This window comes from Priestia sp. YIM B13551, assembly GCF_042787905.1.
Taxonomy (GTDB): domain Bacteria; phylum Bacillota; class Bacilli; order Bacillales; family Bacillaceae_H; genus Priestia.
This window is the reverse complement of the sequence record NZ_JBHZOX010000010.1, coordinates 1-57370: the sequence shown is the minus strand read 5'-3', so window position 1 is coordinate 57370 and position 57370 is coordinate 1. Positions and strand designations below refer to the sequence as shown.

At 33.8% G+C, this 57370-nt stretch carries 61 protein-coding genes and 4 pseudogenes (1 of these 65 cut by a window edge); 36 read left to right on the top strand and 29 right to left on the bottom strand.

The features are described from left to right. Window positions 1-294, bottom strand: the start of a protein-coding gene (locus ACFX4N_RS27300) for a sigma-70 family RNA polymerase sigma factor (protein WP_192101122.1). It extends 369 nt beyond the left edge of the window; the window shows 294 of its 663 coding nt (coding positions 1-294); it begins with the start codon at window positions 292-294; its stop codon lies off the left edge, out of view. Window positions 295-537: 243 nt separating this feature from the next. On the opposite strand from ACFX4N_RS27300, the pseudogene ACFX4N_RS27295 reads away from it, so the two are divergent. The 3 genes and pseudogenes from ACFX4N_RS27295 to ACFX4N_RS27285 form a co-directional block, all read left to right on the top strand. After that, window positions 538-672, top strand: a pseudogene (locus tag ACFX4N_RS27295) (FbpB family small basic protein); the annotation flags it as partial. A 188-nt stretch (window positions 673-860) separates the two neighbouring features. After that, window positions 861-1073, top strand: a complete 213-nt coding sequence (locus ACFX4N_RS27290) for an alpha/beta-type small acid-soluble spore protein (protein ID WP_034656103.1) — start codon at window positions 861-863, stop codon at window positions 1071-1073. Between the two features lie 349 nt (window positions 1074-1422). Further along, complete coding sequence (locus ACFX4N_RS27285; RefSeq protein WP_192101123.1) at window positions 1423-2052, top strand: flavodoxin family protein; 630 nt, start codon at window positions 1423-1425, stop codon at window positions 2050-2052. 83 nt (window positions 2053-2135) lie between these two features. On the opposite strand, the gene ACFX4N_RS27280 is transcribed toward ACFX4N_RS27285, so the two are convergent. Continuing rightward, on the bottom strand, window positions 2136-2462 hold the full coding sequence (locus tag ACFX4N_RS27280; protein WP_098792524.1) for a YflT domain-containing protein: 327 nt from the start codon (window positions 2460-2462) through the stop codon (window positions 2136-2138). Between the two features lie 223 nt (window positions 2463-2685). On the opposite strand from ACFX4N_RS27280, the gene ACFX4N_RS27275 reads away from it, so the two are divergent. The 4 genes from ACFX4N_RS27275 (at window position 2686) to ACFX4N_RS27260 (ending at window position 5126) form a co-directional block, all read left to right on the top strand. Continuing rightward, window positions 2686-3111 (top strand): CBS domain-containing protein, encoded by a 426-nt coding sequence (locus tag ACFX4N_RS27275; protein WP_192101124.1) that lies wholly within the window; start codon window positions 2686-2688, stop codon window positions 3109-3111. A 77-nt stretch (window positions 3112-3188) separates the two neighbouring features. Further along, complete coding sequence (locus tag ACFX4N_RS27270) at window positions 3189-3494, top strand: MTH1187 family thiamine-binding protein (RefSeq protein ID WP_016766202.1); 306 nt, start codon at window positions 3189-3191, stop codon at window positions 3492-3494. A 143-nt stretch (window positions 3495-3637) separates the two neighbouring features. Continuing rightward, entirely contained in the window at window positions 3638-4132 is a 495-nt protein-coding gene (locus ACFX4N_RS27265) for a YflT domain-containing protein (protein WP_301264862.1), read from the top strand. Window positions 4133-4985: 853 nt separating this feature from the next. Then, a complete protein-coding gene (locus tag ACFX4N_RS27260) occupies window positions 4986-5126 on the top strand; it encodes a hypothetical protein (RefSeq protein WP_156622803.1) in 141 nt (46 codons plus the stop codon). Between the two features lie 79 nt (window positions 5127-5205). Here the strand turns inward: ACFX4N_RS27260 and ACFX4N_RS27255 are convergent, their stop codons facing one another. Continuing rightward, window positions 5206-5814, bottom strand: coding sequence for a hypothetical protein (locus tag ACFX4N_RS27255; RefSeq protein WP_192101126.1), 609 nt, complete (start codon window positions 5812-5814; stop codon window positions 5206-5208). Between the two features lie 807 nt (window positions 5815-6621). Here ACFX4N_RS27255 and ACFX4N_RS27250 point away from each other — a divergent pair. Further along, window positions 6622-6993 carry a GntR family transcriptional regulator gene (locus tag ACFX4N_RS27250; protein WP_192101127.1) on the top strand — a complete coding sequence of 124 codons (372 nt, stop codon included), beginning with the start codon at window positions 6622-6624 and terminating at the stop codon, window positions 6991-6993. 367 nt (window positions 6994-7360) lie between these two features. Here the strand turns inward: ACFX4N_RS27250 and ACFX4N_RS27245 are convergent, their stop codons facing one another. The 5 genes from ACFX4N_RS27245 to ACFX4N_RS27225 form a co-directional block, all read right to left on the bottom strand. Further along, window positions 7361-7987, bottom strand: coding sequence for a putative bacteriocin export ABC transporter (locus ACFX4N_RS27245; protein WP_192101128.1), 627 nt, complete (start codon window positions 7985-7987; stop codon window positions 7361-7363). Window positions 7988-7992: 5 nt separating this feature from the next. After that, window positions 7993-10209 carry a DUF1430 domain-containing protein gene (locus ACFX4N_RS27240; protein WP_377263415.1) on the bottom strand — a complete coding sequence of 739 codons (2217 nt, stop codon included), beginning with the start codon at window positions 10207-10209 and terminating at the stop codon, window positions 7993-7995. Window positions 10210-10552: 343 nt separating this feature from the next. Beyond that, window positions 10553-10843 (bottom strand): lactococcin 972 family bacteriocin, encoded by a 291-nt coding sequence (locus ACFX4N_RS27235; protein ID WP_192101130.1) that lies wholly within the window; start codon window positions 10841-10843, stop codon window positions 10553-10555. Window positions 10844-11163: 320 nt separating this feature from the next. Next, window positions 11164-11319: a hypothetical protein gene (locus tag ACFX4N_RS27230; protein WP_192101131.1), complete on the bottom strand. Its 156-nt coding sequence runs from the start codon at window positions 11317-11319 to the stop codon at window positions 11164-11166. Window positions 11320-11529: 210 nt separating this feature from the next. Continuing rightward, window positions 11530-11685: a hypothetical protein gene (locus tag ACFX4N_RS27225; RefSeq protein ID WP_244659776.1), complete on the bottom strand. Its 156-nt coding sequence runs from the start codon at window positions 11683-11685 to the stop codon at window positions 11530-11532. Between the two features lie 539 nt (window positions 11686-12224). Here ACFX4N_RS27225 and ACFX4N_RS27220 point away from each other — a divergent pair. From ACFX4N_RS27220 to ACFX4N_RS27195, 6 genes and pseudogenes are all read left to right on the top strand, one after another. Then, entirely contained in the window at window positions 12225-12482 is a 258-nt protein-coding gene (locus ACFX4N_RS27220) for a hypothetical protein (RefSeq protein ID WP_192101132.1), read from the top strand. After that, the gene (locus ACFX4N_RS27215) at window positions 12482-12973 is read left to right on the top strand and encodes a hypothetical protein (RefSeq protein ID WP_192101133.1); all 492 of its coding nucleotides are present in this window, start codon (window positions 12482-12484) and stop codon (window positions 12971-12973) included. The genes ACFX4N_RS27220 and ACFX4N_RS27215 overlap by 1 nt, the downstream gene beginning before the upstream one ends. 1136 nt (window positions 12974-14109) lie before the next feature. Continuing rightward, a complete protein-coding gene (locus tag ACFX4N_RS27210) occupies window positions 14110-15396 on the top strand; it encodes a replication protein (RefSeq protein ID WP_192101134.1) in 1287 nt (428 codons plus the stop codon). 107 nt (window positions 15397-15503) lie between these two features. Beyond that, window positions 15504-16181, top strand: coding sequence for a plasmid stabilization protein (locus ACFX4N_RS27205; RefSeq protein WP_377263412.1), 678 nt, complete (start codon window positions 15504-15506; stop codon window positions 16179-16181). A gap of 137 nt (window positions 16182-16318) precedes the next feature. Beyond that, the gene (locus ACFX4N_RS27200) at window positions 16319-16993 is read left to right on the top strand and encodes a hypothetical protein (protein ID WP_192101136.1); all 675 of its coding nucleotides are present in this window, start codon (window positions 16319-16321) and stop codon (window positions 16991-16993) included. 783 nt (window positions 16994-17776) lie between these two features. Beyond that, window positions 17777-18406, top strand: a pseudogene (locus ACFX4N_RS27195) (IS6 family transposase). A gap of 226 nt (window positions 18407-18632) precedes the next feature. Here the strand turns inward: ACFX4N_RS27195 and ACFX4N_RS27190 are convergent. Beyond that, window positions 18633-19334 (bottom strand): MerR family transcriptional regulator, encoded by a 702-nt coding sequence (locus ACFX4N_RS27190; protein WP_192101137.1) that lies wholly within the window; start codon window positions 19332-19334, stop codon window positions 18633-18635. A 1015-nt stretch (window positions 19335-20349) separates the two neighbouring features. On the opposite strand from ACFX4N_RS27190, the gene ACFX4N_RS27185 reads away from it, so the two are divergent. Both ACFX4N_RS27185 and ACFX4N_RS27180 read left to right on the top strand, forming a co-directional pair. After that, window positions 20350-20577 (top strand): helix-turn-helix domain-containing protein, encoded by a 228-nt coding sequence (locus ACFX4N_RS27185; protein ID WP_192101138.1) that lies wholly within the window; start codon window positions 20350-20352, stop codon window positions 20575-20577. A gap of 458 nt (window positions 20578-21035) precedes the next feature. Next, window positions 21036-21434, top strand: coding sequence for an MEDS domain-containing protein (locus tag ACFX4N_RS27180; protein ID WP_377263409.1), 399 nt, complete (start codon window positions 21036-21038; stop codon window positions 21432-21434). Window positions 21435-21713: 279 nt separating this feature from the next. Here the strand turns inward: ACFX4N_RS27180 and ACFX4N_RS27175 are convergent, their stop codons facing one another. Genes ACFX4N_RS27175 through ACFX4N_RS27165 form a run of 3 tightly spaced genes read right to left on the bottom strand, consistent with a single transcriptional unit; the run spans window position 21714 to window position 23755 of the window. Beyond that, window positions 21714-22409 (bottom strand): hypothetical protein, encoded by a 696-nt coding sequence (locus tag ACFX4N_RS27175; protein ID WP_377263407.1) that lies wholly within the window; start codon window positions 22407-22409, stop codon window positions 21714-21716. After that, window positions 22406-23509, bottom strand: coding sequence for an FtsK/SpoIIIE domain-containing protein (locus tag ACFX4N_RS27170; protein WP_377263405.1), 1104 nt, complete (start codon window positions 23507-23509; stop codon window positions 22406-22408). Before ACFX4N_RS27170 ends, ACFX4N_RS27175 begins: the two co-directional genes overlap by 4 nt. Before the next feature lie 42 nt (window positions 23510-23551). After that, window positions 23552-23755 carry a hypothetical protein gene (locus ACFX4N_RS27165; protein ID WP_244659752.1) on the bottom strand — a complete coding sequence of 68 codons (204 nt, stop codon included), beginning with the start codon at window positions 23753-23755 and terminating at the stop codon, window positions 23552-23554. Window positions 23756-24377: 622 nt separating this feature from the next. On the opposite strand from ACFX4N_RS27165, the gene ACFX4N_RS27160 reads away from it, so the two are divergent. From ACFX4N_RS27160 to ACFX4N_RS27150, 3 genes are all read left to right on the top strand, one after another. Beyond that, on the top strand, window positions 24378-24653 hold the full coding sequence (locus ACFX4N_RS27160; protein WP_098334915.1) for a GlsB/YeaQ/YmgE family stress response membrane protein: 276 nt from the start codon (window positions 24378-24380) through the stop codon (window positions 24651-24653). A 31-nt stretch (window positions 24654-24684) separates the two neighbouring features. Next, the gene (locus tag ACFX4N_RS27155) at window positions 24685-24810 is read left to right on the top strand and encodes a hypothetical protein (RefSeq protein WP_255257736.1); all 126 of its coding nucleotides are present in this window, start codon (window positions 24685-24687) and stop codon (window positions 24808-24810) included. 381 nt (window positions 24811-25191) lie between these two features. After that, on the top strand, window positions 25192-25671 hold the full coding sequence (locus tag ACFX4N_RS27150; RefSeq protein WP_263036198.1) for a site-2 protease family protein: 480 nt from the start codon (window positions 25192-25194) through the stop codon (window positions 25669-25671). Window positions 25672-26343: 672 nt separating this feature from the next. On the opposite strand, the gene ACFX4N_RS27145 is transcribed toward ACFX4N_RS27150, so the two are convergent. Together ACFX4N_RS27145 and ACFX4N_RS27140 are read right to left on the bottom strand one after the other, a co-directional pair. Further along, window positions 26344-26802 (bottom strand): SMI1/KNR4 family protein, encoded by a 459-nt coding sequence (locus tag ACFX4N_RS27145; protein WP_377263402.1) that lies wholly within the window; start codon window positions 26800-26802, stop codon window positions 26344-26346. A 27-nt stretch (window positions 26803-26829) separates the two neighbouring features. After that, a complete protein-coding gene (locus tag ACFX4N_RS27140) occupies window positions 26830-27006 on the bottom strand; it encodes a DUF8096 family protein (protein ID WP_377263400.1) in 177 nt (58 codons plus the stop codon). A gap of 617 nt (window positions 27007-27623) precedes the next feature. Between ACFX4N_RS27140 and spxA the strand changes: the two genes are divergently transcribed. Then, entirely contained in the window at window positions 27624-28025 is a 402-nt protein-coding gene (gene spxA / locus ACFX4N_RS27135) for a transcriptional regulator SpxA (RefSeq protein WP_377263398.1), read from the top strand. A 178-nt stretch (window positions 28026-28203) separates the two neighbouring features. Here spxA and ACFX4N_RS31125 read toward each other — a convergent pair. The 4 genes and pseudogenes from ACFX4N_RS31125 to ACFX4N_RS27120 form a co-directional block, all read right to left on the bottom strand. Then, window positions 28204-28317: pseudogene (locus ACFX4N_RS31125) on the bottom strand (DUF8096 family protein); the annotation flags it as partial. 154 nt (window positions 28318-28471) lie between these two features. Then, complete coding sequence (map, locus tag ACFX4N_RS27130; protein WP_377263396.1) at window positions 28472-29218, bottom strand: type I methionyl aminopeptidase; 747 nt, start codon at window positions 29216-29218, stop codon at window positions 28472-28474. A gap of 439 nt (window positions 29219-29657) precedes the next feature. After that, entirely contained in the window at window positions 29658-30227 is a 570-nt protein-coding gene (locus ACFX4N_RS27125) for a dihydrofolate reductase family protein (protein ID WP_377263394.1), read from the bottom strand. A gap of 22 nt (window positions 30228-30249) precedes the next feature. Continuing rightward, window positions 30250-31149: pseudogene (locus tag ACFX4N_RS27120) on the bottom strand (macrolide family glycosyltransferase); the annotation flags it as partial. A gap of 291 nt (window positions 31150-31440) precedes the next feature. Between ACFX4N_RS27120 and ACFX4N_RS27115 the strand changes: the two are divergent. Beyond that, the gene (locus ACFX4N_RS27115) at window positions 31441-32217 is read left to right on the top strand and encodes a DUF4046 domain-containing protein (RefSeq protein WP_053488497.1); all 777 of its coding nucleotides are present in this window, start codon (window positions 31441-31443) and stop codon (window positions 32215-32217) included. Window positions 32218-32304: 87 nt separating this feature from the next. Here ACFX4N_RS27115 and ACFX4N_RS27110 read toward each other — a convergent pair whose 3' ends face one another. Further along, the gene (locus ACFX4N_RS27110) at window positions 32305-32529 is read right to left on the bottom strand and encodes a YczF family membrane protein (protein ID WP_377263436.1); all 225 of its coding nucleotides are present in this window, start codon (window positions 32527-32529) and stop codon (window positions 32305-32307) included. A 132-nt stretch (window positions 32530-32661) separates the two neighbouring features. Between ACFX4N_RS27110 and ACFX4N_RS27105 the strand changes: the two genes are divergently transcribed. From ACFX4N_RS27105 to ACFX4N_RS27080, 6 genes are all read left to right on the top strand, one after another. Then, complete coding sequence (locus tag ACFX4N_RS27105) at window positions 32662-34284, top strand: spore germination protein (protein ID WP_377263392.1); 1623 nt, start codon at window positions 32662-32664, stop codon at window positions 34282-34284. After that, window positions 34274-35503, top strand: coding sequence for a Ger(x)C family spore germination protein (locus tag ACFX4N_RS27100; RefSeq protein ID WP_377263390.1), 1230 nt, complete (start codon window positions 34274-34276; stop codon window positions 35501-35503). The genes ACFX4N_RS27105 and ACFX4N_RS27100 overlap by 11 nt, the downstream gene beginning before the upstream one ends. Window positions 35504-35524: 21 nt before the next feature. Beyond that, on the top strand, window positions 35525-36634 hold the full coding sequence (locus ACFX4N_RS27095; RefSeq protein ID WP_377263388.1) for a GerAB/ArcD/ProY family transporter: 1110 nt from the start codon (window positions 35525-35527) through the stop codon (window positions 36632-36634). Between the two features lie 215 nt (window positions 36635-36849). Beyond that, window positions 36850-37953 (top strand): GerAB/ArcD/ProY family transporter, encoded by a 1104-nt coding sequence (locus tag ACFX4N_RS27090; protein WP_377263386.1) that lies wholly within the window; start codon window positions 36850-36852, stop codon window positions 37951-37953. Between the two features lie 200 nt (window positions 37954-38153). Beyond that, the gene (locus ACFX4N_RS27085) at window positions 38154-39254 is read left to right on the top strand and encodes a GerAB/ArcD/ProY family transporter (protein ID WP_057275115.1); all 1101 of its coding nucleotides are present in this window, start codon (window positions 38154-38156) and stop codon (window positions 39252-39254) included. A gap of 963 nt (window positions 39255-40217) precedes the next feature. Next, entirely contained in the window at window positions 40218-40598 is a 381-nt protein-coding gene (locus tag ACFX4N_RS27080; RefSeq protein WP_098278884.1) for a hypothetical protein, read from the top strand. Window positions 40599-41246: 648 nt separating this feature from the next. Here ACFX4N_RS27080 and ACFX4N_RS27075 read toward each other — a convergent pair. Then, complete coding sequence (locus ACFX4N_RS27075) at window positions 41247-41420, bottom strand: hypothetical protein (RefSeq protein WP_176552144.1); 174 nt, start codon at window positions 41418-41420, stop codon at window positions 41247-41249. 1066 nt (window positions 41421-42486) lie between these two features. Between ACFX4N_RS27075 and ACFX4N_RS27070 the strand changes: the two genes are divergently transcribed. Together ACFX4N_RS27070 and ACFX4N_RS27065 are read left to right on the top strand one after the other, a co-directional pair. Beyond that, complete coding sequence (locus ACFX4N_RS27070; protein ID WP_377263383.1) at window positions 42487-42999, top strand: DUF3231 family protein; 513 nt, start codon at window positions 42487-42489, stop codon at window positions 42997-42999. A gap of 207 nt (window positions 43000-43206) precedes the next feature. Beyond that, the gene (locus tag ACFX4N_RS27065; RefSeq protein WP_377263381.1) at window positions 43207-43362 is read left to right on the top strand and encodes a hypothetical protein; all 156 of its coding nucleotides are present in this window, start codon (window positions 43207-43209) and stop codon (window positions 43360-43362) included. Window positions 43363-43499: 137 nt separating this feature from the next. Here ACFX4N_RS27065 and ACFX4N_RS27060 read toward each other — a convergent pair whose 3' ends face one another. Together ACFX4N_RS27060 and ACFX4N_RS27055 are read right to left on the bottom strand one after the other, a co-directional pair. Further along, on the bottom strand, window positions 43500-44345 hold the full coding sequence (locus tag ACFX4N_RS27060) for an isocitrate lyase/PEP mutase family protein (protein ID WP_098590421.1): 846 nt from the start codon (window positions 44343-44345) through the stop codon (window positions 43500-43502). A gap of 84 nt (window positions 44346-44429) precedes the next feature. Beyond that, window positions 44430-44906 carry a DinB family protein gene (locus ACFX4N_RS27055; RefSeq protein WP_098324964.1) on the bottom strand — a complete coding sequence of 159 codons (477 nt, stop codon included), beginning with the start codon at window positions 44904-44906 and terminating at the stop codon, window positions 44430-44432. A 160-nt stretch (window positions 44907-45066) separates the two neighbouring features. Here ACFX4N_RS27055 and ACFX4N_RS27050 point away from each other — a divergent pair, with 160 nt between their 5' ends. The 3 genes from ACFX4N_RS27050 (at window position 45067) to ACFX4N_RS27040 (ending at window position 48673) form a co-directional block, all read left to right on the top strand. Next, the gene (locus ACFX4N_RS27050) at window positions 45067-45978 is read left to right on the top strand and encodes a DNA-3-methyladenine glycosylase family protein (RefSeq protein ID WP_377263379.1); all 912 of its coding nucleotides are present in this window, start codon (window positions 45067-45069) and stop codon (window positions 45976-45978) included. 332 nt (window positions 45979-46310) lie between these two features. Beyond that, window positions 46311-47417: a ThiF family adenylyltransferase gene (locus ACFX4N_RS27045; protein ID WP_377263377.1), complete on the top strand. Its 1107-nt coding sequence runs from the start codon at window positions 46311-46313 to the stop codon at window positions 47415-47417. A 20-nt stretch (window positions 47418-47437) separates the two neighbouring features. After that, complete coding sequence (locus ACFX4N_RS27040; RefSeq protein ID WP_098383359.1) at window positions 47438-48673, top strand: MFS transporter; 1236 nt, start codon at window positions 47438-47440, stop codon at window positions 48671-48673. Between the two features lie 296 nt (window positions 48674-48969). Here ACFX4N_RS27040 and ACFX4N_RS27035 read toward each other — a convergent pair whose 3' ends face one another. Continuing rightward, entirely contained in the window at window positions 48970-49209 is a 240-nt protein-coding gene (locus ACFX4N_RS27035) for a hypothetical protein (protein ID WP_098239729.1), read from the bottom strand. Window positions 49210-49667: 458 nt separating this feature from the next. Here ACFX4N_RS27035 and ACFX4N_RS27030 point away from each other — a divergent pair, with 458 nt between their 5' ends. Continuing rightward, complete coding sequence (locus ACFX4N_RS27030; protein ID WP_377263375.1) at window positions 49668-49835, top strand: hypothetical protein; 168 nt, start codon at window positions 49668-49670, stop codon at window positions 49833-49835. Between the two features lie 231 nt (window positions 49836-50066). Continuing rightward, window positions 50067-50903: an STAS domain-containing protein gene (locus ACFX4N_RS27025; protein WP_377263373.1), complete on the top strand. Its 837-nt coding sequence runs from the start codon at window positions 50067-50069 to the stop codon at window positions 50901-50903. A gap of 302 nt (window positions 50904-51205) precedes the next feature. Here the strand turns inward: ACFX4N_RS27025 and ACFX4N_RS27020 are convergent, their stop codons facing one another. From ACFX4N_RS27020 to ACFX4N_RS27000, 5 genes are all read right to left on the bottom strand, one after another. Beyond that, on the bottom strand, window positions 51206-51679 hold the full coding sequence (locus ACFX4N_RS27020) for a hypothetical protein (RefSeq protein ID WP_377263371.1): 474 nt from the start codon (window positions 51677-51679) through the stop codon (window positions 51206-51208). A gap of 453 nt (window positions 51680-52132) precedes the next feature. Continuing rightward, window positions 52133-52405, bottom strand: a complete 273-nt coding sequence (locus tag ACFX4N_RS27015) for a GlsB/YeaQ/YmgE family stress response membrane protein (RefSeq protein ID WP_377263369.1) — start codon at window positions 52403-52405, stop codon at window positions 52133-52135. An 894-nt stretch (window positions 52406-53299) separates the two neighbouring features. Further along, entirely contained in the window at window positions 53300-53704 is a 405-nt protein-coding gene (locus ACFX4N_RS27010) for a VOC family protein (RefSeq protein ID WP_197227539.1), read from the bottom strand. 380 nt (window positions 53705-54084) lie between these two features. Next, window positions 54085-54210: a hypothetical protein gene (locus tag ACFX4N_RS27005; RefSeq protein ID WP_377263368.1), complete on the bottom strand. Its 126-nt coding sequence runs from the start codon at window positions 54208-54210 to the stop codon at window positions 54085-54087. A 53-nt stretch (window positions 54211-54263) separates the two neighbouring features. Beyond that, on the bottom strand, window positions 54264-55211 hold the full coding sequence (locus ACFX4N_RS27000; protein WP_377263366.1) for a helix-turn-helix transcriptional regulator: 948 nt from the start codon (window positions 55209-55211) through the stop codon (window positions 54264-54266). 421 nt (window positions 55212-55632) lie between these two features. Between ACFX4N_RS27000 and ACFX4N_RS26995 the strand changes: the two genes are divergently transcribed. After that, the gene (locus ACFX4N_RS26995) at window positions 55633-56085 is read left to right on the top strand and encodes a VOC family protein (RefSeq protein WP_377263364.1); all 453 of its coding nucleotides are present in this window, start codon (window positions 55633-55635) and stop codon (window positions 56083-56085) included. A gap of 70 nt (window positions 56086-56155) precedes the next feature. Further along, window positions 56156-56632: a GNAT family N-acetyltransferase gene (locus ACFX4N_RS26990; RefSeq protein ID WP_377263362.1), complete on the top strand. Its 477-nt coding sequence runs from the start codon at window positions 56156-56158 to the stop codon at window positions 56630-56632. Window positions 56633-56795: 163 nt separating this feature from the next. Here the strand turns inward: ACFX4N_RS26990 and ACFX4N_RS26985 are convergent. Next, window positions 56796-57370: STAS domain-containing protein (locus ACFX4N_RS26985; protein WP_377263360.1), on the bottom strand; the 575-nt coding region annotated here is incomplete at its 5' end.

Below are 57370 nucleotides of genomic sequence, written 5' to 3'. Positions count from 1 at the left end.
TGTAATAAGTTGACGTGTAATGCATAGTTCTGCAAAGCCTCTAAATGAACTCTTCCCTTCTATTCTAAAATCTCGCACAGCTTTATATAATCCTAACTTTGCCTCCTGTAAGAGATCCTCTCGATCTCCTCCTAATAGGAAATATACTTTTACCTTCGAACCGACTAAATATTCATATTTCTTTACTAGTAAGTTGAAAGCAACCTCGTCGCCCAATTGAAACGCTTGAACAATCTCTTCATCACTTAAAATTTTCTTTTCTTCTCTTGGTTTTACGTCAGCTAATATGTTCATTTGCGTTCCTCCTCTTCTCTTATGCTTTCTGTGTACTTTATATTATAAAAAAGAGAAGGTATAAAAAATGTCGAAAAAGCCATGAGTAAAAAGAATATTTAGATAGAAAGAAGAGAGTCATTACACAAAATCTCATATGTTGCTTTATTTTATATATTCGTTATAATTACATCTGACTTAGAAACAAATATATAAAAGAGAGAAGTGCCTTTATGCGAAAGTTAAAAACCCCGATTTCAAAATCTCATTAATGAAAATAAAAATAAGATCCAACAAGACAAAAGGTTAATGGATCAAATTGATGAACGTATTGACTATCGTCATGAGCATGCTATAAAACAAAGGGACACAAAAATAAAGAATAAAAGCCACTTGTAATTGCACAACTTCAATTATTAATTTTTGTCTAACGATTGAGGAGAAGTTCACGGGCAAATAGTCGTTTTTGTGCTTTCTATAAAAATTTATGAACTAGACGACTTTTTAAAAGTAATTTCTAATCTTATGAATAAACACCCCTTCTTTTACACATTTTAACTTTATAAAATGTAAAGGAGCTGGATAAAATGGCAAACAATAAAAATAGCAACACAAATGAACTGTTAGTATATGGCGCTCAGCAAGCAATTGACCAGATGAAATATGAGATCGCTAGTGAGTTTGGCGTTAACCTTGGTCCTGATACAACTGCACGTGCAAATGGATCAGTAGGTGGAGAGATTACAAAACGTCTTGTGCAAATGGCGGAACAACAACTTGGTGGCAAAAACATCCGATAATGTCATTCTTCTAACTAAATGTGTATACAAAGGAGAAATGGGTTTCCATTTCTTCTTTTCTTATTCAAAGGTTCTTTCTAATAAAAGACATTATGACAACTGGAAATATATGAAGTATAAAGCCTAAAATAGAGAAAACTATGGAATTTTTTTGACGATGGTTTTATATCAGTTTTAAAAAAGGGGCATTAAAAAATAAAACTAATGCAAATATAGCAAAATTACTAGCACTCACCCTTTACTTACCCCCGACTAAAGAGTTGTAATACTACCAAATTTGCGTGTTTTTTTCTCTTCAATGGGGGAATATCCAAAGTAATACTTATTTATAAGGAGTTGGGAAATCAGCATGACACTTAAAGCTCTTGTACTTAATTGTACGTTAAAGAAAAGTCCTGAAGTCTCAAACACAGGTGCGTTAATTGGCGAAGTGGTGAAGATATTTGATAAGAATGAGGTGAAAACCGAAGTTATAACCATAGCAGACTATAAGATTGGACACGGAATTACAGAAAAAGCAGTAAATGAAGAAGATGAATGGCCTTCTATTTTTGAAAAAGTAAAGGAAGCAGATATTGTACTAATAGGCTCTCCTATTTGGCTAGGTGAACAAAGCAGTATTACTACTCAAATTATAGAAAGACTTTATGGCGGAAGTAGTCTAACAAATGATAAGGGTCAATACATTTACTACAACAAAGTAGGTGGAGTAGTAGTGACGGGAAATGAGGATGGAGCCAAACACGTTTCACGTTCGGTCCTCTACGCATTATCTCATATAGGTTTTACCATTCCTCCTAATGTGGATACCTATTGGGTAGGAGAAGCAGGACCAGGACCGTCCTTTATTGAAGCTGAAGGAACTAAAAATGATTTTACCATGCAACATGTGGAAATGATGGCTCATAATCTAATACATTTTGCGAGACTGTTGAAAAGTCACCCAATTCCTGCTGAAGGGAATTTAGTCAACAGTTAATAAAAGAGGATCCCGTTAACGGGTCCTCTTTTATATTTTCACATACATTCTGTAACTATTTTGCGAAAATTCCCCTTTTTTTGTTAACCTGCTTTGGTTGCCACTACTATTACACGCCCTTGATCTAATTCTCTTTCATATTGTTGAGCTTCAGCATCCGATAATCCTAAAGATTGAATTTTAGAACGTAATTCATCTCCACGAGATCGGAATACATTGGCTACTAAATCAAATGCTCCTTGTTCTGAGACCCCAATATTGTTGGTATCCAATGCTTCCGTTAAATCTTCAGAACGATTTTTATCGTGAGCTAATAAATATAATTCGTCTTTCGTATATCCTCGATTTAAAAATTGTTCAATTGCCTCTTTTGCTTGGACTCCGTTTTCTACTACTCTTACATTTTTCATAAAAAACCCTCCTTTGTAGTTAAATGATATATACCCATTTTCAAGAAATAAAAATCATTTTTTCACTAACTGATAAAATGCTATAAATTTTCTCAATTCACAATTCATTTTCTTCCCCTTAAAATCTAAAGCTGTGTTTACTAAAACTCAAGCTTATGTTTTAGAAGATGCTGTACGGGAACGAAGTAAAATAAGACGATTATTCAATAAAGGAGGAATTATTATGAACATAACAGAAGTAATGACCTCAAATATTGAGACGTGTAACTTTAAAAGTTCTTGTGGTGAGGTAGCTAACATGATGAAGAATCTGGATGTAGGAGTTATTCCCATTTGTGAAGATAATAAGCTAATAGGATTAATAACGGATCGTGATTTAGTTATCAAAGGATTAGCTAATGATTGTAATGCAAATACGCAGATCTCTGAAATGATAACAACGGACGTGATTACTGGTACAAAACATACGTCTGTAGAACAAGCTATGGAAATCATGTCTCAGTATCAAATACGCAGACTTCCTATCGTAGATGATGGAAAACTCATTGGAATGGTTTCTTTAGGAGATTTAGCAGTAAGTAATGCTTCAAATAAAGAAGCAGGGAAAGCTCTTGAGGACATTTCAGTCCCTGCTGAACCTACTAAATAAAAATCAGGAGATTTTATCTATAAATCGTTTCTTTTTTAGTTTTAAAAATACAAGGAAATGAGAAGGGAGTATACGTTATGCCTTTGTTAGAAATAAGTATTATACCTGTTGGAACAGATTCAACAAGTTTTAGTTCAGAAGTAATTAACGCTGTACGTAAGCTCAAGGGAAAGGAATTACATTATGATGTAACACCTACTTCTACCATAATAGAAGGAGACCTTGAACAATTATGGCAAGTAGCAAAAGAAATACATCAAGAGGCCATTTCAAGTGGTCCTAATCGAGTTATCACAAATATACGTATTGATCACCGGAAAGATAAGAAAACAGATATGAACCATCAAATAAATACCGTTGAGGATGCGTTACATCATAGTTAGGATAACGTAAAAAAAGATAATCTACTCAACGAAAGAGATTTTTTTGGTTTTTTCTATCTATAATAGCGATTATGATAAGTAGAAGTTTTAATATTTATACCTAGGGAACATAAATAATAGAAAAGGAATAGGAGGAGATGAAAATGGAACGAACTGCAAAGAGAGTTGTAGGGATATACAAATCTGAGCAAGAAGCCATTGCAGCTGTAGAAGATCTTAAAAATCAAGGGTACGCTACACGTGACATCTCCATCATCGGGCAAGACAGTAGAGAGGTAGATAGAGTAACAGAAGAAACAGATACTGAAGTGGTTGATGGAATTGCAGCAGGTGCCCTAACTGGTGGAGCTCTTGGTGGGTTAACAGGTTTATTAGTAGGAGCTGGTGCACTTGCTATTCCTGGAATAGGACCGATTGTTGCTGCGGGACCAATTGCAGCCGTGTTAACTGGCGCTGTAACGGGTGCAGGAGTTGGAGGATTAACAGGAGCTCTTGTTGAAATAGGTCTTTCTAAAGATGAAGCTGAATACTATGGTAACTCGGTCAAAGAAGGAAATATCTTAGTACTTGTTGATGAAAAAGAGCAGTTTGGTAAAAATAGAGAGCAAAAACCACCTCTATCCGAAAGAATTCTTTAAATTTGAATAAAAAGTTTATAAAAAGAGCTTTCTAATAGATGATGGGACTGACCCCAGAGAGTAAAACAAATAAAAAAACTACTGGCATATGTGTGTCAGTAGTTTTTTTAGGTTAAATAGTACGTAGATAAGAGCCTTGCATTTTAGAATTTAAACACTTCATGAGTAGTTTGCTCCAGATGTGAAAACTTATTACTCTTATTAGCTAAAAATACAGATTTTTACTTATTATCATGTACCAACCTATCTTCTTCTTTCCTTTTAAGAAATTTTTATATTAATGATAACTAAACAGAAAACTTCTAAACATTTAACGTCACTATGTTCTCGATAACATAAATTTAATCAAAAATAAAAAATCAGTGTATTTTAAGTATATAAGTAAATATAAAAACTAATTTATAAAAATCCTAGTTTTGCCATTTACTCTAACTTATGACAAATATGGGCTTTTTCTACAGAGTAGATAAATATTAAACTATTTTTGAATAAAATACATTAATAATTACACTTATTAATAATATAAAATTATCTATATATTAATATGTAAGTCCTTTAGTTGTAAAAAAATTTTATAAGGAAGAAGTTTCTCTTAGTCATCTCTTTTTATATCATAGAGGACTTATGACACTGAGTGAACACAATAGGAACTTCTGTACAAAATTGGCTAGATAAAATCAGGGAGAAAGAATAATGAAATAAAAAGAAATTAATTATCTTAAGTTTGCAGGATTTTTGATAGATTTACTCTCTTTTTATCGTATTAAATAACGAGTACTGTATTAACACCAAAAGAACTAAGAATTCAGGGTCAACATGAAATAGTAAAATTTATTAACAAAGACGGAGTGTGATGAATAAAATTATGTCAATCTACAAAGAACTAAATAAAATTACTATAAATATAAAAAATTATGATATACATGAATTGACAGAAAAAGAAAAAAAGAAGTTAAAAAAAGCACTTTTAAAGAGTTTAAAAAAACAAAAATAAATTTAACACATAAAAACGCCAGAAGATATCTCCTGGCGTTTTATTCTTCAATCAACATACAGGTTATTTTAATTCTAATTTACATTTTAAGATATTCTTTTCTTTCTTTTCTCCTGACAATTGTTAAATAAATAACAATGCTTACAATCATTGAACAAAAGGTAACATTTTGCGCAATACCAACAATGTCCCTCCAGCTTCTTGTTCCATTTACAAACAATTGCAAGAACAATCCTAGAAGTAAAGTTAGTTGTACATATGGCGTTTTTTTCATTAAAAACCCTACAATTCCACCAGAGACACCACCAATAGCTGATGCTCCGTACCATTTTATATAAACCAACGCCTGTTCTTTGAATGGTAATGATACTGCTGCATCCGTATAAAAATGGCCAATTACGAAGTAAAATGTAATTGCAGAAATCGTATAGATCGTTCCAAATAACGCAGACTCCTTAAGGCTTCTAGCAAAAATATAGCCAACAAGCATTGCTAAAATAAACCACATTGGTAAGGAGTTAATCATTACTGCTAAATATGAAATGATGAATTCAAAAACTGTTATACCATCTTTTAAATATGGCGAATTATCAGAAACAACCGAAAAAATTGCCACAATTAAACCAACGATAAATGTAAAGATAAAAAACTTTCTCCAACGTCTTCTGTATTCTTGATTCTCTCTCAACAAAGCACCTCCGTATGTATAAAGGAACACATTCTTACTTTTCTTTCCCTTATTTCAAGTACAACCTTTTAAAATTCACATAATTATTTTAACATAAAATTCCTATTTATCTTCCAGAAAATAAGTTTGCTCAATATTAAGTGAACTACCTTAGATATATTTTATTCTTTAAATCAAATACTGGATTTAAATCGTACATTAGATAAAAAGTTAACTCTAGCTGTTTTTTTATATGCGATATTTTCTCTAGCTTAGGGAGTTGAATAGCCCCAGCTTCCATGAATTAGTTTACGATTTTATCACCTTTCAATATGCGTAAATAAAGATTTGTTAACCTTTTCATTACTTTTATATCTATTTCAATATCCTTAAAAATAATTAATGATTAGAATTCTTCATACTAGAAAGCTACTCTAATTAAACAGGTGTGTTGTATTCTTAGGCTGTCTCACCCAAAAAGAAGAGCGGAAGGCATAGCAGATAATTATGCTATATTCATTAATAACCCGCATAACGTTTACCAATTATAATTTTTCCTTTTAGTAACGATTTTCACGTAAATTTGTATACGTTGAATCGATGCTAATTACGCTATATAATATCATTAAATAGATTCATACCCCTCTGATTGATTAGAGGAGTATGAATCTATTAGAATTATTAAGTTTCAGAATTCAAAAAAATCTTCTACTATAATTTATTGTTATAAATTTTAAAGATGCGTAGCAAATGTACTACTTTTTTGGTGAACAAAGCTAAAATTAATTATTTCTTGAAAGAAATAAATTAAATAAGGAGTTAGACTGCATGTTAACATATGATAAATACAGTAAAAAACCTATTTATGAGCAAATAGCTGAATATATAAAGAAGCTAATTATCAGTGGAGAATATAATAATAATGTTCCTCTGCCCTCTATAAGGTTTCTTGCTAATGATTTAAACGTTAACATAAATACTATCCAAAAAGCTTATAACAAATTAGAACAACAAGGATATATCTATACAGTAATAGGAAAAGGGAAATTCATTAATCAAGATCATCAATTGGATAAAGAGGTTAGAATACAAGAAATTAAAAAAGAAGTTTTAAGGTTAACAAAGGAAGCTTTGTATTTAGGCGTCAACCTCGAAGAAATATTATCTTCAGTATCTCTTACTTATCAAAAAAGTAAATAGTTAATGTACCTATAATATTACACCTTTGTTACTTACTATAATTAAATATGTAATTGCAAATACTATACGAGCGTAAGAGAGATTACAAGTTATTTTCTATTTTTACAGCCGATTTAAAAGGGAAATTTAAAGTATATATTAGAAATTTTTCAGTTAAAAACCAACGTTTGGCTATAATCTAGCAGAATTATCCAACCCCTCTATTACCAAACGAATGTCAAAGTTGAAATAATAAACTTAGAATTTTTTAAGAAATCACACTAGATATTTATCTAGTGTGATTTTATTTGAAATTATCCCATGATTTATAGTACATTTTGATTTAGACTGACTAATATATTAAATACACCATTGTCCATTTCAAAGTTTATAAGTTAATGATTCTAGTACATTCTTTAGCAACTTCAGAATCATGAGTAACAATAATAACAGTTTTCCCTTGGGCATTTAATGATTTTAAAATATTAAGTACGTGATCCCTATTTAGTACATCTAATGATCCTGTTGGCTCATCTGCTAGTATAATATCGTTTTTCTTTAATATGAGCCTAGCTAATGCTATTCTTTGTTGTTCTCCACCACTCAACTGGTATATTTTTTTATCTATTTTATCTGCTAAGTGGACTTTTTCAAGTGCCTCTTGTTTCATCTCTTTTTTATTAGGAGATTTTACATACTCTAACGCCACATCTAAATTTTTGCTCACAGTCTCTTGTTCAATTAACGCATAATTTTGAAATAAATAACCTATTGTATATCTGAATAATTTTAATTGCTGCTTTTCACTTTTCCAAGCATTTTGTACTCCCTGGATAAATACATCTCCGGAATCAGGCTCTTCTAAGAGTCCTATTATATTTAATAATGTTGATTTTCCTTTTCCACTCTGTCCGGTAATAGCAACCATTTCTCCCTGTTTTATTGACAAATTCAAATTTTTAAATAGTTGTTTATCACCATATTTTTTAGATATGTTTTTTAATTCAATTTCCATATATCTTATGCCCCTTTTAATACGTCCTTCGTCTTTTTCTTCTCTGTAAATTTGATCATGGTATAAACTAATATCCATTCAAACACTAAAAAAGCTAATACGATAAACAATGTCATTGTAACGGTTGATATTCCAATAGCTAATAACCCTAAGCAAATAATTAACCAAAAAAGACTTACCATACTAAAGAATTTGTTATGTCGCTTAAAAAAAGAGAATCCATTGATCTTTTGAACCGAATGAATGAGTTTGTTTCTTTCTAAATAGTTCAAAACCATGAAAATAGTAATTATTATTTCTATACTTAATAATAGGATTGACAAGAAAAGATTCATTTTAATTTCATTTTGTAAATTAAACATATAACCGTCGACAACACTATATAATAAAGGCGTAGTAAGAATTGTATCCTGAAGGTCTGCTAATTTAATATCATTTTTTAATTCCTTATACGGATTACTAGAATCATTTATATGAGGGAAAAAATAACCTGCGCTCAGATAATTAAGATAACTGTCTCCCCCCATATTTTGTGAATTAACAACTACTAGTAAAGAATCCTTAACATAATTCTGATTCTCGACCTCTAGATTAGGGTTATATAGAAAATGTTTCTGCCTATTTTTTATAAAAACTAACTTCACTTCAACCTCTTTATGTGATTTAACCTTCTTTCCTGTATTCTTATAATATGTATCTTCATCAATAAATCTTTTAAATTGATACCACTCTTTATATCTTTTAAAAATATCCTTTTCTAAATCACAATATTTTTCTGGTACTAATACTATTAAATTGTCGCCAAAATTTTCTTTTAACTTTATTTTCTCACCATTGAGGTCGTAAACAGGATTATGCCTTAAATAGTTGGGATTTACTTGAATAGTATTACCTTCTTCTGGATCGTATTCATTGCCTTTTTCTCTAACAGGAATAGATTGTTCACTTTCAATAAATTCTTTGTATATTATACTGTCCGATGGTTTTACAAGCATAGCTCCTTTTTCACTAGCTAAATTAAAAAGTTTCTTACTCTTTACTCCTATTTCATATGCCCAAATGTCACGATCTCCAGTAGAAGTATCTTGAATCTCATAAAAACTGTAATTTTTTGTGGTATTCCATTTTTCATAGTTAGAATTTTGTGCTGTAAATTCTTGATAATTATTAAAGAAGTTAATAAACAGAATAACTAAAATTATTGAAAATATAAGCTTTGAGCTATAGTTTAAAAACTGAACTAGTTTTAAGGGTTTCTTATTTTTTAACATTTCGGCAATTTTTATATGGTATACCATTAAGAAAGGGGCTAATCCAAATAGAATAGACACAAATGTAAATACAAGCTGCCACACGACCCACTCGCTGCTAAAATCTAAAAATCTACTCATTCTATTATAAAAGAATAAGTAAATAACTTGGAATATACTCACTATTCCCAAAGCTATGGCATGAATTAGTACATTCTCTTTCATTAAATGCTTAAAAATTAGCTCTCTATCGCTGTAACCAAACATTTTTTTTATTGCCAGTTCTTTGTAATTTAATAAAATATAGTATAAAAAACTTAAGGAAATTAAAATGAATATGATAACAAGAACAATTATTAGATATTTACTAAATCCCTGATCTGCTAAGGTATTCATAATGTTTAATTGCTTTTGATTTTTAATTTTAAAACCTACTTTTGTTTTCAATTCATCTTTTATTTTTTCAATAGCTTTGGGTTTTTCACTATCAACTAAATAAGTTCCTCTTAAATTTTCATTCTTTGCTGCTTTCAGTGGTCTTATTTCAATAATGTTACTGGGTGAAAATAAATCTATTCTACCAATTTGTTCACTATTCTTTTCATTTAGGGATGATAAATATAGATCTTTAGAATCTTTTTCTGTAAACATTTTGCCCGATTTTAAAGGAAATTCTTTCTTAAACTTATCTACATCGCTTATTGCTGTATAAAGAATAATTTTTTGCTTTTGTGAAGTTTCAATAGGCTTATATACTACCTTGTAGATATTCACCTTTTCTTTTCTTGAGATTTCCTCTATCTTATTCAATTTGTCTTCTGGTCTGTCTTTCTTACTCCATTCAACCACACTTAGTGATACCTTGTTAGATGAATTAATATCTATCATTTCTTTTACTTCATAGTATTTAATAAACATAAAAGATGAAATACCATAGGCTACAAGTACTAAACCTATTAAAATCTTTTTCATGATAGTCCTCCACTATAAGCTAATATTGAAATAATTACTCTTTTTAATTTTTTGAAATCCCTCAATAATTTTCATAAATCTATTTTATAACGAGAAAAAAATAGTTAAATAAATGTTTATTACTTTTCCCTCAATACTTAACTAAATATTATGTAAATTGTTAATTTAATCCTTATCTTTATAAATATAAAAATAAGGAATTCCTGAGAAATGTCGAAAAAATACCAACATTCCTCAGGAATTAGATTATTATTATAAAAATGACTCATTGAACCTATTAAATTAGTAAAAGAATATACTGTTTAACAATTATTCTGAAAAAGATAAGTTATACCACTCTGTATTATTGTACATCCCAATAAGAATAATCGACTGCAAACGCTCTATCTGTCGCACTTGCATAAGATGTTACGCCCGCAGATTTCCATCCAGAATCATAATAATAGGCTCCTTGAACTGAAGATTTATGTACTTTTGAACCATGGTAATAATTTGACCAAACCTTTCCTCCACCTGTTCCATAGTCCCATTTTCCACCACCTACGTATGCTGTAGATGCAAATGCTGCTGTTACCCCTGAACCTAGAAGTGCACCGCATAGTACTAACGAAGTTAAACCTTTTTTCAATTTCATCTCCAAATCCTCCCTATAATTCATATTAGTAGCCTATTAGGCTAACAATTAACATAATAAACACTTATTGGAAAAAAGGGAAGCATTTTTTTACAAAAAAATAGATTTTTTTGTAAAAAATATGTAGATGAAGTCGGAATATAGTTTCAACACTTAGAATAATATAGAAAAAAATGTATACATAGTATGTCTCTATTTTTCCCCTTCAAACTTTTTCTTTTTTTAACGTTCCATTTCTTGTGTTACATTTCGTTTTTTTGTAGAATGTGCTCCGTTATTCCGTGTGAAAAATTTCGTGAATTCATTTTGTTTTTTTTCTCTTATCTTTTCCTCTTGTCATGTTCCTTTTTCTCTGTATCTAACGACTTTTCAAGCTGAACTTTTAAAAATCCCTGCGAGGAAATCTTTTTTTCTTTTGTCACTTCATCAATTTCTCTCATTGCCATTGCATTTATATTTCGTGTTATTATATCCACTACATTCGTTCCTTTCCTGTAAATTGCGGTTTCCCACTGCAAAAGAGAGAACTGCAAAAGAGAGAAGAGCATAAGGGGTTTTTGCCCCCACCATAGGTGTCGGGCTAGGCAGAGCCTAGCAAAACCGTGGGTACAAGAAAAACTGTTTAATGTAAACCTGCTGTGAACCTCAAAAAAACACATGTGAACCTACTGTTAACATGTGTTTTTTCATTTCATGGCTAAATCCTGTTGCTTTTCATTCAATTTTTGGAGCTTTTTTTGTAAACTTTTTTGTTCATCTTCATAGAGCTGAATGCTTTCATCACTCGATTGAATGGCATCCTTTTTCATCGCAATTTTTGATTCCGTATCAGCTTTTTTCATAGCTTTTTATTTTCTTTTTTACAACATTTTTTTCTAGCTCATGTGAACATGAAAAAGATAAATGATGATGGCCTGTGAACATGCATTTTTTTAGAACAGTCATCGTTTATAGCATAAAAATTGATGCATAAATGATAAAAAAGCACGCGTAAATCACTCGTATTATGAGCAAAAACAAATGGCTATTTTAATCATGAACATGCGAAAAAAATAAAAAAAACCGCCTGCTTCTGTCTTATTTTTTCAAAAAAACACTTCAAAATGAACTGGCCCTTGAGGGGACATTTATCAACTATGAAGGGTCGGTGAAGGGGTTTCTGGCACAAATGTTGTGATCACTGAAGGTGCGGTGAAGGGACTGTCCTGCAATTTGAGGGTGCGTTGAGGGGGTTCTTGCAAACATTTCCTTGTACCCAAGATTTTGTTAGGCTCTGCCTAACTCCACGCAGCCTGTGGGGACAAAAACCCCTTATGCTCTTCAAGATGTTTTTTACGTTTTTTATGTTGATGCAATAAAAACACAGAAAAGGAGAACAAACATGGAGATTAAAGTGAGAAATGTATGTCCGGTTGCTGTGAGTAAAGTAGATCGTTTAGCTAAAGAGAAAGGTCTTTCTAGACAAGCTTTTTTGAAAGAACAAATCGAAACATTATCCATTATGAAAGAAGTAGAAAAGCGAGAACAAGCTATTGATGATTTGTATGATCGAACGATAGATACAATGCAAAGATGCTCAGATGCGATGACAAATATGGATCGTACATTCAATAAACTCTTTGGGGAGGATGAAGAATAATGACAGCAAGCAAACACAGAAGAATGATTTCTTTAAGTGACGAGGCTGATGAATATCTTCATAAACATATGAAAGAAAGAGGCTATCGTTTTCCAGGGGATGCCATTGCAGATATCATTCGAAGATATGAAAAGTTAAAAAAGAATGAACCTGATGAAACATTTTTAGACGCTGCTACAATTGACGCAATAGGTCAGGCTTATCTGAAAAGAGCGAGTGGATTTTACCGGTACTTAGACAATGAGTTAAGTGAGGTAAAAGAAACTACAAAGAATACACAAATAGACACTAGAGTACTAATGGAACTAATTAATAACTTATACGACCATTTGAATATTCAAAAGTTTAAGTCTACACAGTTCGATGAAACAGAAGCTACTAAGAAGGCCAAAAGAGTTGTGCTACACCAGATTCAAGAGGAAAGAATGCAGTTCACGGAAAAAAGAAAACGGGAAGAAGCAGAAGAAATGGCCCATTTATTTGAAGATTAATCTTAAAGTTTATAAAAGCAGGCCTTAGCCTGCTTTTTCTGCTTCTATAATATAGTGAAATGAAGATCTGCAGTAGCTAAGTTCGAAAAGGCCATTTATGAGTAAAGTTAGCTTTCATATCTGTGTCTTGATAGATACATTACGTTTGTTTTATCGGCAACTTTCTAAACCATGTAGTTTGTTCCTAAGACTTTCAACAATCATTTTGAGCTTCTAAGAATAAAAAGAGCGTTAAACTATTCAGAAAACATTAAAGTAGCTTATACAAAGCGTAGGAACCTCCCAAAGCTATCTTAAAGAACAAGATAAAACATACGCTTCCCTCTCACAAACCATACAGTAAAAATTTAAAAACTATATATTAGCGCATTGCTTTTTACTAACTCCAAGTCGTTTACTCCTTTATTGTTAAATCTAAACCCAATAGTTTAACTTAGGATCAACTTATATATAACTAATAAAGGAACCTTCTGTACTCCCCCTTTGAGGCAAAAACCACTCCCCTGCCTCATAGCTAGAAGCTATCCATATCATATTATGAGCATAATGAATAGGGTGATTTTTTCTCACCCCTTTTACCAAAAAGGACTACAAAAAATCACCCTACCCAGAATAGATAATTACCATTATCATTGAAAGTATACTAATTACTAATTCTTTAATGTTATTAAAAGTGTGGCATTATAACATACTTTTGAAGACTTGGGGAGGGGTAAAAAGATACCCCTCCCTAGATTACAAAAATTCAGCTATGATGAAGTCAACTCCTAAAGAAATGATAAATGCATCGTAGCCAAAAATACTTGTTTTGATATATTTTGCTAATTTTTATTGAATTATGAGACTAGTTAACGCTATAATAAAACTAACAAAAACGTGCGGATAGAAAAAAGACTTCAACTGTTTAAGTAGTGCGTCAACACTCTTAAACCGTTCCCCCTAGATACGGTAGGGAAAACACTTGTCGAAGTCTCTTGTTAATAGAGTTAGTTTTGTACAAAATAAAACTTATGGTTTTATTTTATACGAAATTGACATCTATTTCAAGGGCTTAGTTTATCTTAATTGAGGCATTGTTTTCCTTTTACAAGGGAGATAATGTCTTTTTTGTGTTCCTTAAAGGAGAAGATGAACAAATGAAAAAGCTATTAACTTGCTATTTACCAGATGTAAATGCCTTCAACGGACGATTCAAATGGTTATGGAAAGAAACACCGACCCTTCGTAAAAAGAAAGAAGCGTTTTTAGAAACACTTCGTACTTACTTTAAACAACAGCAAGTAGCCCTACATAAAGTATTCCCTAAAAAACGTATGGAAATGTTAGATTACGTGATTTATAACCTTGTTGCTACAGGTATTCAAGCGATTCACTCAAAAACACTTATGGAAAAGTTTGATGTATCCCAAAGTACCGTTTCTCGCTTTGTGAAATCGTTAAAGGAAACACCGTTTATGATCGTGGCACGTTATATCAAAGAAGATACAACAGGTGCTCATCCCGATAGCTATGTGTTTATCCTTAAAAGCCATAAGAATTTTGATCAAATTTGTGAGGAAATCTTTTTTGCACACGATACAACAGGTATTCAAGCGCTTCAACAAGAAGAAATGACAACTCCTGTGACAACTCCTGTGACAAGTCCAGAAAGTGCTAAAAACGTTGATACACCAAGTTTTGAGGACGAAAAAGCGTCGTCCCCCTTTATTAACCTTGATTTACCTAAAAATCATTTAAATAATCATTTAATATCTGCTTCACAGTCGTTTGCTTATATCAAAGGTGTTCCTAAAAAAGTAAATAATGTGTACGCAGGTAAATATGGTCATCACCTAAAAGACTTTTATGCTCGTATTCAAAATGCTGCAAAAGCAGTAAAACGAGATACAGAGATTGAGATTCTGAAAGAACAGGTACATGAAGTCGCTTATACAGCCATTGTAGGCTTAGATAAATATGTTCATGAGGCGAATCATAAGGGTACTACTCTATCACTGGATGAAATGTGCCGTCTTGTTTATCAAATTGCCTACAATCAATTTACCAATCTACGAAAAGGGAATACAGAAGAACAATCATCTAAGTCAGACATACATACTGAAGCTGAAACAGCAGCATTATTTACGCCTAAACATATCATCCGTAAGGAATTGGTTCCTGCTTGGTTACAAGCTGAACAGGAGCAAAAAGAGTGTATACAAGAAACAGCTATTTCTCTGGATGAACAGCTTGAAATGATCCAATTAAAGCAAGATTTAGGGCAAGAACTAACGCCAGAAGAAGAAACTTTGCTCCAAGAGCACAGTTCTACGTACAGTTCGTTCGAAGTGGCGCAGCTGAAGCAGGATCTAGGACAAGTCTTAACACCACAGGAACAAGCTTTATTACAACAACATGCCCAATTACAGGACACCGTTTCGTAATCAAAAAGTGAAGAAATCCCTTAGAAGCTGATGTTTAACAAGAGTATTATTATTTAGAACATGCTTCTAAATAATCAATATATAATTCTATGTAGGAGGAGATCACGATGCCACATAAAATGACCCTAACAGGATCTGCGACAGGACCATTACGAGAATACGACCGTTACGTTGCCTTTGATATGCGAGAAAAAGGTTCACCTTCTGCGCCTAAAGGTTTAAAGAAGAGTACGTTTATTTCGTATACCGTGTTTGTTGCGAAGAAAGCTTTTAATAAAACCGGACTGACAAAAAAGAGTATTATGCATGAAAAATTCTTAATTCAAGGGGAACCAACGTTAGATATTCCCCTTGACGAGTGCCCTGGGGAAATTGGTGTCATCTGCTTTCAGATTACCGTTCTCCCGAATAAAAACGATAAAGAAGCCAATGATTCAAAAGATAAGAAAGAAGCCAAACAAGAGGTTTCTAAGGCTCAACAAGAGGTTGTAGCTACCAAGCAGGAAGAAAAACAAGAGCCTGTAGCAAAAGAAGCGAAACCTGTACAGCCAGAAGTGAACGAAACACCTGTTCAAGAGAAAAAGGCTGCACCACAAAAGAAGCAGCAACCTATTCAGCCAAAAGGGACAAAGGATGTCGTGAGTTTTGATGACATTATCGTTCCTGAAGCCTTCTTAAAGACACGTCCAAACCCTGTGAAAACAGAAGAAGTCATTGAATTTGTGAAGCGCACAGGACACCTTGACAAGCCTTTAACGATTGTGAAAGGCTTGTCAAGGTTTTAAAGGATGGCTATCGTCGTTATATTGTGGCCAAAACCATGAAAATGGACAAAGTTCCTGTTGTCTATGAACATCAAAAATAAAGCATTTTTAGCTAATCATTGCTTGCTATGAATAAGAATGAAGGAGGCTAATGAGGGATGGGTTCACAAAAAGTACGGTTTGACGAGGAAGACATGAAGTGGTTCAATGCTTTTTATGAATCAAATGAATTTGCGGAGGCTTTAGCCATTGTATGGGGATATGGTTCGCATTTTTTAGATTCATTTGCTGTGCGCAATGTAGATAGACAGGTGGTAGAACGTTTTCATTTACTTGTCCGTAAAGCGCGACCCGTGCACTCTTATTTATGTACAGATAAGAAAAAACCGTATACACAATGGAAATGTAGCTTACATCATCAGCACCCTTTTGTATTAAAGATAAAAACAATGGGATGGATACCAATCCAACATGGTGATAAACCTTATCCTGTCGGTCAATTTGATGAAGAAACGTTTATTAAGACTTATAGTCAATTGCACCATAGCTTAGACACTTCTCGTAGCAAAGAAATCGAATATATACGCCCAAGACTCAGGTTTCATGGAACACAAGGTGTTTTAGAGAGAATTACAGTCTACCTTTCTCAAAGTATCGGTGTAAAAAAGAAAAAAGTTCAAAATCATCAAGGGACAGATAAAACAAAAACACTTCAATATACATCAAAGAAAGAAATTCCTCACATTCTTGAGTATATTGGTGCTACTGCATCCCTAGAAAAATATCATTCGCTACAATTAGGTTATGAAAAGACTATAAAAATAAATAAATAGAAGATTCTTTAACAATCCTCTTGTGCGCAGCAAGAGGATTGTTTACGTTGTGTTACTTATCATTTAATTTCACATAAAAGATAAACCATCACTCTTTAGTTGGCTCTGGTGCAAAAAAAATCAGGTAATTTGCAAGTAATCTCTTAAATTTGGATATACTGATGCTACTAAACTAAAAAGGACAAATTCTTCAACGGGAGAAGTCTGTCCAAAACCCAAAAGAATTCATTGATAAATTGTTTGGAGTAATTCACATTAAACCTTGCACATTTCTGAGTGTAAGTTCATCACAAGGCTAACTTTAAAATGAATATTGTATTTAATTCTACACATTCTTGAGTGTAAGTTTAACTTAAGGTGAACAACTTGCACAGAATCTTTCGCGCACAAAATACAAGATAGCGCATGTTGGTCGCTTTAATGGTGAAGTTGTACTTATTTTTACATTAAAAGAGTGCAAAATCATTATAATGCATGGCGTCCCTGGCGAAGCTACATAAAATTCTTCTTAACTCAAGTGTAGAATCGCCCAGTTTGGGTGAAAGAGGAGTTAGAGTCATTATTTAACGAAGCTGCTATAATTGGCAAGTTAAATAATGACTGAAGTAAACGAAGTGCGCTAGCTTCTTGTTTTTACAAAAGAATCGTTGGCTCTGGTGCAAAAAATCAAGTGATTTGCAAGTAATCTCTTAAATTTGGATATACTGATGCTACTAAACTAAAAAGATATGTATCAGTATGAAAACACCTGTAGAATTTAAGTAAAAACACTATCAACCTGAAATTATTTTGTTAACCGTGAGATGGTATCTACGGTATAGCCTCAGCTTTAGGGATTTGATTGAAATAATGGACGAACGAGGTTTATCTATGTCTTACACTACGATTATGCGTTGGGTTCATCAATATGAACCAGAATTAGATGAGCGAGTACGACACCGTCTTAGGACAACGAACGACTCTTGGAGAGTGGATGTATCTGTATCGAGCTGTTGATTCAGAAGGAGATACGATTGATTTTTATTTAAGTAAAACAAGAAATAAACAAGCAGCAAGCGCTTGTTTAAGAAAGCCTTGGCTTATTCATATGTTTCTAAACCATATGTGATCACTGTAGACAAGAATCCTGCTTATTCAATGGCTATCCAAGAGTTAAAAAAAGACAAACAAATGCCTGAAGGCATTCAACTAAGGAAAGTGAAATACCCCAACAATATTGTAGAGCAGGATCATCCCTTTATAAAAAAACGACTTCGTCCAATGCTTGGATTAAAGTCTTTACGAACGGCCAAACGAATTATTGCAGGAATAGAGGCTATGCACATGATTAAAAAAGGACAAACTCTCCAACGGGAGAAGCCTGTCCAAAATCCAAAAGAATTCATTGATAAATTGTTTGGAATAATTCAATAAATTATTGATTTAAAGAAAATTGACAGTATATGTTCTGTTAAGTACTTTTTACACCATAACCTATAAATTCACCATAGTTTTCTTAAACTCATCATTGTATGTTTTGCCTGCACGTTTATGTTGCATTTCGGACACATCCTCTCAAAAATAATTGTAAGGACTTAATTAAATGGTGTCCAGAAAACTATACTAACTCCAGGACGTTATAATGCTTATAAACCATATATTAATTAACATTTTCACCACTTTGAACATATTGAAGAACCTTCTTATCGATATATGATTCAATAAAATCCTGTCTTTCTCCTAATTTCTCGGTTTTCTGTAGACCTAGAAAACCACTTCGTGTAAATCTTTCACTTTCCGGTTTTTGATTCCACAATTCCACAGCTTCCTGCCGCGCTTGAAGCCTTATTTTCGCTTCAACCTCTCTCAACCTTTGCTGGTCTTGTTCAGACTTTTTAATATCTGGTAAGGTTCGCATTAATTGCTGAAGAGAAAGTATTTCTTTAGTATTGTTTTCAGATATCTGTTTTATTTGACTTTCAGTATGTTTAACAAATCTATCAAACAACTCAGCCATTGATTTTATTTTTTCTGTATTACCTTCTACTTGGTCTTGCAGTTCCTCTACCGATTCTTCTAAAAACGACTTAAGAGACTCATTTTTCTCAATCATTTCATCGGTCAATTGCTTGTTAAAATGCGCTTGAATCATTTTTAAAGAGTAGTCATTTTCTTCTTTTAAACGTTTTGCTTCTAGCAGATCATTTAGATCCTGCTGACTAAAGCGCCGATGACCGCCCTCGGTTCTACTACCCTGTAAGTTCATATATTTCATATATTTTCGCACATTGGATTGAGACCATCCTAAAATCTCTGCAACATCTTTTATTTGATAAGATAATTCTTCTTGTGTTTGCGACATAAATCAATCACTCCTTACCTTGTTCTACGCCAAGATTGCTATACTGGTTAACATTATATCAAATCTACCACTAAACTTTCTCGAAATTCTTCACAAAGTACTATCTAATTTCAAACAAACCTAGTTTTGAATATATAATTCTACACAAAAGAAGATATAACCTTTTGTAATCTGCAATTAATTGTGCACAATCTTGAGTGTGAATTCAACTTAAGTTAAACTACAAGGTGAATATTATATTTAATCTTGCATGTTCTCGAGTGTAAAATTAACTTTAGTTGAACTATAAGGATGATATTACATTTAAACTTATACATTCTCAAGTATAAGTTTAACTCGAGTTGAACAAATTGCACGTAAAGTTGTACGAACGAAGTGTAGTATATTGAATAGTAGTCTCCTTTATAGCGAAATTGCACTTTTTTTTGCATTTAAAAAGTGCAAAAACCTCGCAATAGATGGCGTCCTGAGCGAAGTTACATAAAATCCTTGTCAAACCAAGTGTAGAATTGCTCAGTTTTAGTATATAAGGAGCTAGAGTGACTGTTTAAGACAGATTCTATAGCTGGTAAGTTAAATAATGACTGAAATAAAATAGTGTGCTAAGCATTCCAAATACTTGATTCATAAATTGTTTAAATTAATTACATAAGTTATTTATTTAGAGAAAAGTGACATTTTATGGTCTACTACGTATTCTTTGCACCGAAATCAAAAAAAGAGCCTTGCTTCTATTCTTAGAATCTAGGCTCTTTTCTATTTAGATACGAATATCCATAACAAAGACCGCCCATTATGTATCAGTGTATAAGGCGGTCTTAACTGTATTCATGCTATATGTCTATTACAAAAATATCGACATTATTCTATATCTAATTAAATATTAAAATCTGGGCCTCTGCATTACTTTCTAGAGTATATGCTTAGTCCCTTGGCTATTATGCGCCAAAGTGAGCCAAAGTGAGTATATTTTTTAATAATATGGAGACCATGTTATTAAAAGGAGATGTTAATCATGTTCTGGTGGAAGAATCCAAAGCGCTCTAAATTCGGAAAGTGGCTAGATAATGAGGGTATTACACAAGTTGAATTTTCAGAAAAAAGCGAAGTGTCAAGAAGAACCCTTACAAGGCTTTGTAATGAAAAAGAGTACATACCTAGTCCACAGATTTTGAGAAAAATTATGAACGTTGTAAAGAAAGTAGACAGTAGTAAACACCCAAAAGATTTTTTTGATATTTGATATATAAGAAGTACAATTACTGTCTCTTTATCTATTATCCAGCTCAATCATATACAATAACCCTCTATTTTTTTAGAAATAGAAGGTCAGTAATTAGTGCCTGCTTGTCACTAGTCAATCCACAGAAGATTACATCTCTATTCTTAACCAAAATAAACAAAGTCTAAACTATCCATATGAAGATTTATCTTCATTTCTAGTTAACATAAAGTCTCTTTCCAGTACACATCAAAAAAAGAACCCCATGTGGCAAAATGGTTTCGCCTAGGGTTCTTTTACGAGTATACAACTTTTTATACATTCTTGATTTAACAAGACTTTTGTTTAAGACCGAGCTTAGAGAAATGTATATAAAACCTTATGCACGTGGTTAATTTTTGAATATTCAAATATTAACCACTATATTCTACCCACATAATCCACGTATAATAAGAAAGCGAGAAGAAAGAAGGGATTGTGTGTTGAAAAGTAAAATGAATCAGTTGTTTGCAGAACAAAAGAGTGTTCATATACTGTATTCTTATGACCAGCAAGAAACGTATATACAACAAGCTGTAAGTTATATTCAAGAGGGGATTTTTGCTGGAGATTGCATTCTTTTTATCGAAAATGACCGTTTTTATCCTTTTATTCATAACCATTTAAAAGCACTCTTGACTACAAATCAAATGAAAAAAATCCATCGTATAAACAACTTTGATTTCTATTATTTAAGTGGTAGTTATCACCCTCCTGCTATTCTTGCTTATTTTAATAAGAGCGTACAGCCCTACCTGGAAAATAAACTTTCTTTTCCATTAATTTGTGCATACAAAGGAAAAAGAATGCCAGAGTATCTCCAAACCATTCTAATGTAAACACACCCTTATGTTCTCATAGAAGGTGATTTAATTACCTCTGAACAATATCGGCCACTACCTAATGTAGAGTAAAAATAAAAACGCTTACGTAATTATACGAAGCGTTTTTTTATCTTTAAGGAACTGAAAGGATAAAAATTACTTTTTGTACGTTGAAAACATGGTAAAATGGACTCAATGGTTCCACTATAAAACCATTACTTATTCGTAGCGAAGAAGAGCCCTTTCAGTCCTTAACTAATTAAGGGCTTTTCTTATTTTGCGAATGTAATTGTCTTATGTTAAATGAATCTTGATGCCACTAGAAGAAGCTGAAGGCCTTGACCTGGCTTCTTTTGTTTGTTTGGAAGAACTTTTATACTTCTCCATTAATTCATGAATGCTGGCTATTTGTATAATGCGGATGTGTTCAGAATTAACAGCATAGCGAACGGGTGTAATCAAAATGATGGAAGGGAAAATGGCTAATCGGTTCTCTGGCTGCCAATGTAATGCCTGCCATTCATCCGAAAAGAAAAACTCTTCGTATAAGTTAATCTTCGCTTGCATTTTCTGTTCTGAATACTGATTTCGTTGTATTTCAATCCAAAAAGGAGATCCTTTAAAAATACAAAAGAGATCCGGTTCAATCCCTCCTTTTCGTCGGGTGGGCTTATCTTCGACAATGACCTGTTTAGGTGTGCTATACGTACACATTTGTTTATAGACATCCAAGATAGAAAGGAAATGTAATATTTTTTGAGAGTTCTTTTTAATTTTGGCATCTATAGGTAAGTAGACCGTAGGAGAATACTGCTGTGTACGTTCAATTAGCCCTAATCGATATAAACGTACCATCACGCTATTACATGCATTAATAGGCGATTTCAGCTGTTTAAAGAACAGCTCCACTAATGAGTCGCGATCTACAGCCCTAAATTGATTAATAAATCCTATGATGTCTTTATCACGCTGAGATAACCTAAAGCTCATCGCTGTTCCTCCTTCTCTAATAAACCAAAGATGGACTGTGGTACGACCTCTAGGTCAGGTTCAGGGTCTTTTATGCGTGTTTTATAAGGAGAAAGCATTTCCTTACAAGCTCCTTCATCTAAGAAATAAGCTTGAAACTCCTTGACCTCATCAATTTTAATTTTCATGCGCCCTCTGGCTGCAGCATCGATTTCTTCTGCCCCAAGTACGCCTGCCACCTTTGCATTCGTGGCATCAGCTTGCCTGCCAGAGATTCTTACTCGTAAGTTCGCCTTTAATGCTGAATTCAATAAATCGGCATCTGGACGCTGCATCGCGATAATCGTATGAACACCTAGGGCACGACCTTGACTTGCAAATTGTTGAATTATCTCCACAAGATCTGTTTCTCTCTTCACGATGGACATTTCATCAATTACCACAACGATCCGAGGCAGCTTAAAAGGAAGCCTGCTTATATGCGTCACGCCATGCTCTAACAATAAATCGCCTCTTCGATACATTTCAGCTCGTAATAACGCAAAAGGTTTTCTCATATCCTTGGCCTCAAAGCAAAGCGCATCCACATGCTCAATCCCATGAAACAGCCCCAAATCAGCTCGTTTCAGATCCACTAACACTAAGCGCAAGTCTTCAGGAGAGGTATATGTCACCCATGTGGTAAGAATCACACGCATGAGGCTGCTTTTTCCGGCTCCAATTTCGCCAGAAATCAATAAGGTTTCTAAATCGGCAAAATCCCATGAAACGGGGTTTCCATAGTTGTCTTGACCAATGCATACTGGAAGCTCCATTTTCTCAATATGAGGATGAATGATTTTATAATTATAATTGAGCATCTTAGGTAGGCTTTTGTGATGAACGGTAATACTAAAATTCTTTAAGCTGCCATTCACTTCAATATTGCTTCCTAATACTTGTCGTAAGGCCCATCTTTTTTTATTTAGAAGTTCAGGATCAATGCCATTTAGTAAGGAAAAAGCATACCGAGTGTATGTGTGCTGATGATCGATCCTGTGGATCTTTGGAAATTGATAGGAGGTATGATCCCCACGCTTTATGACCCGATAAATCTCTGCTGTACGAAACGCCTTAATCAACTGGCCACGCAATTTGAGTTTCTCAAACATCAACATTCCTCCTTAAAACATAAAGGTCGCAAAAAAGTAAATGAGGGCGCTATAAAAGGTGACAGGCAGGATAAACCGCATCACTTTCGCAAACTGATCAACTAGATCAATGACACCCCATCGTTCTAATATTCGTTCAATAATGGCAATTCCTAAGACAATGCCTCCTATGGTCAAAATAGTGGGGTCAAGCATGGCTAGTGGACTAAACGGCACAAAGGAATAAGCCTTGAAGGGACGAGGTTTTGTTGATGGTTTAGAGGATGGTTTATGGAATAAGTTTCGAAAAATAATATAATGAGTTTTTCTCATGTTGGTACCTACTTTCATTCTTTTTATTTTTTCGCCTTTCATGTCTCAGTTATTTCAGCTCAACACATCCGGTCGCCCCCTTCGCCTCTTCGGCTCAGCTCCCTTACAGGTTTCATGAAGAGCTTTACTAAACGTATATAACTTGTATTAATGCAGTAACATTACATAAATAGATACCGATTAATGAGTGAAGTAGTGATTCCTTAGATACTATGTAGCTACTTCAGTATGCTTGCCTGTCCAGTCGAAAAATAAAAAAGAACTCTTACTGCAGTAGGTAAGGGTTAGCTGATTATGTAAGAAGGAATGGTTTTTTATATGCTAGGGGTTGTCCTAATAGCTTATTCTTCTTATGAAATGGACGAGACATTTGATGTTGTCCAAGTGAACAAAAATAAAGGGCAAGCAAAACTACATGATCTTATGACATAAAGAGAAAAAACTTATAGAGGAAAAAAATAACAGGATTAATAAGTTTTAGCCGGGGGTAAAGTCAACTAACTATTTCAAAAGGAGAGAGTGATTTATGGAAATTCTATGGATGCTAATTGTAGGTGGAATTATCGGTTGGCTTGCCGGTTTAATTACAGGACGTAACGTTCCTGGAGGCATTATTGGTAATATTATTGCTGGTTTTATTGGTTCTTGGTTAGGTGGTCTGATCCTGGGAAGTTGGGGACCAGTTATTGGTGGTTTTGCCATCATTCCAGCCATTATTGGAGCAATCATTCTGGTGTTAATTGTAAGCTTTGTTCTAAGAAAGATGGGACAAAAAAATAATCATGGTCATCATGCGAAATAAACCGAAAAAAATTAAGTTGGAGTGATTAAAAATGGGAGAAGAAAGTAAGCCTGTGTTAGATGATTTTGTTGAAGATAATCAATTTGAATTAGAATCTTACCTTACTTATTTGTTTGATCAAATTAATCATGATAGCGAAGTTCTGTCAGAAACTTAATGAGAAACCAGATATTTCATTACAAAGAAAAAGATAAAAAAAATAATAAATCAGAATATAGCATAAGCGACCTTAGTAACTTTGGTTACGCTACATAGGGTCGTTTATTGTTATGGAGAACATTTAAAAATAAAATGAAGATATTCTTCTTTATAGGCAATGCTCAAAGATTATTAATACCTTTAACTACTGCTTTAGTAAAAACCGATTGGTCCTATCCTTTGATTGAAGCCTTTTCAGAGTGCCAAACGGATGATTGCAAATATGATAAAAAAAGGCAGACCCTCTGCTGAAAAAATTCTGTCCACTATCAAAAAGAATGTACTTATCTTAATAAGCTAGCCATTTATTAAAACATTTCATAATAAAGGAGATGGAAGTGTGTTTGGATTCAGTGATATGCCTAAATTTTTGTTTTCTTTCTTACTTGTACTACCACTTGTATCTCTTGTTCACCAATTAGGTCATTCTATCATGGCAATTTTTTTCGGAGGGAGAGTGGATTTTACCATTGGAAAAGGAAAAACGATTTTTAAATGGAAGAAAGTTAAAATAAAATCAGTTTACTTTTTGGATTCTTTTTGTGTATATGAAAAACTAAAATATGACAACCGATTTACCCATGCTTGTGTCTATGCTGGTGGTGCTATTGCTAATTTAGCTGCTATTTTCCTTATAAATGGTTTAGTTATGACTGACATCCTTTCAGCAAGTCTCTTTTCTTACCAGTTTGTCTATTTTTCTGTTTATTATATTGTCTTCTCGCTACTACCCATCAAATACACAGAAACAAATTCAAGCGATGGACGTGCTATTTATGATGCATTGAGATATGGAAAAATAACATGTAACCCTGATTAATAAAGCTGAAATAATGATGTGAAGCGATAGGTTTGCGAAGCTACATGGGATTCACTTTTACGTAATGAAGTAGATGATAAAAATAAAATCACTTTAAATAATATGGTTAATCCAGCAATTAGTGTTGATGTTGATAAATAATTGATATCAAAAAACCTTCTACTCCTGTCAGGTAGAAGGTCATTTGTGTGATTGAAATGTCATTGTATACCCTGCGAGAAAGGTAACACATTTATTCATTGCCAATAAAATTATTAAACAGAGTACATAGGAAAACCCTCTATCCTATAGATAGAAGGCAAGATAAAACATACTATAAACAAAGGTAGGTGACTTAGATAACTTTACATTTATTTTTATACCCAAAAGGAAAGAACTTAAACAGATAAAAAACCCTTCTACCCATAGAGAGTAGAAGGTCACATGGATCACATACTGTTAAAAAAAAGTTAGTTGATTATAGATTTTAACCCAAAAAATAAAATTCAAACATCTTACATAAAAAATATGTGGTTGGCCTAATAGCTTATCTTTTTCATGAAATGGACGAGACATAAGGACTAAAGTAGAATGTAATGAGGAAAAGGGAGAGCTTGGTGAATCAAATCATATGAAACTAATACAAAAGAACCGACAATTGAATGCCAGTTCCTTTGTATTGTATAAATGTAGTCATTCTTCATCTTCATAAATAAATAAGCCATTTACCAAGGTCTCAAAATCAGGAGCTAATTCAAAAATAAGCATGTCTGTTCCCCATTCTAAATCCATATAAATTATAGGAGGGTTATCTTTTGTATACCGATAGTCAAATGCAACCCACCAATGTCCCTCTCCACATAGTAAAACAATATCTTTTGGTAACTCCCATTCTTCTATATAATAATCACTGGATAAAATGCCTTCTTTCCCTATTCCATAAATCTCAGGGACATTTACATGATCGTCTGCCCAATTTGTTGGAACGGAGGTAGGGTAGTCACAATATTTTAAAGAGCCCCCATTCTGTATTTTACATAATTCAATATAGGATTTTGGTAACTTCACACCCAACTTCTTTTCTGCTTCGTTGACCATTTCTTCTGTTAATTTTTTTGATTGACTGTATCCATCATCCCAAATATCTCTCATTTCCCCAGCCCTTTCAATCAGTACCAACTAAATACTCTTTTTCATCCCACATTCGCGGCATTCACGTAAGAAAACGCCACCTTTTACGGAACTTTTGAAGTAAGCTGAGTTGCAGTTGTTGCATCTGCCACTGACCTTATCCGGAAATTCAGCGTAGTCATAAACTTTAGTAAGATCGATTTCTTGCTGCTGTTTCTCTTCCATGTCGATCACTCTTTTCTAATTGCCTTTTATTAGCTTACCACAAAAAGCGAAGGTGACATTATTTTATGTAAAACGAACATCAATTAGCTCACTTAACCTCATTTTATTTTTTAATTCGAATACTTCCTCGATAAAAACAAACAAATTCCCCAGGGAATCAACAGATTGGATGAATCCCTTTTCTGTAATACATTGTCCCTTTTTGTAGTATGTAAGATAAACTTGGCCTTTATTTTTACACACCTCACTATTAAAGATAAAGCTTAATTATCCTCCAATTTTACATCATTTCAATCTCCTTCTTTAACACACTTGCTGCGCTGTAAAAAGTGGAATTATATGTTTCATTTCCTTGTTATAAAATATAGAAGGTTAGTATCGTTCTTAATCATATATCTCAAATTCTCAGTCATATTAAGACCGGAAATTTATTAAACAGATGCACAAACTATGTTATAATGGTGATGGGAATAATACGTGAATTACCTAATGTGTTCAACGTAGCAAAAAGCCACTTGTAGTATACAAGTGGCTTTTACTTATTAGAAATCTATATACTTTTATTTACATTGATTAATTAAAGATAGAAAAAAATACATATAGACGAGGTGTAAAAAATGATTAATCTATATACGACAACCAGCTGCTTTTCTTGCCGAAAAGCAAAGGCTTGGCTTGAGGAACATCAAATTGATTATATTGAGAGAAATCTATCGTATGAACCTATTACAGAAGATGAAATTAAAAATATTCTTAGTATGACAGAAAAGGGTACAGATGAAATTATTTCTACAAGGTCAAAGATTCCTCAAAAGTTAAATATAGAGATTGATGCACTGTCGTTACAGGGTCTGTATGATTTGATAAAGAGCCATCCTTTTATACTTAAACGCCCTATTATCATACAAGATCGTAAAATACTGCAAATCGGATATAAAGAAGAAGAGATAAGAGCTTTTATTCCTCGGAAACTTCGTACTTTCACGATGACAGAACAGGCAGTAGTAGGTGATCATTAGAGGGTAATGGAATAGCGATCAACGGATGCCTTAACTTCTAAAGTAGATTGTAATAAAAGGCATCGGCAGTGTAGTAAGGTATATATTTCAGATTCTAAAAATGAGTAAACACAACTACACCTACATAAAAAGGAGAAGGGTAAAAACCCTCCTCCTTTTACTATATAATCCTCTATACTTAGATACTCTTCTTCATGCCGCATTCCCGACATTCGCGTAAGAAAATACCACCTTTTACAGAACTTTTGAAGTAAGATGAATTGCAGTTGTCGCATCTGCCACTGACCTTATTATCAAGACCCAAATCGAAAAAAAACATAGAAAATAAAGGTTAATACATATTGTACATGACTAATATGTATTAACCTTTTAATCTTTGCTCAACAAACACGCCCGTTTGATGAACTTCCTTAAACATCTATGGGCCTAACATCTGAAAACAATATCTAAGCTATCGTTGTAATTATCGGTTGATCCCTTGTAATAATTATTGTGTGCTCATATTGTGCACAAAGACTATTATCGGGCACACATAAAGTCCACCCATCCGAACTTTCAACTGTATACTCTGCTCCAGTTGATAAAAAAGGCTCAACAGTAATAACCATACCTTCTTTCAATACCCGTTTATCATGCTTGTCATAGATAGGTAAAATATCTTCAGGTGCCTCATGTAAAGACCTTCCAATGCCGTGACTGCAAAGATCCGTAATTACCTTGTAACCACCTTTTCGGGCTTCATTTTGAATAATTCTTCCGATTTCATTCAATCTCACCCCATGTTTAAGTGAAGAAATAACTTTCATCATGGTATTGTGTGTGTATTGACAGAGACGTGTTACAGAAGGGTTATATAAAGGGATCTGAAAGGAATGACCTGCATCGGCAAAGTAGCCATTTAACTCAGCAGAGACATCAATATTTATTAGGTCACCTTCTTGAATCTTCCGATTCCCCGGTACTCCGTGAGCAACTTCATGGTTAATGCTAATGCATGTGTTACCGGGGAAATTGTAGGTTATCTTTGGTGCAGAGACCGCACCATATCTTCTTAAAAAACGTCCCCCGATTTCATCCAATTCTTTGGTCGTCATTCCGGCGCGTGTCTGATTTTTCATTTCACTTATTGTTAAAGCAACGATTTTGCCGATTTCCTTAAGCCCATTAATATCATCCTTACCTTCAACTGTCATATATGAACCCTCCAATTTTTTGATGTTTTCATTTTACTCAAAGTAATGTTTCCGATTCTCCATAAACTGGTCCGATTGCTTAATATCACTTATTACAAAGTTACAAAACTCATACCACTCACCCCCTTAATCATGTTAACGCTCGATCTGAAGACCTCATCACGCCTCCATTTGCAACAAACTTAAGTTCCTTTATAATATATACATATTAAACTATATGTGTAGTATCTAAATAACGAGTCTACTATTTATAAGAAAAGAGGGTATATGCTCGTATATTGAACATAATACCCTCTTATTAGTTTAGTCTATTTAATGTTTATCTGGATATTCGGCATAATCATATACTTTAGTGAGATCTATTTCTTGCTCCTTTATTTCTTCCAGGTTAATCAATCTTTTCTGTTTACTCTTATTAAAAAAGCTTTCTTGAATTTCATTAATTATCATTAAGGCGATAGCACAGCTGGATAACGCCAGAAGAAAATGTTTTCGTATTAACCAGTTTAAGGTTTAACCTTTGTTTTATGTCAATAAATAAAGGTTTTCCACTTCCCAAAACAACAGGATGAACCGATAATCTAAATTCATCTACAAGCCCTAAATTTATAAAATTTGTAATAAGACTTGCCCCACCATATAACCAGATATCTTTTCCAGGCTTTTTCTTTAATTTATTTACTTCTTCCAAAATATTATCATTTATATATATTGCTTTATGATCAGTCCTTTTTTGTGTCCTAGAAAAAACATACTTTTCTTTGCTGTGAACTAATTCCCACATTTCTTTTTCGGTATCAGAATCTCCAGTTTCCGGAGTGTATCCCCCCCATAAATCGTAGCTTTTTCTTCCATATAAAATAGTATCAATTTGATTCAAGAAATGAGTAAACCCCATATCAGAGTCCATGACACACCAATCAATTTCTCCGTTTGGCCCTTCAATAAATCCATCTAAAGTAACTGCTAAATCTAAAATTATTCTTCTAGGTCTTATGTTATTGGACATAAAATCTCCACCCTTACATGTTCTATATTTGAATATTGTATTGTCTTTTAAATGTGAAAATCTCATCTACAGCCTGCTGATATCCCCCTGATTTTTGAAAAGATTCTCTTATATCTGTTAGAGCTTTATGAAAGGAGGGATGTCCTAACACATAATCCACGGTTTTACATAGGTGACTTACAGTCAACCCTTGCATTTGTAACTTAATGCCGGCTCCAAGACTCTCAACTTGTTGAGCAATTACCGGCTGATCTGCGCTTTGTGGGATTACAATGAGTGGAATCCCATAATAGAGACCTTCATTGGTGCTATTCATTCCGCCATGTGTGATAAATAATTTCGTGTACTTTAGCACTTCAGTTTGTGGAACGTAATTTTTTACAATAAAGTTTTTAGGAATCTTCCCTAAATCAGATAGTTGAGTTTTTCCACCAATAGACATAACAACGGTATAGTCAGTGTTCTCAAAAGCCTTAAAGCAACATTTATAGAAATCAATTTCCTGATTAAAAACAGTACCTAATGAAATGTAAATGACACTTTTTCCTTTTAATACAGAAAAGTCGAAGCTTCCTTGTGTTTCCATTGCAGGAATGGATGGTCCTACAAATTTGTACGTTTGATCAAATGTTTCTCGAAAAGGTTGAAACTCCCTAGTTGTATATACAATGGTAAGTGGGGCAGGATTACAAAAAACTTCATAAGGAGAAGTGATTGCAACCCCATATTTTTCTTTAATCTTTCTTGTTAGGCTTTGAAACTCACTATTTATCCTGTTAGCATGTTCTGGTGGAATATTTTGCGAAAGATGTTCTAACATTCTTTTAAATGATAGTTCATTTTGAGCAAAAGATGTACAAGAATTAATTGCAGGGAGCTTTAGAATTTGGGAAAGTAAATGTCCACAACCAAACATCGAATTCAAAGTAGAAAACGATTACATTTTTGTTTTAAACACAAAAAAATCGTAGCTTAGAAAGGATGGCGGACTTGTTGGAGTTTGGTTTCAAGAACCAATATGCACGCGTATATTATTTTTCCTTTATCAATTCCCCTATCCCTATTTACATAATGAAAAGAAAAGCTACTGATAAAGGATCAGTAGCTTTTCTTTTCATTATGTATCTTATCAGATTCAGCTCCATCTGTATATAAATCCCATTATTATACATAATAATAAACAAATATACTTTCTTAAAAGGGGCTTTCGATAGTGAATAGAGAACAAGTCATTGATATTTATCAAGATGTTCTAGAAAAGAAAAGAAAACGTTTTCCTAACTATTTCTTTGTAGGTAATGAAGGAAAAAAATATATGCGCTATATGACATGCTATCTACTTGAGCAACGATTATCGATTCCTATTCACGAGATTCCTCTACAGGTAACGGCAGGCACTTTATGGTCTAACCGTCTTAAACCACCTGCTATGCTTTATGAATGGAATTATTACGAAGTCATTGATAACGCTTATCCAGGAAGATTTAAAGCTTGGCAGTTTCAACAAGTTCCTGATAAATATTGGGATGGAGACGAAGGAAAAAAACGAGCTATTGAAGCAGTAAAGTACGTAATAGAGGAAAAACTAAAAATCCCTCTTAAAGAGATTCCTATTCAGGTTAATATTCACTTTTTTAGTCAACATAGTCTGAGAGGTGTCTTTTCCCTGTTCGGCCAATCCCCTTTTCAAGTAGTAGAGGCTGTTTATCCTGGAGTCTTTAAACCTTGGCAATTTGCTCATGTTCCCATGAATTGTTGGAAAAATGAAGAATACGTTCGGGAGGCAATGGTCGATTTTTTATTCAGACAGCTTCATTTCTCTTCTTATGAGGAAGCTTTTCTCAAATTAAAAGGAAGTCATTTCACCGATTTTCAGTTAACTGGTCTCTTTCAAATGGCGTTTGATTCCAGAATGAACAATGTGAAGGAGTGGATAAAAAACCAATTAATGAATATAGACAATGAATTATCTTATGTGAATCTTGATTAATAAAAGAACCAATTGAAACGAATAGCCTGAACTACATCTCTATTATTTCCATTTCCTTTTTTCAAAAAGCGATTTATAAGTATGCAGTTACTTGCTTTGATTCCTCTTCTTTATAAAAAGATACGCAGATTCAGTAAAAAAAAGAAAAAGAAGAAAAAAGAGCACAAATAATTCGGTAACTTCCATTACTCGAAAAGGACTCACGGCGTTGTACAACGCCTGAGAAACATCAAATCCTTGAAGAATATCAATGCCTAAAGAAAATCCCATTAAGCATCCCATCATTAAAAGGCTAATACCTATGATTTTCATATCAATCACGCTCCATTTAATAGGTTTTTCTTTTTCTTCTATGATGATACATAAATATTTATTGTTAATTTTTACATAAAAAATTTCTATATGGTTAAATTAATAAAAATTTAAAGAAGGGTGCTTAAATCTATGCCTTCGTTTTTTAAAGATCGCAAACCAAAAAAGAAACGATCACAGGGTGAAGAGAATCAAACTCCTGATCATCAAATAGAACGGATACAAGTTTCATTATCAGACAACCTTAACATGATTAAGCGAAAGACTGGAAATAGTTCAGATGTTGTTATTCGTGAGATAAAAATGGGAGGGGCTTCTGACATTAAAACGGCGATTGTCTATATAGAGGGAATTGTAGACAATCAGTCAATTCAAGAGTATCTACTGCAATCCATGATGAAGGATGATCATAAAGAAGAAATAAATCAGCACAATGCGATAGACCTCCTTTCTAAAGATATAATGACAATTGGAAACATATCCTCCATCACTAACTTGGATGATTTATTTGCATCTTTAATGGCAGGAGATACTCTTATCCTAGTGGATGGAGTAAAACAAGCACTGAGTGCTAGCACCAAAGGTGGAGAAAAACGTTCCATTGTGGAATCCACTACCCAAATGGTAGTGAGAGGGCCAAAAGGAGCATTTACCGAGTCTCTTTGGACCAATACAGCTATGGTACGCCGTATCATTAAGACCCCCGATTTATGGATGGAGTCGTTAAAAATTGGACGTGTAACAAAGACAGATGTGACGCTTATGTACATACATGGCATTGCCAATGACAAAGTCGTTAAAGAAGTTCGTCAGCGATTACATCGAATTGATATCGATAGCATTTTGGAATCAGGTTATATTGAACAACTAATAGAGGATCAAACATTCACCCCTTTTCCAACTATGTACAACACGGAAAGACCTGATGTTGTAGCTGGAAACCTGTTAGAGGGACGAATTGCTATATTTGTGGATGGAACCCCTTTTGTACTGATTGCGCCAGCTATATTTATGCAATTTTTCCAATCGGCTGAAGATTATTATGCCCGGTTCGACATTGCCACCTCGATTCGTCTTTTGCGTATTTTTATGTTTATGATTTCTTTAATTGCACCTGCTACTTATGTCGCCGTTACAACTTTCCACCAGGAAATGGTGCCAACAACGCTCATTGTAGCTATTGCGGCACAGAGGGAAGCCGTTCCTTTTCCCGCATTTGTGGAAGCCGTCCTTATGGAGATAACCTTTGAAATCTTACGAGAAGCAGGGATACGCTTACCTAAAGCTATTGGTTCAGCAGTATCCATTGTCGGGGCCCTTGTAATTGGTCAAGCAGCCGTTCAAGCAAGTATTGTGTCACCAGCAATGGTTATCATTGTATCAATCACAGCCATTGCTAGTTTTGCCACGCCTTCTTTTGATATGGCAATTTCAGCTCGTTTAATTCGTTTTTTGTTTATGATTGGCGCAGCAACATTTGGTTTCTACGGAATTATTCTGTGCCTTTTGATGATGGTTGTCCATCTATGTAGCTTGCGTTCATTTGGAGTACCCTATATGGCCCCATTTGCTCCCTTCATCCCTGTAAACAATGGAGATACCGTTATAAGATTACCGTGGTGGACACTGAGACAAAGACCGCGATTAATTACTGCTAACACGGTTCGAGAAGGATCAAATCAAAACCCGCACCCCCCTGCATCTCGTGGTATGGTGAATCGCGATTTTGAAGAAGGTGACAACAATGAAGCGTAAAGGAGTTTTTCTTTTATTGATGATGACAATGACGTTCTTGCTCACAAGTTGTTGGAGTAAAAAGGAGTTAACTGACCTTGCCATCGTGGCAGCTCTGGGCGTCGATAAAACAAAAGATGGAAGATATCACATAACGCTCCAAATTATTAATCCAGGGAATGTGGCAGGAGGTATGCAAGGAGGTGGTGGTGGTACCCAGAGCCCTCCTATTACCATTTATTCAGCTTCAGGAGACAATGTAGTTGAAGCAAGTAGACGGGCTTCGGGCAGAATTTCTCGACGATTGTATTATGCTCATACAAACTTGGTCGTGGTTGGTGAAAAACTGGCCAAAGAAGAAGGAATTAATACATTAGTGGATGCGTTTGATCGAGATCCAGAATTTCGAAATACTTCCACCCTCGTGATTGCCAACCATTCGTCCGCAGCTGATCTTGTGAAAACGTTAACGCCAGTTGATAAGATTCCAGCGAATAAAGTACTAAAAACCTTAGAATTTACGGAAAGAAAATGGGGAGAGAATGTAAAAACATCGCTTCAAGAGGTGATGAAGAGCCTTGAATCTCCCGGAAGAGGAACTGTCGTATCAGGCTTTCGTCTAGATGGGAATCCCCAGCAAGCACAAAAGCTGGATAACCTTCAAGAAAGTGCACCTGGAGCGACGCTTCGAGCTTCGGGAATTGCTGTCTTAAAACAGGGAAAACTAGTAGATTGGCTGTATGGAAAACCAGCAAGAGGAACGGTATGGATTCTCGACAAAATCCAAGGAACGGATATTAATATTGATTGGAAAGGAAGAAAAGAAGCAATTGCTTATCAAACTGTACGACAAAAAACAAGTGTGTCTGCTCAAGTGAAGAATGGGCAACCTCATATTTCTGTTCATACACGTGTTGAAGGAGATATCGGTGACATGGAGGTACCTGTTGATATCACCAATCCAAAGGTCATTACAGAAATCGAACAATCCGTGAGGAAAGAAATTAAAAAAGAGCTAAAGACAGCTATTGAACGTGCGCAAAAAAACAAAACGGATATCTTTGGGTTTGGCGAAGTGGTTCACCGTACTAGACCAAATCAATTTAAGAAATTAAAAATGGAATGGAATGATGTGTACTTTCCGAAGTTAGATGTAGATATTACAGTGGAAGCCTATGTACGTCGCGCTGGCTTACGAAACAAGTCATTTCTTTCAGGAATAAAAGAGAATCAAAAGTAAGAAAAAGGAGGTGCCAGTTAAATGGAGAAAGCAAAAATTAGTGCCAGTCAGCTCTTTATTTTAATGGTCCTGTTTGAGCTGGGGAGTGCTTTACTGGTACCTCTTGCCATCAGAGCCAAACAGGATGCATGGCTTGCGATTCTGCTGGGCATGCTAGGCAGTTTTGTTTTATTTTTAGTCTATCATAAGCTGTATACGTATTACCCCAACCTCTTACCCACAGAATATATGCAAAAAATCTTAGGTAAAGTGATGGGTACCGTACTGGCTTTTGTTTACATTCTTTATTTTATGTATGATGCCTCAAGGGTTCTACGTGATTTTGGTGAAATGCTGTTAACTTTTGCCTATCCGGACACGCCTTTATTCATCGCGAATGCATTATTAATGCTTGTCATTATTTACACAATTAGAAAAGGAATTGAGGTTATAGCTCGATCAGGAGAACTGCTGTTTATTTTTATGTATGTTCTTGCGGTTGCTGGCTTTATCTTAATTGTTTCTTCTGGTTTAATTGATTTCAAGAATTTACAACCTGTTTTGGAAGAAGGAATATTACCAACGGTAAAGGTTGCAGTGTCTGAAACTTTATATTTTCCGTTTACCGAAGCTATCGTATTTACGATGATTTTACCTTATTTAAATAACCCTAAGAAGGCAAAGGTGACCATGCTATGTGCAACGGGATTAAGTGGAATCAATTTGGTTATTACGATGCTCATCAATATTAGTGTGCTTGGCGTTAACCTGACTGCACGTTCGCAATTTCCTCTTCTTAGTACAGTAGCAAGCATCCAAGTAGCTGATTTTCTAGAACGACTGGATGTATTTTTTATGCTTGCTATGGTGATTGGGATTTTTTTTAAAATTACCGTATTATTTTATGCGGCCACCATAGGGACAGCTAACTTATTTAAAGTTAAATCACCTTCAAGGCTATCGTATCCTTTAGGTATCGTTATTCTATTTTTATCTATCACAATCGCGAGTAATTTCCAAGAACACCTTCATGAAGGATTACATGTAGCCAAAGTTGTTCTACATATTCCTCTGTTCACAATAATTCCTCCTATCCTTCTTTTTGTAGCTTTCATAAAAAACAAGAAGAAGCATCAGGGTAAACACATTTGATGAACTAATTTTCATATAGAACATTTTCGTTATCATTATATTCCTTAGTAAGGTACTTACCAGTAGAAAGAATCTTTTTAGTCTAGAGTTAACCTTAAAGCAATCTACTATCTACTACATAATGTTCAAAAATAGCAAGTGATGAAAACGTTAAAAAACGATTCAAGAAGACAAAAGGTTGCTTTAAATAAAAACAAAAAGGAGGTTCCAATTGCATGGAGAAAGCTAAAATTAGTTCTAGTCAGCTCCTTATCTTAATGGTCTTATTCGAACTGGGTAGTGCTTTATTGGTACCTCTTGCAATCGATGCAAACCAGGACGCTTGGCTTGCAATTCTTCTTGGAATGGTATTCAGTTTCGTTCTATTGTTAATCTACCACAAGCTTTATACCTATTATCCTGACCTTTTGCCTACAGAATATATCCAAAAGATCTTAGGTAAAGTATTAGGTACCGTACTGGCTTTTGTTTACATTCTTTATTTTATGTATAATGCCTCAAGGGTTCTACGCGATTTTGGTGAGATGCTGTTAACCTTTGCCTATCCGGACACACCTTTATTCATCGCGAATGCATTATTAATGCTTGTCATTATTTATACCATTAGAAAAGGAATTGAGGTCATAGCTCGATCAGGAGAATTGCTTTTTATTTTTATGTATGTTCTTGCGGTTGCTGGTTTTATCTTAATTGTATCTTCTGGATTAATCGAGATAAAAAATTTACAACCTATTTTGGAAGAAGGTTTATTCCCTGTCCTAAAAGTGGTATTTACTCAAACGTTGTATTTTCCATTTACAGAAGTCATTGTATTTACGATGATTTTACCCTATTTAGACAACCCCAAGAAAGCAAAGGTAACTATGTTATGCGCAACAGGATTAAGTGGAATCAATTTAATTATTACCATGCTCTGTGTACTCGGGGTTGATTTAACTGCACGTTCCCAATACCCACTTCTTAGTACAATTGAGAGCATCCAAGTAGCTAATTTTTTAGAACGTCTTGATGTATTTTTTATGCTCGCATTAATCATCACGATTTTCTTTAAAATTTGTGTGTTATTTTATGCAGCTGTCGTAGGAACTGCTAGTTTATTCAAGGTTAAATCACCTTCACGGTTATCGTATCCTTTAGGGCTAATCATTCTCTTTTTATCTATTACCATTGCGAGTAACCTTCAAGAACATAACTATGAAGGACTGAAGATGGCAATGTTCACTATACACATTCCTCTTCTTGGGATTATTCCTCCTTTGCTTCTTCTTGTAGCTTTCTTTAAAAACAGGAAGAAGCATGAGGAAAACACATTTAACTAGCTAATTTTCATATGTAATATTGTCATTCTTGTTAAGCTCCCCAGTAAAGTTCTTACCCGTAGAAAGAATACTTTTAGCCTAGAATTAACCTTAAAGTAAATCTGCTATCTATTACATAACGTTTAAAAGATTGTACGTAATGAAAGGTCGAGAAAGCAAAAGATTAATTTAAATAAAATTAGAAAGGAGGTTCCAATTGAATGGAGAAGGCAAAAATTAGTGCCAGTCAATTATTTATTCTAATGGTTCTGTTTGAACTAGGTAGTTCTTTATTGGTACCTATTGCAATGGATGTAAAACAAGACGCCTGGCTTGCGATTCTGCTTGGGATGGTAGGAAGTTTTGTTCTATTTCTAGTCTATAATAAGCTGCATTCTTATTATCCGGATCTGCTGCCTACCGAGTACATGCAAAAAATCATGGGTAAAGGGATTGGAACGGTACTTGCCTTTGTCTACATCCTTTATTTTATGTATGATGCAGCGAGGGTTCTCCGTGATTTTGGCGAGATGTTGTTAACCTCCGCCTACCCTGAGACTCCTTTATTCATTGCACATACTTTATTAATGCTTGTTATTATTTATACGATTCGAAAAGGAATCGAGGTTGTAGCTCGCTCAGGAGAAATCCTTTTTATATTCATGTATATTTTTGCCATCGCGGGGTTTGTTCTCATCGTATGTTCAGGTTTAATCGAGTTTACAAACTTACAGCCAGTACTTGAAGAGGGTGTTTTACCCGTCCTGAAAGTTGCATTTACTCAAACTATCTATTTCCCGTTTGCAGAAGCGATTGTATTTACGATGATATTACCGTATTTAAAAGACCAAAAAAAGGCAAAATTGACCATGTTATGTGCAACAGGATTAAGTGGAATCAACTTAACTATTACAATGCTTATTAACATTAGTGTACTTGGGGTTGATTTGACTGCACGTTCACAGTTCCCTCTTCTTAGTACCGTACAAAGCATCCAGGTAGCTGACTTTTTGGAACGTCTTGATGTATTTTTTATGCTTTCTTTAGTTATCGGTGGTTTCATTAAGATTAGCGTGTTGTTATATGCAGCTGTCATAGGTACGGCTAACTTATTTAAGATTAAATCACCTTCACGCCTTTCATACCCTTTGGGCTTCGTTATTCTATTTATGGCTAGCACGATTGCCAGCAATTTTCAAGAACATCTCCATGAAGGACTAAAGGTAGAAATGTTTATTCTGCATATGCCTATCCTCGGGATTATTCCTCCTCTGCTTCTTCTTGTTGCTTTCTTGAAAAATAGAAAGAAACAGAGGGAATAAAAGGTTTATTTGCATTATTTCCTCCGAAGATGAGGTGGTTCTTACAATCTGTTAAACCCCTATAAGACAAGGCTTATCAGGGTGAATTTAAACTATTTGAGGTGGTTTTCATGTATACCTGGTTTTATGATCATTTTGTTAATACAATTCTATTTCCTCTTACTTGTATAGTAATGGTAGCCATCATGTTAAGTGCATATACATACTTAAAATTGAGGAAAGCAAATAATCAATAGTCTCTAGGAATTGTTGATTTTTAATATCGATCTTTCTTCCCCTTTTAAAAAAGCTGATTATGTTTAGTTTATTTTTCGTCATATCATTAAGTAAAACTAAACGTATTTTATTAAAAGTAGTGTTATTGATTTTACTCCATGTAGACAAATGAAACTTTTTTCTACAAAGTATTACGCTTCTAAATCACAGAATATCAATGATTATTTAACAGTTATTTCTTTTATTTCGACGCGAATTTTTCTAAAAAGATATACTTTTACGGATAAGATATTTAAATCTATTACAAGATGTTAAAGTAATTATTATCGTTAATAAAAAAAGAAAGCTACCCCATCGTTGCAGGACGGATAGCTTTTAAGGGAATTCATAAACTTAATTTATAAAAAATCTGAATAATTGTACAACAAATTTATAAATAGGCAATATAGTACAACCTTGAGCATATGTATAAAAGGTGCGCTTTTTATACATTCTCGTTTCTTTCAACTATTCAAAAAATGTAGTCATATCAACGATGTATAAAAAGTTGCATATTCCGGAAAAAGAATCCTTGGTGGAACCTTACTGCCCCAAGGGTTCTTTTGCTTTCTTGAAGAGTGTTTATGTTAACTAAATCTGAATGCGATATACATACAACTTTAATATCAAAAGGATATGCCCCCTTCAGAACAATTCTAAAGGGGGCGTACCTGAAATATAAATATAATTGAAAGGAGTGAGATAATAATGCAAGCAAGTACCTTTTTAGGACTATTTTGGGGATGGACGACCGTTATCGTATCAGGAATACTTTTTATACGTCCATCGGTACTACGTGAGCTGAAAAAATTAGTGGTTGAAGACCGAGGATTTGGGATTATATATGGCTTCCTATCTATTTTCTTAGGGTTAGGAACTGTTATCCTGCATAATGTATGGGCACTCAATTGGCAGGGATTCATTACACTTATTGGATGGCTCGCACTACTAAAGGGAATTTACGTGATTGCATATCCTGAACCATCCAAGAAAACCGGTTTTGAAGTACGGATACTATCTACGCGTATAGCACTTGCTATCCTTGGTGTTTTGGCTTTATGGATGCTTATAGTAATCTATATTAAATAATCTGTAATTCGAAATAGTGACAAACATGTCTCTAGCAACAAATAGATGGGGTTATCCATTCATTTCTCTTCCACTGGAGGACGTGAGATCGTAATACCTTCTAAACAATGAATTTAGCTCACACTAAACAACTTCTGATAAAGTACATTATGTAAACTAAATCTGTATACGGCCTACAGCTGTAAAACAGAAAAAACACTGGGTGGTCTACTCAGTGTTTTTTCTGTTTTTGGATGTTATGCAATTGGTCTCTATAGGCTGATGCCCCAGGGCGTACAAAGCATCATGAGTAGTTTGTTACGAATGTGAAAACTTATTCGTTGTTGGCTAATTTACAATTTAATTTTATAAATAGACATACTAATTATATCCAATTTATTTAGTAATCAAAGGTGGAAGTCTAATCATGATGTATGTCTTTCTGTGCTTTTTAGTTTTTAATTTAGGCTCTTTTCGTAAAGTTTGTGGCTTTTACAAAGTAAAATCCTAAAAAGGAAAAATATTTGTATTTGTAGAATAATTATCATAGAGCTTATTCAACTAAATGGCAGTTTAGTTAAATAAGTAGAAGTTGAATTCTGGATTAGCATATGCAAAAGGTGTAACAAAAAAAAGAATTGTACATGAGACAGTTCTTTTAAAGAGGGATTATTTCACTTTTTTGAGAGGTGAAATGACTTTGTTATAAAAATATCTTTCCCATTTAGCTAATAAACTGTTCCCATTTTCACCTCGCTGTATTTCAATTTCGTGTTTTTTATGAAATTCACTTACTCGCTTATTATGTTCTTTATGCCAGTGATGGAGAGCTTTTTGGTTCATTTTTATTCCTCCTTCAAAATATCATCATAATTATAGCTTTATAATTGTTAATTATAAAGCTATTTTAGCCCACAAATTTTGACATAAAAGATGAAAATTGATGTCAAAACCTTCTTTAATTACAAGGTACTTGGTTACAATTACTTATTATCAATTAAGGAGATTAATTTCTGGAAATTAAATGGAAGTTCAATATTTAAAAAGAGCATCTTATTAAATAATTAGATGCTCTTTTTGGTGCCTAGAACGTTGATTATGTAAACCAGTTCAGTAAAAGATAAATAAAGCTAACTGTATTAGGTTAGCTTTATAATTTCATGACGTTTCTCTATGTGCTTTTCGTTAACTTCGCGATTTTTGAGTACGCTGCCATTTGTAATATCTAGCCCGTGAAACCTTGGCGATGCATACGAGCCAAGTAATTATTGGTATGAAATTATGTTGTATATATGAGCATACTAACAAGGTGAAAGGGAGGTTTAAAACAATGACAAAGCATACTAAAAAAGGTGGAAGTAATACGAAGCAAAATAAAAAAAGCCAGCCAAAACACAAAACGAGCAACAGCCAAAATGGACAAAATGGTTATCATTAAGCATATATGTTAAACAAAAAAAGCCTAACATATCAAGGACTCTTTTGCTTGCTTGGTTCCGAGGGCAGGTATTATGTTAACTGAATTTGTATATCGTATAAAGTCTGAAAAGAGAAAAAACCTACTGTCATGGGGTCAGTCCTGAGATCAGTAGGTTTTTCTGCTCTATTGCTAAAGGATTATCGTAGATGCCTCACGGCTTCTTGGGTAGTTTGCTCAATTAATTAAAAATCCGTGTAAAAAAGAAGAAAACTACCTATAGGGTAGTTTTCTTGGAGTTAATAAACAAGGGTATAGTGGTTGATGCAGCCCATGCACCTTAATTAGTTTTTTTAAAATATTAAAAAGTATTCGTTAATAAAACTGTTTTTTTCATATCTAGAAGAATAATAAAACAAGATATGGAGACGTTAAAGTTGTGCACAAAAAGAAAGGTGGCACATTATCATGAATATGTTAAGGAGGGTAACAATGGGTATTTTAAGTGGAAACCCTACAGATGAACCAATGCATTATGGTGAGGTATTTGGAACATGGTCATATCTTTCTACCTCAAAAGGGTTAGTAGCTGGTTATCAAACATTTCTAAATCATGTAGGAGACAAGGATCTACATAAACTAGTCCAAGAAACAATTGAACAATGTCAGCAAGAGATGAAGGGAATAGAGACTCTATTAAAAGAGAATGGTGTGGCTCTACCGCCAACTCCTCCTGAACGTCCAGAAGCATGCTTAGATGATATTCCAGTAGGTGCACGTGTTCAAGATCCAGAAGTCGCTGCGGCTATTTCACTAGATATTGCAGCTGGTTTAGTCGCTTGTAGCCAATTGATTGGCCAATCTATTCGTGAAGATATTGCAGCCATGTTTGCACAAATCCATATGCAAAAAGTAGCTCTTGGTGGAAAATTCTTAAGATTTAATAAAGAAAAAGGTTGGTTAATCCCACCGCCTCTTCATAAGTCTAAACAAACTGATTGTTAATGATTAGCTTTCTATAGAATAGAACAAGGTGTCTCTTAGCAAATAGGGATACCTTTGTTATTTCCTATAATTCACATTATGGTAACTCACTATGAAGGTAATTTATAATGAGTTTTTTATAAATATTTAAAAATACAACAATTAAGGAAAATTGATAAAGATAGTTCGTATGAAGTACGAGAGGTTATTAAATTGAACTAAATGTTTATGAGTACAGCGTTTAGCTTAGTAGGTTCTACTTTCTTAATGTTATCATTAAAAGTAACGATGCCAACCATATTATTGGCGGTTTCACTTGGAACAAGTTTAATTTCAAATATAGCAGGTACTGCAGTTTTTAAAACATCAAAAGAAAACCTTTAATCAAAGTTTTTTTATTTCTACCGATAAAACTTGTTAGGGTAACTGTTTAAATATAGTTCAAACAGCAAAAGAACTACTGTATATTTCAGTAGTCCTATCAGTTCTATAAAGGCAAGCTAAATATAATTTGATAAATTCTATTTAGGAGGCCCAATTAGTTCTGTTATCGCATTATAACTCATATTATCATTCAATAATCGTTGAAAATTATTATCATAAAGGATATCTTCAGTAATTCTTTGTAATAATGTAGCAGTCGCTCTAAAAGGGGCAGATCCAGTACTTATTCTTTCAATACCAACTTGTGACAATGTATTAATAGAAGGCAAGTTTGGCCCAGACAAAAGATTAATGGGACAAGATAGTTCTTGTCGAACTTTTTTAATGGATTCTATGTCATATAGTCCAGGAATAAAAATACAATCAGCTCCAGCCTTTTGATATGCTTTTCCCCTACTAATGGCTTCTTGAAGTCTTAGATCCAGGTCCCCTATATTTAACCAATATAAATCAGTGCGCGCATTAATAAATAATGGGACTTTTAGCGATTTGGATAGTAATCTAATTTCAGATATTCTTTCTACTTGCAATGAAACATCCAAAATAGGACTATCTAAATCTCCTGTCCCATCTTCTAGGTTTATACCAATTCCTCCTGCTAAAATAATTTGTCTTGCATTATCTACCACTTCATTAGTAGACCTTCCATAGCCAGACTCTAAGTCTACACTGACAGGAATATTGACCGAATTAATAATTCTTTTAACAGCTCCTAACATTTGTTCAAAAGGAATTTTTTCACCATCAGTATAGCCTAAAGACATTGCTATGCCAGCACTGGTTGTTGCAACAGCTGGAAACCCATTTTTCTCAAAAATTTTAGCACTGATAACATCCCAAGCATTAGGTAAAACAAAAGCATAGGATTCTTTGTGCAGTTGCTGAAAATTTTGAAATTTAAGTAACTGATTTTCATGATTCAACATTTCTCTCTCCCTCTTTAAATAAACAACTTATTGACTTTGATGGGCTTTCTCCAAAGCAAAGAAGAATAAAGTTGCAGAAAATTAATCCCATATTAAAGGACAGGGGACTTTAGCAGTTCTTAAATAATCTAAAAGTTGTCCTGTATGTACTGATTCATGATAAGCAACTCTTAACAACATGTCCCCTAACTCTCGAATATATCCCATCTCCGAACGGTCTATTTTTATCTCTGTTAGCTGATTTTCATTAATGAGTCCTAAAAACTCTATAAATTTTTCCCTATATGGTTGAGCAAACTTTAATGCTTCTTCAACAGAACTAAATGTTATTGGCTTATAAGGATTATGCTCCTCTGTTAGAGAAAGGTTAAGGGGTTTTTCTAACATTTGATGATAAAGGTATTCTCCTTCAAGAACATGGTGTATCATCTCCCTACATGACATTGCTTCTGGATCAGGGCGCCAGTCTAACTTATCTTGAGGTATTGACATCCATACTTCTATACTTCGACGTCTTACTTCTTCAAAGTTTAGTAAAATAAAACTCATCGCATTCATTTTTGCTCACTCCTTTAATTTTACTATAAATATAACATATCCAAAGTATTACAATGAAAAATATGGATAGTTTTATAAATATTATCTGTTTATTTAAATTAATCATTAATTTTTTAAGAAAGCCTGTTAATATAGATTTATTAAAAATCAGGAGGAACTTATGAGACAAAAAATAATTAGAATTAATAAACCAAACATATATAATTTTGATCTAATTTTAAGATACATAAAAAACTCGCCCTCCTTTGTAATCGAGAAGGTTATTGAAAACACATATTGTAGAGCTTTTGTAATAGGGGGAAGAATGTACCTAGTATTAGTTAGGGACGAAGGAATCGATAGTAAGTACTTGGAAGTTAAAGTTATTGGTGAAGAAGTTAAAAATAGTCATGTTCAACTAGTAAAGGAGAAAATTATCACAATATTTTGTCTGGAACAAGATATAGACAAATCTCAAAAGTTTATAGCTAATGAATCTAAGATAGGAAAATTAATAAAAATGTACGAAGGGTTTAGACCTGTTTTATTAGGAAGTGTCTACGAATCCACTATATGGGCAATCATCGGTCAACAAATTAGTGCAAAAGTTGCTCACGGGATTAAAAAGAGTTTATTAGAAAAAACAGGTGCTAAAATAATAATTAATAATTGTGAATATTATACAGATTTATGCCCCCATAAGGTGATGGAGTTAAATATAAACCAACTTCGTGACCTAAAGCTAAGTCAAAGAAAAGCTGAATATATTCATGAAATAACTAAAGCCATTATAAATGGGGAGTTAGACTTAAGTTGCTTATATTTATTGGACCGTGACGAGGGTTGTAGCTATTTAATGCAACATAGAGGAATAGGAAAATGGACGGCAGAGTCAATACTAATGAGAGGTATAGGGCGTCAAGACATTCTACCTGCAGGAGATTTAATTATACGTAAAGTGGTAGGGGAGATGTATGAGTATGATGAGTTATTAACGGAATCACAAGTTAGAAGAATATCTACTCAATGGAAAACTTCGGAAACCTGGATTACTCATCTATGCTGGTTTTATATGCAAGAAAAAATATTATAAAAGGAATATTTACAGGTTTAAAATAAACGAAAAAAAGGATGATTGACCTGTTTTTGTTTGAATTTTGTAAAAATTAGGTTTATTTGTTGAAAATACCTTTTTAATGAAATATTATGAATATATCTTTTAAGAAATGGAGGTGTTAGTTATGAAAGTAAAAGTTAAAAAAACAACTAATAAAGCTGCTGTATTAAACGGTATTCCAGGCTAAAACGTTTTAATTATGTGAACTACTTACTTATTGTTTAAACTTCAAGTCTGTAAATATAGGGAACTATCATATGATAGTTCCCTATTTCAATAATTAAGAGAAATGGAGTGAGGTGTAGGAAATGAAACCTAAGTTCAAAGAGACAATCCCTGTATTTTTTATTAATGATGAAATTCATATTGGTGAAGAAGATGGAGTAGCAGGAGTTATTGAAGATCCTAGTGGAAGTATTAAGTATTTAATTTCTCTTATCAACGGAAAAAATTCTGTAGAAGAAATAATACATTTAGTTCAAGAAAAGTATCCAAACATAAAAGAAAATGAGGTATTAGAAGGGATAAACGCATTAGATACAGAGAAATATTTAGAAGATAATTCTTTAAATCCTCAATCTATAAGAGATTATGAACTCGAAAGATATAAAGCAAACCTTAATTATTTTTCGCTTTTTACGTCTTTAGAGGACAACAAGTACAGTGTGCAAGAAACTATTATAAACACTAAGGTTGCTTTGCTCGGAATTGGAGGATTGGGTAGCCAAATACTATATCATCTATCTGCATTAGGTTTTCATAACATTAATGCATTAGATTTTGACACTTTGGAATTAAGCAATTTTAACAGGCAATTGTTATATTCTGAAAAAGATATTAATAAATTAAAAACGGAACTAGCAAAGGAAAGAATATCGAGCTTTAATCCAAATGTTAATTTAAATGTTACTAATAAGCGTATAGAATGTGCTGAAGATGTAATGAAACATATTGAAGGCAGTGATTATGTAATTTGTGTGGCCGATAAACCAACCCTTCATATACAGGATTGGGTAAATGAAGCTGTAGTGAAGTTAGGAAAGCCGTTGGTTTCCGGCGGAGTCCTAAACACAAGGGGCAGATTTTATTCTATGTTACCTGGAAAAACTGGGTGTGTAGAGTGCCACAAACGAACCATAATAGAAAGTGATGTTATTGTTAATAAGCAACTTGATAGCATGCATCAAATAAATTTTCAAAGAAATAATGCTGCGATTAGCCCAAATGTAGCTATGTTAGCTGGTGCTATTGTAAATGAATTTTTAGGGTTGGTAACAGGTATTCAAACTCCAACATCATTAGGGAAAATGATGGAATTAAATTTCCTTACATATCAAACTTACCCTATTTCAGAGTGGAATAAGAAAGAGGATTGTCCAGTTTGCCATTCCGCACCTGTAACAGTAGGTAAATAATAATTATGGGAGGATAAATATTGAAATCTTATGAAGTATTAAAGAATAGAGATTTTTTATGCTTATTTTTAAGTGCCACAACAAGTAAGTTGGGCACGTCTTTTTTTCAAATCGCATTGCCTTTATTAGTATATGATTTGACTAAATCACCAAGTTTAATGGCATTAACATTTGTTTTAGAAATTACGCCTCAAGTATTATTTAGTTTGTTAGGCGGAGCCTTAGCTGATCGCATAAGTAAGAAATACATTTTATTAATAGGTGATATTTTATCAGCCATTTTAATTATTATCATACCTCTTGCAGCTTCAATAAACGTTTTAGATATATGGATTGTATATGTGGTAGCTTTTTTAATATCAGCTGTCAGTGCATTTTATCATCCAAGTTTTGAATCAGTCATACCAGAAATTTTAGAAGGTGAAAATTTAATACAGGGTAACTCTTTATTCAAGTTATCAGAGACAATTACAACCTTTGCAGGCCCTTCAATAGCAGGTATTTTAATTGCTTTGGTTGGAACTCATAACTTACTATATTTTAATTTTTTTACGTATTTTCTTTCTGGAATATTCATTAGCTTAATAACTAAGAAATATAAAAGCAAGAATCCAGTTAATAGTTCTATAATGAATTCGATAGCAGAAGGAGTTAAATACGTTATAAATACTAAAAAGATTTTGATAGGAACTATTCTCATATTCTTGATTAATGTGGGTTATGGTGCTATGGAAGCTTTATTTATGTTTCATCTAAAGGATAATTTGCATTTATCGGCACAGTATATTGGTTTAATATTTTCCCTACAAACTTTAGGTTCATTTGTAGCAATCTATGCTGCAAATAAACTAAATAAATTACCGCGAGGAAATATAATTATCTATTGTGGAGTGATAATAGGTTTAGGACAAACTATCCTTACTTTTTCAAACACTGCAGTTATTTTGTTGATATTATGTAGAATTGTAATTGTCGGTTCTGTAACATTATTGGCAATTAATTGGTTTACACTTAGACAAGAGATTGTACCATCAGCCTTATTGGGAAGAGTAATTAGCTCAACTCGTATGTTAGCTTTTTTAGCTTTACCAATTAGTGGAATGTTAGCAGGTGTTGCAGCTGAATATATTAGCGTCTCTTTAATTTTTATTTTAGCAGGTATCCTTACGATTGTGGCGTCTTTAATCGGTATTAAAACCTCTCTATTTGAGACCCAACAATCTATAGATCAACCTATTAATAGTAGCAACAAGTAGATAAGTACTTGGGTTGACTTGAAACATATTCATATTTATTGTATTCTTCTATAAGAACTTCATACTTGGAGTTTAAACAATAAGTAAGAACCCCTTTAGCATATGGTTAATAGGGGTTTTTACTTTTTAATCTAAATGTGTGTCTGATATACAAGCAAAAATCTTTTTTATTATCTTTCCCTTCGCTTTTTTAAATGGAATTTTTGAAGTTTAAATAATAAAAAACCTCTAAGATATTTACCTTAGAGGTTTTTTGTACCGAAAACAGGTTTTATGTTAACTTTAAAAGTGGATTATTAATCAGTGACTTCTTCTTCCACAATACTTATTATTCTATATAAAGCTAAAGATGTAGTCTCCACATCCGGAAAATGTTCAATATGGCCCGTTTCAATATTCTTCACTTGAAAATTCTTTAATTCTTTAGAATAACTGAGAGAAAAGGTATTATTTCCACTACAAAAGGTATGAGTGATTTCACTATCTTCATAACGTAATAAAGTTTCTAACATTTCTTTGATTTTTATTATTGTCATGTATTATTAAACCCCTTCCTCACTATTTACAGAAATTCTACAAATTAAAGTTTAAGTTATTTTAACATAGGGTATAAGTACAAGTTAGTACTTATAAAAACTGAAATAAAATTTTAACAATGAAATAAATTTGTAAAAAAACAAAAAAAGTAATTTTGTAAAGAGATTGGAGTGCTATAGGAGAAATACAACATAGTTAGCAATTCTAAATATATATGGTATAAAAGATGGATATAAAATACATGTTTTGAGGGTAAAAATAAAAAGAGTCTCATTTAAAATTGATATTTTGAAGAGGTAGGAGGTATCTAAAATTGAGTAGTGCATCTAGATTCAAAATGCGAATTTACAGCCCTCGGTGGGGACTTAAGGACCTCTATCATTTTAAAAAAACAAAAGGGGGTTGGACGTTTGAAAACTATAGATGTAAAGGGGAAGTAGATAAAGGAGGTAATCCTTTGTTCTATAAAGCACTTTCTTCTGATTCTATTTCCTATCCTGATCATCTAGAGGTTTCTATTTCTAGTGCCTGGGAGAAAGTTGACACGTTAAATAAAGCACAAGTTCAAAACATTTTTGATGAACTATCTGAATGGATATCGGCTAGCGAAAATGACCTTAATTAACCCTTTATCATGTTGAAAAAATGAGCACGAACATGGTATATCCAGGTTTAAAGATTCATTATAAAAGCTCTGTTGTTTTTGATCTAAAAACATATCTAGTGTCGTTAGTACAAAGAAGGAGGACTTTTCTTTATATACAAAGACTGAAAATAGATAATAATTCATTTAGGGATATTATTTAATTAATTAAGGATAACTATAATCAGCAAACAAATAAGGAGTGTATTCAAAATGGAGATTATTTATAATCAGAGAGAGAAAATGACCGATTTTATTAAAGATAACAAACAGAACTTCCAGGATAAACTCTTATCAGAGGCAGTTAACGTAGCCTCTAAGATTAATGACATTTTAGAAACGGGAAATATTGATCTTTTAAAAAATGCTCAAAAATTATCTCTATATGTCGTAGAACAAAAAGAAGAAGAACTCATTGCTTTCGCTCAGCAAGAAGGCGTAGCCTGGGCGGAGCACGCCTTAACTCTTGCCTTCAAACTAGAATGGGTACAGGCCATTAGGCGAACATTATGGCATTTTATCTATCAATATGATCGAATAAATGACTATTTTAATGGCCGTGAAGAATTTTTTGCCTTAGAGAAACGAATTAATGATAGGATTGATCAATTTCTTAACACTTTTCTCATTAGTTATTCCAAGTATAAAGATGAATTAATTGCCTCCCAAAGGGACTTAGTTGAACATCTATCGGTGCCCATTATACCACTTAGCCAATCCGTAGCTGTACTACCGTTGATCGGAATGATTGACCTCAATCGTATCCAAACGATTGAGGAGAAAGTATTGATGGGTATCTCAGATTTAAAGATTCAAACATTAATTATAGACTTGTCTGGAATTGCTAACATGGAGATGCATGTCATTGACCATTTACAAAAAATATTAACTGGCATTTCAATGATGGGATGTAAAGCTATTCTTACAGGTTTACGTGCTGACCTGGTGCGAACAATGATTCGCTCAGGAATCTCTTTTGAAGACAAGGCAGAAACAAAAGGGACGTTACAGCAAACATTAAAAGAATATCTAGAACTCCACCAAATGTAGGAGGAATAGGGGAGTTTACTCTACACACAGAAATGAAAATGAATTTATGAAATTAGAATCGTTTTTGAAAACATAAATCAGTATTCCGAAAAGCCCTATAGTAAGATATAAGGCTTTTTGTACCTGGAAAAGCCGTTATGGTAACTAAAATGTATGGAGTATACAGCTTTAAAACAGAAAAAATACTGCTCCCCTACAGTATTTTTTCTGTTACACATATCTTATGTTTAAGTGCTGATGTCTCACGACGTCTTAATTAGTTTTACGTATATTTAAAACTTTATTCGTTTTATCCTAACGTTCTAAGATCTTTTGCTAGATAAAGTGTTATCTTTTACATACATTTCATAATGTCCATTTATGTAACTAGATACCTTTAAATTTAGTAGAAGAGCTTTTAGGTTAACTATTTTTTCAGTATCTAATCCGCACTCTTTTGCTATATCTTCAATTCCTTTTTTACTAATTTGTATGTTACCTTCCAAATCGGTTACTGTGTCTTTACTGTACTGGAAAGGAACTTCATCTATAACTTCTGTAATTAATTGATCCTGCCCTTCACGCTCTAGTCTCCCTTTGACTGCAGCATGTTTTCCAATTAATACAGCCTGCTCTTTTATATCCGATAGAAGAATCATTAATCTAATTCGTTGATTCATTAGAATATGGTGTTTATCAAAAATAGAGATAATTTTGGTTTGATAATCATCCATGGTTGTGTGAAGTTGATGTTTTGCTTCTCTTATTACTTCTTCGCTATTTTTAATAAGTATCATACTTAAATTCTCTGCCCTCTCCGTATCATATATACTTTCATTATAATAACAAACTATAAAAAGGGAATGTCATTTTTCACTACTTATCACGATAAATAATGTATATAAACAAACATTATCATGGATTCATTAATCATTAACATTGATTGTAGGGAAATATACCGACTCATAGTTTTTAAAGATTTACACCAATAATAAGCGACCTCATTAATTTCAATTAGAATTATAAGGTCGCTTATAAGGTATGCTGATTCAATTTTTGTGTTTTTTCCGTTCTTTTATTGCAAAGCAATTGTTTTATCATTAAACTCTCGTCTCATTTTCAACATGTTTATCCATTGTATTGAGCACATAAATAAGGTAAGAATTTAGTTTGAATTGCTTCTCTTCAATAAAGTCAGCTAACATTAGAATGGTATTATTAGTCATTACAATTTACATTTTATCTCTTTCTCATGCATGATGACCATGATTATTCTTCTGTCCCATTTTGCGGATAATAAAGCTTACAATTAATACTAAAATAATCGATCCAATAATAGCTGGGATAATTGCAAATCCACCTACGACTGGTCCCCAATTACCTAAGATAAGTCCACCTAACCAGGCACCAATAAAACCAGCAATAATATTACCGATAATTCCACCAGGGACATCTCGGCCTGTAATTAAACTAGCAAGCCAACCAATAATCCCTCCAACAATTAGCATCCATAGTATTTTCATTAAGAATCGTCTCCTTATTAAAAGATTTAGTTGACTTTACCCCTAAATGAGACGAATTAATCGTGGGATTTTTTTCTTGTTTAGAGACTTTTCTCTCAATTAAGTAGAAAATTTCACACAGATTTCTTTAAATAGTTACCAAGCGCTATTCCTATTCACCATATGAATTTCCTAAACAAAAATACGCCATATATCATAAATTTATTTGCTCCTATGAGTCGTGTAATTCGTTTTATGATATCTTAGTGATCTCCTTTTTATTTCATTCAAGTGATAAGAACCTATTCTTTTATATAAAAAAGAGAAAAACAATCCGGTTTAGAGATCAATTGTTTTCTCGACAAATATATAGCTTCTACTATCTAGATATTCTTTTTTTACATCCATCTTTAAGTGCTTTTTTTAGAAATACTATCTGATTGTATAACTCGTTCTTAGTAGGTAGATGTCTACACTTATCATAATCCGCAATTAAACATTTAATCTCCCTATGGAATAGGAAACGTTCATAGTTATCGAGCATGTCCTCCCCTCCTGGTGTTATTTCTTTTACATTACCCTTTCGACACATAATGACACTTGATTTCTGATAATAGCGATTATGTAAAATATTATATGAACTAAATTACTCTTAATCCTTAAACAATAGTTAACGTATTTTAGTGAAAATAGTTTTATTTATTATACTTGTGTAGAAAAACATAGTAAATAACATCTTATCCTGTAGGATTAACAGTCTCCCATTGATTTTATTAAAGATACCACTCTCCATACCTTCATTAATTGGCCCTTTACATAAAGAAAGAGCGTAATTCTTGCTGTAGAATTGCGCCCTTTCGCTGAATAACAATTATGTTTCTTAGATTATATCTTTCCAATAGATCCAAGCGTTTATCAACCCCTACCGCGGAACCGTTTGATCGCTTCTTCGGTCACCGGCTCGAAGAGGTTAACGAGGTTGCCGTCGGGATCACGGAACAACACAGCACGGTTCCCCCACGGCATCATGGTCGGTTCCTTTACCCACTCGTTGACAAACGGTTTCAAGCGCTCGTATTCGGCATCGACATCGTGGACGCGGAACTCGATGATGACAGTGTGATTGTCGGCCGCCACTGCGGAACCGGCGCCGAACAGTGGCACCGTCTGGGAGTGGCCGATCGCCAGGGTGCACGATGGCACAACGAGTTCGGCAAAGACAGGCACGGGGCGTTCCGCCGAAACACCCATGACTTTCTCATAGAACTTGACAAGACGATCCACGTCGTCGGTAATGATGCGTACAGAAGCAAAATTCATAAGATACCATCCTTCCTATAATAAATGATACAATGTCGTATCAGATCATTTTGGGCCAGAACTAGCAAAGCTTCAGTAAGGGGCAATGTAGCTGTAAAAAATAGGTTACAAAAGTTCCAAGGACGATCATTTTCGGAACAATTCACTTAATGCTGTAAGAGAAAGAAGGACTTTTACACCACTAAAATCAATGGTGTTCCTTTTCCATTTTAATTTTCGGAACTTTTCCTTTCCTTAAGCATCAAACAGCCCATTTGAAGGCTTGTTTTTTCCATTTCTAAGTAACCTACGTTACGAGTTAACCGACGTTCGCTGGTTCTACCCCGTGGTGTATATTTTCCGTAAAGGCACGATTTAATCAGAAACTGAACCATTTGGTTCTACGACCATCCTTCCATGCCTTGCTGCTGCTCAATTGATTCATAGTGAAATGAATTAATTCCTGTGGATGTTGATTGGCGGTGTCCCACAACCGATGCAAGACATACTTCGCATTTATCTCTCACCCCTTTATATTTACTTACTCCAATTATAAAATAACGCTACTGACAACTGTATGTCAGTAGCGTTTTAACATTTTTTTTGTTTCCTCACGAATCCGATTTCGGAATGATTCAGGCTCCAATACAATCACACCTGCTCCCCAGCCAAGCACCCATTGCAACAATTCGTCCAGTTGATGAACGCGTAAAACCACATGCAATCCATCTTGATGCTCTTCCATATCCTCCATGTAATGATAGTTCGATTCCTTCACCTTATCCACGATGTCATGGTTAAATCGAAGGCGAACTAGCAAGTGCCGATCATCCGGAGGAGTATACTCCCTTAAGTTAAAATGCGCCGGTAGTTCGAATCGTTCTTCCAGATTGATAAGTTCCGTCATTCGGGACAAGCGAAAATGGCGAATTTCTTGGCGCAGATCACACCGAGCCACGAGCATCCACGAACCTTGAACGAGCACCAATCCATAGGGAGCAACCGTACGAACACTATGGCGATTACCTTCGGAATCTGCAAGCCTTTTTGCATAATGAAAGCTGATCTTTTGCACGTCTAATATCGCTCGACGAATCTTTTCTAGATATTCCTTTTCTTTTGACTGCCTGACCTGTTTATCAGAAATGAGCAAACGCATAGCCTTGCGTACACGAGATGTTTCATTGCGAATGCTCTCCGGTAGAATGGCCTCAATTTTGCCGCGGGCAGCTTGAGCTCTGACACGATAATCGTCATCAAATCGTTGTTCGATAAAGTCCGTTCCAATCAGCAAGCTCACGGCTTCTGGTACCGTGAAACCGACCGGCGGGAGGAAATAGCCTTCCATCAGGGAATATCCTGTCCCAGGGGCTCCTATGATCGGCACGCCCACTTCACTCAGCGCCTGAATGTCGCGGTAGATGGTCCGCACGCTTGTTTCAAATAGGGTCGCCAAATCTTCGGCCCGTACAACTTCTTTACGTTGCAGCTCCAGTACGATGGCTAACAAACGGTCTGTTTTGTTCATTGGTTGCCCCCCTTTAATGTTTATTGCAAAATAAAAAGCCACCTCTTGAGTGTGCAGCACTAGAGATGGCTTTTTATTTTGGTGTACATGTATAACAAAAAAATCGATTCAAATAAATATTAGCACATTTTTTCCATATAGACTACATTTTTCCGTACGAACACACGTATAAAAGGTGCACTTTTTATACCTCCTCCTACTTGGGTATCGGGTAAATGTAGTCATATCAAGGATGGGAAAAAAACTGCATAATTCATAATAGAGACCCTTTTGAAATCCCTTGTCGCTAAAAGGGATTTCTTTCTGTTTGGTTCCTTTAATACGTTTTATGTTAACTAAGGGTGTATACGATATAGAAATATTTTCCTCATCCTATGATAAAATTAAAATGCTTATTTAGAGTAAATAAAGGGGATGTCTTATGATTAAAGGATTATATGAATCACATGTGCCAGTCAGCAACCTTGAGGAGTCAATTTTTTTTTATGAATCCTTAGGTTTAAAACTATATAAAAAGTATGACTCCATTGCTTTTTTCTGGATTGTAGAAGGTCAAAGTTGGTTAGGTTTATGGGAAGGCGATGAATATCAGACTAAATACCATCCTTCACTTCGACATATAGCATTCCAAATTGATATGGATGATTTAGAACAATCAATAGAATGGTTAAAGAGTAAAGGAATTAATCCAAGAAAAAGTTTTGATATGGAGCCAATAGAACCAATAGTACTCCCTGATCAAGCACATGCAGTTGTATATTTTGATGATCCTGATAAGAATAGCTTAGAATTGATTTCCAGATTGCCAGTACAATTGGAAACGAACAATAAAATGTATTTCAGTGAATGGAAAGCGATTGTAAAGAACTTATAAGTTGATATTTCAGTGGCAGTGATTATGGTATGCGTGAATATTAGGGGAAAATCAATAAGGAGGAATCGTAATGGAGAAGACTGATTATTTGGAGTTAGTTCACATTTCAGATGAACATTGGGATAGATTAAATTCTTTTGAACTGCCTAAAGAACAGGGACAATTCACTTCGTTACCAAATAGATTTAAGGAAGTAGCAGAAGGCCAGTATCGAATTGTTATACTTAATAATATGGAACCAATAGGCTTTTTTATATTACACTCAACTGACCGAGTGAAAAATTACTCGGATAATCAAAATGCTATATTACTAACTTCACTATCAATCGATCAAGTGAAACAAGGCAAAGGTTTAGCAAAGAATTCTATGCTATTACTAAGCGAATTTGTTTTAAATGAATTTCCTAACTGTAATGAAATTGTTTTAGCTGTTAATCATAAAAATATTGCAGCTCAACAGCTATACAAAAAAGTTGGATTTCAAGATACAGGTAAGAGAAGATTTGGTCCAATTGGTGAACAGTTTATAATGAATTTAATATTGTAAGCTACATAACAGCAAAAAGTTAGAAATACGAATATTTAAATGTCTATAAGATCCCTCCCTTTTGTTTTAGTGGAGGGATCTATGGTTACTAGAACGTGTTATATGTTAAGTAGTTTTTTGAAGATAAATAGAATTCAATTCATACACTATTAGGTGAGAATATTTATTCTAACGTATCTATGGTTAAATTTAAACTAAGAAGTGCTTGTTCGAGGTTTGATTTTACAGTTATTTTACTAAAATCAATTCCAAGTTGTATCATGGTCTGAGCGACTTCAGGGCGAATACCAATTAACATTGTTTTTACCCCAAGTAAATCTAATGCCTCAATGATTTTAAAAATTTGATGAGCAACCATAGTGTCCACAATCATAACACCAGAGAGATCAAATAAAAGGTGAGATAATTTCAATTCATTTGCTTTCTTCAACGTTTCGTCTAGTAAGAGGGTGGCTCTTTCTGTATCTACCTCTCCAATTAGAGGGAGTATGGCAATTCCCTTTGTGATAGGGACCATAGGTACAGATAATTCAAGGAAGGCATTCTTTGCTTTTTTTAATGTTTCATGATGGAAATTAACATAAGTCAAACTAAAAGCATAAACAGCTTTATCTAATAAAGGATCAATAATCGAGCTTAATTCAAATACAGTGTCTATCGGCATGTTGTATTTTTTTATTTCTTCTTTAAGTACTTCCCATATAAATTTCCGGTAATAACTTGTGGTCTCTAAAGCCT

Excerpts from the sequence above, each read along its gene's own strand:
- ACFX4N_RS27035 (WP_098239729.1), bottom strand. The coding sequence starts at position 49,209 with ATGACAATAATAAAAATCAAAGAAATGTTAGAAACTTTATTACGTTAT.
- ACFX4N_RS27205 (WP_377263412.1), top strand. The coding sequence starts at position 15,504 with ATGCCACATAAAATGACCCTAACAGGATCTGCGACAGGACCATTACGA.
- ACFX4N_RS27235 (WP_192101130.1), bottom strand. The coding sequence starts at position 10,843 with ATGAAATTGAAAAAAGGTTTAACTTCGTTAGTACTATGCGGTGCACTT.
- ACFX4N_RS27220 (WP_192101132.1), top strand. The coding sequence starts at position 12,225 with ATGGAGATTAAAGTGAGAAATGTATGTCCGGTTGCTGTGAGTAAAGTA.
- ACFX4N_RS27265 (WP_301264862.1), top strand. The coding sequence starts at position 3,638 with ATGGAACGAACTGCAAAGAGAGTTGTAGGGATATACAAATCTGAGCAA.
- ACFX4N_RS27270 (WP_016766202.1), top strand. The coding sequence starts at position 3,189 with ATGCCTTTGTTAGAAATAAGTATTATACCTGTTGGAACAGATTCAACA.
- ACFX4N_RS27215 (WP_192101133.1), top strand. The coding sequence starts at position 12,482 with ATGACAGCAAGCAAACACAGAAGAATGATTTCTTTAAGTGACGAGGCT.
- spxA (WP_377263398.1), top strand. The coding sequence starts at position 27,624 with ATGATTAATCTATATACGACAACCAGCTGCTTTTCTTGCCGAAAAGCA.
- ACFX4N_RS27105 (WP_377263392.1), top strand. The coding sequence starts at position 32,662 with ATGCCTTCGTTTTTTAAAGATCGCAAACCAAAAAAGAAACGATCACAG.
- map (WP_377263396.1), bottom strand. The coding sequence starts at position 29,218 with ATGACAGTTGAAGGTAAGGATGATATTAATGGGCTTAAGGAAATCGGC.
- ACFX4N_RS27140 (WP_377263400.1), bottom strand. The coding sequence starts at position 27,006 with ATGGAAGAGAAACAGCAGCAAGAAATCGATCTTACTAAAGTTTATGAC.
- ACFX4N_RS27225 (WP_244659776.1), bottom strand. The coding sequence starts at position 11,685 with ATGAAAAAAGCTGATACGGAATCAAAAATTGCGATGAAAAAGGATGCC.
- ACFX4N_RS27245 (WP_192101128.1), bottom strand. The coding sequence starts at position 7,987 with ATGGAAATTGAATTAAAAAACATATCTAAAAAATATGGTGATAAACAA.
- ACFX4N_RS27200 (WP_192101136.1), top strand. The coding sequence starts at position 16,319 with ATGGGTTCACAAAAAGTACGGTTTGACGAGGAAGACATGAAGTGGTTC.
- ACFX4N_RS27290 (WP_034656103.1), top strand. The coding sequence starts at position 861 with ATGGCAAACAATAAAAATAGCAACACAAATGAACTGTTAGTATATGGC.
- ACFX4N_RS27125 (WP_377263394.1), bottom strand. The coding sequence starts at position 30,227 with ATGTCCAATAACATAAGACCTAGAAGAATAATTTTAGATTTAGCAGTT.
- ACFX4N_RS26995 (WP_377263364.1), top strand. The coding sequence starts at position 55,633 with ATGATTAAAGGATTATATGAATCACATGTGCCAGTCAGCAACCTTGAG.
- ACFX4N_RS27075 (WP_176552144.1), bottom strand. The coding sequence starts at position 41,420 with ATGAACCAAAAAGCTCTCCATCACTGGCATAAAGAACATAATAAGCGA.
- ACFX4N_RS27240 (WP_377263415.1), bottom strand. The coding sequence starts at position 10,209 with ATGAAAAAGATTTTAATAGGTTTAGTACTTGTAGCCTATGGTATTTCA.
- ACFX4N_RS27250 (WP_192101127.1), top strand. The coding sequence starts at position 6,622 with ATGTTAACATATGATAAATACAGTAAAAAACCTATTTATGAGCAAATA.
- ACFX4N_RS27070 (WP_377263383.1), top strand. The coding sequence starts at position 42,487 with ATGGGTATTTTAAGTGGAAACCCTACAGATGAACCAATGCATTATGGT.
- ACFX4N_RS27155 (WP_255257736.1), top strand. The coding sequence starts at position 24,685 with ATGGGAGAAGAAAGTAAGCCTGTGTTAGATGATTTTGTTGAAGATAAT.
- ACFX4N_RS27020 (WP_377263371.1), bottom strand. The coding sequence starts at position 51,679 with ATGATACTTATTAAAAATAGCGAAGAAGTAATAAGAGAAGCAAAACAT.
- ACFX4N_RS27080 (WP_098278884.1), top strand. The coding sequence starts at position 40,218 with ATGCAAGCAAGTACCTTTTTAGGACTATTTTGGGGATGGACGACCGTT.
- ACFX4N_RS27175 (WP_377263407.1), bottom strand. The coding sequence starts at position 22,409 with ATGAGCTTTAGGTTATCTCAGCGTGATAAAGACATCATAGGATTTATT.
- ACFX4N_RS27110 (WP_377263436.1), bottom strand. The coding sequence starts at position 32,529 with ATGAAAATCATAGGTATTAGCCTTTTAATGATGGGATGCTTAATGGGA.
- ACFX4N_RS26990 (WP_377263362.1), top strand. The coding sequence starts at position 56,156 with ATGGAGAAGACTGATTATTTGGAGTTAGTTCACATTTCAGATGAACAT.
- ACFX4N_RS27055 (WP_098324964.1), bottom strand. The coding sequence starts at position 44,906 with ATGAATGCGATGAGTTTTATTTTACTAAACTTTGAAGAAGTAAGACGT.
- ACFX4N_RS27010 (WP_197227539.1), bottom strand. The coding sequence starts at position 53,704 with ATGAATTTTGCTTCTGTACGCATCATTACCGACGACGTGGATCGTCTT.
- ACFX4N_RS27045 (WP_377263377.1), top strand. The coding sequence starts at position 46,311 with ATGAAACCTAAGTTCAAAGAGACAATCCCTGTATTTTTTATTAATGAT.
- ACFX4N_RS27260 (WP_156622803.1), top strand. The coding sequence starts at position 4,986 with ATGAATAAAATTATGTCAATCTACAAAGAACTAAATAAAATTACTATA.
- ACFX4N_RS27275 (WP_192101124.1), top strand. The coding sequence starts at position 2,686 with ATGAACATAACAGAAGTAATGACCTCAAATATTGAGACGTGTAACTTT.
- ACFX4N_RS27085 (WP_057275115.1), top strand. The coding sequence starts at position 38,154 with ATGGAGAAGGCAAAAATTAGTGCCAGTCAATTATTTATTCTAATGGTT.
- ACFX4N_RS27285 (WP_192101123.1), top strand. The coding sequence starts at position 1,423 with ATGACACTTAAAGCTCTTGTACTTAATTGTACGTTAAAGAAAAGTCCT.
- ACFX4N_RS27015 (WP_377263369.1), bottom strand. The coding sequence starts at position 52,405 with ATGAAAATACTATGGATGCTAATTGTTGGAGGGATTATTGGTTGGCTT.
- ACFX4N_RS27095 (WP_377263388.1), top strand. The coding sequence starts at position 35,525 with ATGGAGAAAGCAAAAATTAGTGCCAGTCAGCTCTTTATTTTAATGGTC.
- ACFX4N_RS27280 (WP_098792524.1), bottom strand. The coding sequence starts at position 2,462 with ATGAAAAATGTAAGAGTAGTAGAAAACGGAGTCCAAGCAAAAGAGGCA.
- ACFX4N_RS27090 (WP_377263386.1), top strand. The coding sequence starts at position 36,850 with ATGGAGAAAGCTAAAATTAGTTCTAGTCAGCTCCTTATCTTAATGGTC.
- ACFX4N_RS27145 (WP_377263402.1), bottom strand. The coding sequence starts at position 26,802 with ATGAGAGATATTTGGGATGATGGATACAGTCAATCAAAAAAATTAACA.
- ACFX4N_RS27100 (WP_377263390.1), top strand. The coding sequence starts at position 34,274 with ATGAAGCGTAAAGGAGTTTTTCTTTTATTGATGATGACAATGACGTTC.
- ACFX4N_RS27000 (WP_377263366.1), bottom strand. The coding sequence starts at position 55,211 with ATGAACAAAACAGACCGTTTGTTAGCCATCGTACTGGAGCTGCAACGT.
- ACFX4N_RS27185 (WP_192101138.1), top strand. The coding sequence starts at position 20,350 with ATGTTCTGGTGGAAGAATCCAAAGCGCTCTAAATTCGGAAAGTGGCTA.
- ACFX4N_RS27025 (WP_377263373.1), top strand. The coding sequence starts at position 50,067 with ATGGAGATTATTTATAATCAGAGAGAGAAAATGACCGATTTTATTAAA.
- ACFX4N_RS27050 (WP_377263379.1), top strand. The coding sequence starts at position 45,067 with ATGAGACAAAAAATAATTAGAATTAATAAACCAAACATATATAATTTT.
- ACFX4N_RS27190 (WP_192101137.1), bottom strand. The coding sequence starts at position 19,334 with ATGTCGCAAACACAAGAAGAATTATCTTATCAAATAAAAGATGTTGCA.
- ACFX4N_RS27065 (WP_377263381.1), top strand. The coding sequence starts at position 43,207 with ATGAGTACAGCGTTTAGCTTAGTAGGTTCTACTTTCTTAATGTTATCA.
- ACFX4N_RS27210 (WP_192101134.1), top strand. The coding sequence starts at position 14,110 with ATGAAAAAGCTATTAACTTGCTATTTACCAGATGTAAATGCCTTCAAC.
- ACFX4N_RS27160 (WP_098334915.1), top strand. The coding sequence starts at position 24,378 with ATGGAAATTCTATGGATGCTAATTGTAGGTGGAATTATCGGTTGGCTT.